The sequence below is a fragment of the Streptomyces sp. V4I23 genome, from assembly GCF_030817975.1.
GTDB lineage: Bacteria > Actinomycetota > Actinomycetes > Streptomycetales > Streptomycetaceae > Streptomyces.
Genome location: NZ_JAUSZW010000004.1, coordinates 7,353,408 through 7,410,201 on the forward strand (window position 1 = coordinate 7,353,408; position 56,794 = coordinate 7,410,201).

The 56,794-nt window shown below is 72.6% G+C and carries 46 protein-coding genes and 2 pseudogenes (1 of these 48 running past the window's edge); 23 read left to right on the top strand and 25 right to left on the bottom strand.

The window, feature by feature from the left end; translation table 11 throughout:
* Positions 1-1,322, top strand: partial view of an acyl-CoA synthetase gene (locus QFZ82_RS35820; RefSeq protein ID WP_307717091.1) — the 3' portion only. The gene continues 301 nt to the left of window position 1, outside the view; the window shows 1,322 of its 1,623 coding nt (coding positions 302-1,623); its start codon lies beyond the left edge, outside the window; the stop codon is at positions 1,320-1,322.
* 99 nt (positions 1,323-1,421) lie between these two features.
* Here the strand turns inward: QFZ82_RS35820 and QFZ82_RS35825 are convergent.
* Positions 1,422-3,790, bottom strand: a pseudogene (locus QFZ82_RS35825) (penicillin acylase family protein).
* A 146-nt stretch (positions 3,791-3,936) separates the two neighbouring features.
* Between QFZ82_RS35825 and QFZ82_RS35830 the strand changes: the two are divergent.
* The gene (locus tag QFZ82_RS35830) at positions 3,937-5,451 is read left to right on the top strand and encodes an acyl-CoA synthetase (RefSeq protein ID WP_307717092.1); all 1,515 of its coding nucleotides are present in this window, start codon (positions 3,937-3,939) and stop codon (positions 5,449-5,451) included.
* A gap of 9 nt (positions 5,452-5,460) precedes the next feature.
* Here the strand turns inward: QFZ82_RS35830 and paaK are convergent, their stop codons facing one another.
* A complete protein-coding gene (paaK, locus tag QFZ82_RS35835; RefSeq protein ID WP_307717093.1) occupies positions 5,461-6,750 on the bottom strand; it encodes a phenylacetate--CoA ligase PaaK in 1,290 nt (429 codons plus the stop codon).
* A gap of 187 nt (positions 6,751-6,937) precedes the next feature.
* On the opposite strand from paaK, the gene QFZ82_RS35840 reads away from it, so the two are divergent.
* Together QFZ82_RS35840 and QFZ82_RS35845 are read left to right on the top strand one after the other, a co-directional pair.
* Positions 6,938-8,458 carry an alpha/beta fold hydrolase gene (locus tag QFZ82_RS35840; protein ID WP_307717094.1) on the top strand — a complete coding sequence of 507 codons (1,521 nt, stop codon included), beginning with the start codon at positions 6,938-6,940 and terminating at the stop codon, positions 8,456-8,458.
* A 173-nt stretch (positions 8,459-8,631) separates the two neighbouring features.
* Positions 8,632-9,165 (top strand): VOC family protein, encoded by a 534-nt coding sequence (locus QFZ82_RS35845; protein ID WP_307717095.1) that lies wholly within the window; start codon positions 8,632-8,634, stop codon positions 9,163-9,165.
* A gap of 293 nt (positions 9,166-9,458) precedes the next feature.
* On the opposite strand, the gene QFZ82_RS35850 is transcribed toward QFZ82_RS35845, so the two are convergent.
* Positions 9,459-11,096: an acyl-CoA synthetase gene (locus tag QFZ82_RS35850; protein WP_307717096.1), complete on the bottom strand. Its 1,638-nt coding sequence runs from the start codon at positions 11,094-11,096 to the stop codon at positions 9,459-9,461.
* A 166-nt stretch (positions 11,097-11,262) separates the two neighbouring features.
* On the opposite strand from QFZ82_RS35850, the gene QFZ82_RS35855 reads away from it, so the two are divergent.
* From QFZ82_RS35855 to QFZ82_RS35880, 6 genes are all read left to right on the top strand, one after another.
* The gene (locus QFZ82_RS35855; protein ID WP_307717097.1) at positions 11,263-12,072 is read left to right on the top strand and encodes a crotonase/enoyl-CoA hydratase family protein; all 810 of its coding nucleotides are present in this window, start codon (positions 11,263-11,265) and stop codon (positions 12,070-12,072) included.
* A 296-nt stretch (positions 12,073-12,368) separates the two neighbouring features.
* The gene (locus tag QFZ82_RS35860; protein WP_307717098.1) at positions 12,369-13,334 is read left to right on the top strand and encodes a Zn-ribbon domain-containing OB-fold protein; all 966 of its coding nucleotides are present in this window, start codon (positions 12,369-12,371) and stop codon (positions 13,332-13,334) included.
* Positions 13,331-14,386, top strand: coding sequence for a thiolase domain-containing protein (locus QFZ82_RS35865; protein WP_307717099.1), 1,056 nt, complete (start codon positions 13,331-13,333; stop codon positions 14,384-14,386). Before QFZ82_RS35860 ends, QFZ82_RS35865 begins: the two co-directional genes overlap by 4 nt.
* A gap of 1 nt (position 14,387) precedes the next feature.
* Positions 14,388-15,554, top strand: coding sequence for a thiolase domain-containing protein (locus QFZ82_RS35870; RefSeq protein WP_307717100.1), 1,167 nt, complete (start codon positions 14,388-14,390; stop codon positions 15,552-15,554).
* 122 nt (positions 15,555-15,676) lie between these two features.
* Positions 15,677-15,892, top strand: a complete 216-nt coding sequence (locus QFZ82_RS35875) for a DUF397 domain-containing protein (RefSeq protein ID WP_307717947.1) — start codon at positions 15,677-15,679, stop codon at positions 15,890-15,892.
* A 49-nt stretch (positions 15,893-15,941) separates the two neighbouring features.
* Positions 15,942-16,583: an ABATE domain-containing protein gene (locus QFZ82_RS35880; protein WP_307717101.1), complete on the top strand. Its 642-nt coding sequence runs from the start codon at positions 15,942-15,944 to the stop codon at positions 16,581-16,583.
* A 298-nt stretch (positions 16,584-16,881) separates the two neighbouring features.
* Here QFZ82_RS35880 and QFZ82_RS35885 read toward each other — a convergent pair whose 3' ends face one another.
* Positions 16,882-17,235, bottom strand: a complete 354-nt coding sequence (locus tag QFZ82_RS35885) for a hypothetical protein (protein ID WP_307717102.1) — start codon at positions 17,233-17,235, stop codon at positions 16,882-16,884.
* Between the two features lie 234 nt (positions 17,236-17,469).
* On the opposite strand from QFZ82_RS35885, the gene QFZ82_RS35890 reads away from it, so the two are divergent.
* A complete protein-coding gene (locus tag QFZ82_RS35890) occupies positions 17,470-17,970 on the top strand; it encodes a hypothetical protein (protein ID WP_307717103.1) in 501 nt (166 codons plus the stop codon).
* A 71-nt stretch (positions 17,971-18,041) separates the two neighbouring features.
* On the opposite strand, the gene QFZ82_RS35895 is transcribed toward QFZ82_RS35890, so the two are convergent.
* The 3 genes from QFZ82_RS35895 to QFZ82_RS35905 all read right to left on the bottom strand — a co-directional run bounded on the left by QFZ82_RS35895 (position 18,042) and on the right by QFZ82_RS35905 (position 23,894).
* A complete protein-coding gene (locus tag QFZ82_RS35895; protein ID WP_307717104.1) occupies positions 18,042-20,240 on the bottom strand; it encodes a terpene synthase family protein in 2,199 nt (732 codons plus the stop codon).
* 183 nt (positions 20,241-20,423) lie between these two features.
* Positions 20,424-22,439: an N-acetylmuramoyl-L-alanine amidase gene (locus QFZ82_RS35900; protein ID WP_373429371.1), complete on the bottom strand. Its 2,016-nt coding sequence runs from the start codon at positions 22,437-22,439 to the stop codon at positions 20,424-20,426.
* 333 nt (positions 22,440-22,772) lie between these two features.
* Complete coding sequence (locus QFZ82_RS35905; protein WP_307717105.1) at positions 22,773-23,894, bottom strand: aminoglycoside phosphotransferase family protein; 1,122 nt, start codon at positions 23,892-23,894, stop codon at positions 22,773-22,775.
* 239 nt (positions 23,895-24,133) lie between these two features.
* Between QFZ82_RS35905 and QFZ82_RS35910 the strand changes: the two genes are divergently transcribed.
* The gene (locus tag QFZ82_RS35910) at positions 24,134-25,627 is read left to right on the top strand and encodes a hypothetical protein (protein ID WP_307717106.1); all 1,494 of its coding nucleotides are present in this window, start codon (positions 24,134-24,136) and stop codon (positions 25,625-25,627) included.
* Positions 25,628-25,790: 163 nt separating this feature from the next.
* Here QFZ82_RS35910 and QFZ82_RS35915 read toward each other — a convergent pair whose 3' ends face one another.
* Positions 25,791-27,233 (bottom strand): PP2C family protein-serine/threonine phosphatase, encoded by a 1,443-nt coding sequence (locus QFZ82_RS35915; protein ID WP_307717107.1) that lies wholly within the window; start codon positions 27,231-27,233, stop codon positions 25,791-25,793.
* Positions 27,234-27,571: 338 nt separating this feature from the next.
* On the opposite strand from QFZ82_RS35915, the gene QFZ82_RS35920 reads away from it, so the two are divergent.
* Genes QFZ82_RS35920 through QFZ82_RS35930 form a run of 3 tightly spaced genes read left to right on the top strand, consistent with a single transcriptional unit; the run spans position 27,572 to position 30,887 of the window.
* Positions 27,572-28,171 (top strand): GNAT family N-acetyltransferase, encoded by a 600-nt coding sequence (locus QFZ82_RS35920; RefSeq protein WP_307717108.1) that lies wholly within the window; start codon positions 27,572-27,574, stop codon positions 28,169-28,171.
* A gap of 3 nt (positions 28,172-28,174) precedes the next feature.
* Positions 28,175-30,349, top strand: coding sequence for an NAD-dependent DNA ligase LigA (gene ligA / locus QFZ82_RS35925; RefSeq protein WP_307717109.1), 2,175 nt, complete (start codon positions 28,175-28,177; stop codon positions 30,347-30,349).
* A gap of 37 nt (positions 30,350-30,386) precedes the next feature.
* On the top strand, positions 30,387-30,887 hold the full coding sequence (locus QFZ82_RS35930; protein WP_307717110.1) for a GNAT family N-acetyltransferase: 501 nt from the start codon (positions 30,387-30,389) through the stop codon (positions 30,885-30,887).
* 18 nt (positions 30,888-30,905) lie between these two features.
* Here the strand turns inward: QFZ82_RS35930 and QFZ82_RS35935 are convergent, their stop codons facing one another.
* A complete protein-coding gene (locus QFZ82_RS35935) occupies positions 30,906-31,631 on the bottom strand; it encodes a tyrosine-protein phosphatase (RefSeq protein WP_307717111.1) in 726 nt (241 codons plus the stop codon).
* A gap of 239 nt (positions 31,632-31,870) precedes the next feature.
* Here QFZ82_RS35935 and QFZ82_RS35940 point away from each other — a divergent pair, with 239 nt between their 5' ends.
* Positions 31,871-32,197 (top strand): hypothetical protein, encoded by a 327-nt coding sequence (locus QFZ82_RS35940; protein WP_307717112.1) that lies wholly within the window; start codon positions 31,871-31,873, stop codon positions 32,195-32,197.
* Between the two features lie 109 nt (positions 32,198-32,306).
* On the opposite strand, the gene QFZ82_RS35945 is transcribed toward QFZ82_RS35940, so the two are convergent.
* Together QFZ82_RS35945 and QFZ82_RS35950 are read right to left on the bottom strand one after the other, a co-directional pair.
* A complete protein-coding gene (locus QFZ82_RS35945; RefSeq protein ID WP_307717113.1) occupies positions 32,307-35,006 on the bottom strand; it encodes a SpoIIE family protein phosphatase/ATP-binding protein in 2,700 nt (899 codons plus the stop codon).
* Positions 35,007-35,215: 209 nt separating this feature from the next.
* The gene (locus QFZ82_RS35950; protein WP_307717114.1) at positions 35,216-35,770 is read right to left on the bottom strand and encodes a TetR/AcrR family transcriptional regulator; all 555 of its coding nucleotides are present in this window, start codon (positions 35,768-35,770) and stop codon (positions 35,216-35,218) included.
* A 120-nt stretch (positions 35,771-35,890) separates the two neighbouring features.
* Between QFZ82_RS35950 and QFZ82_RS35955 the strand changes: the two genes are divergently transcribed.
* Positions 35,891-36,349, top strand: a complete 459-nt coding sequence (locus tag QFZ82_RS35955) for a nuclear transport factor 2 family protein (RefSeq protein WP_307717115.1) — start codon at positions 35,891-35,893, stop codon at positions 36,347-36,349.
* A gap of 11 nt (positions 36,350-36,360) precedes the next feature.
* Here QFZ82_RS35955 and QFZ82_RS35960 read toward each other — a convergent pair whose 3' ends face one another.
* From QFZ82_RS35960 to QFZ82_RS35980, 5 genes are all read right to left on the bottom strand, one after another.
* Positions 36,361-36,843: a hypothetical protein gene (locus QFZ82_RS35960; protein WP_307717116.1), complete on the bottom strand. Its 483-nt coding sequence runs from the start codon at positions 36,841-36,843 to the stop codon at positions 36,361-36,363.
* Positions 36,840-39,314 (bottom strand): molybdopterin oxidoreductase family protein, encoded by a 2,475-nt coding sequence (locus QFZ82_RS35965; protein ID WP_307717117.1) that lies wholly within the window; start codon positions 39,312-39,314, stop codon positions 36,840-36,842. Before QFZ82_RS35965 ends, QFZ82_RS35960 begins: the two co-directional genes overlap by 4 nt.
* Before the next feature lie 104 nt (positions 39,315-39,418).
* Positions 39,419-40,090 carry a phosphoribosyltransferase gene (locus QFZ82_RS35970; RefSeq protein WP_307717118.1) on the bottom strand — a complete coding sequence of 224 codons (672 nt, stop codon included), beginning with the start codon at positions 40,088-40,090 and terminating at the stop codon, positions 39,419-39,421.
* 9 nt (positions 40,091-40,099) lie between these two features.
* On the bottom strand, positions 40,100-40,663 hold the full coding sequence (locus QFZ82_RS35975; protein WP_307717119.1) for a DUF5709 domain-containing protein: 564 nt from the start codon (positions 40,661-40,663) through the stop codon (positions 40,100-40,102).
* Between the two features lie 103 nt (positions 40,664-40,766).
* The gene (locus QFZ82_RS35980; protein WP_307717120.1) at positions 40,767-40,997 is read right to left on the bottom strand and encodes a DUF6480 family protein; all 231 of its coding nucleotides are present in this window, start codon (positions 40,995-40,997) and stop codon (positions 40,767-40,769) included.
* Between the two features lie 164 nt (positions 40,998-41,161).
* On the opposite strand from QFZ82_RS35980, the gene QFZ82_RS35985 reads away from it, so the two are divergent.
* Positions 41,162-41,875 (top strand): UdgX family uracil-DNA binding protein, encoded by a 714-nt coding sequence (locus QFZ82_RS35985; protein WP_307717121.1) that lies wholly within the window; start codon positions 41,162-41,164, stop codon positions 41,873-41,875.
* Positions 41,876-42,067: 192 nt separating this feature from the next.
* Positions 42,068-42,460: pseudogene (locus QFZ82_RS35990) on the top strand (hypothetical protein); the annotation flags it as partial.
* 59 nt (positions 42,461-42,519) lie between these two features.
* Here QFZ82_RS35990 and QFZ82_RS35995 read toward each other — a convergent pair.
* Positions 42,520-43,233, bottom strand: coding sequence for a bifunctional 2-polyprenyl-6-hydroxyphenol methylase/3-demethylubiquinol 3-O-methyltransferase UbiG (locus tag QFZ82_RS35995; protein WP_307717122.1), 714 nt, complete (start codon positions 43,231-43,233; stop codon positions 42,520-42,522).
* Between the two features lie 120 nt (positions 43,234-43,353).
* Entirely contained in the window at positions 43,354-44,682 is a 1,329-nt protein-coding gene (locus tag QFZ82_RS36000; RefSeq protein ID WP_307717123.1) for a helix-turn-helix transcriptional regulator, read from the bottom strand.
* A 267-nt stretch (positions 44,683-44,949) separates the two neighbouring features.
* Between QFZ82_RS36000 and QFZ82_RS36005 the strand changes: the two genes are divergently transcribed.
* Positions 44,950-46,959 (top strand): translation factor GTPase family protein, encoded by a 2,010-nt coding sequence (locus tag QFZ82_RS36005; protein WP_307717124.1) that lies wholly within the window; start codon positions 44,950-44,952, stop codon positions 46,957-46,959.
* 85 nt (positions 46,960-47,044) lie between these two features.
* On the opposite strand, the gene QFZ82_RS36010 is transcribed toward QFZ82_RS36005, so the two are convergent.
* The 3 genes from QFZ82_RS36010 to QFZ82_RS36020 are packed head-to-tail and all read right to left on the bottom strand — an operon-like array spanning position 47,045 to position 49,909.
* Positions 47,045-47,347: a hypothetical protein gene (locus QFZ82_RS36010; RefSeq protein WP_307717125.1), complete on the bottom strand. Its 303-nt coding sequence runs from the start codon at positions 47,345-47,347 to the stop codon at positions 47,045-47,047.
* A gap of 55 nt (positions 47,348-47,402) precedes the next feature.
* Positions 47,403-48,284: a diacylglycerol kinase family protein gene (locus QFZ82_RS36015; RefSeq protein WP_307717126.1), complete on the bottom strand. Its 882-nt coding sequence runs from the start codon at positions 48,282-48,284 to the stop codon at positions 47,403-47,405.
* Positions 48,285-48,313: 29 nt separating this feature from the next.
* Entirely contained in the window at positions 48,314-49,909 is a 1,596-nt protein-coding gene (locus tag QFZ82_RS36020) for an FAD-binding oxidoreductase (protein WP_307717127.1), read from the bottom strand.
* A 72-nt stretch (positions 49,910-49,981) separates the two neighbouring features.
* Here QFZ82_RS36020 and QFZ82_RS36025 point away from each other — a divergent pair, with 72 nt between their 5' ends.
* Both QFZ82_RS36025 and QFZ82_RS36030 read left to right on the top strand, forming a co-directional pair.
* Positions 49,982-50,581 (top strand): TetR/AcrR family transcriptional regulator, encoded by a 600-nt coding sequence (locus QFZ82_RS36025; protein WP_307717128.1) that lies wholly within the window; start codon positions 49,982-49,984, stop codon positions 50,579-50,581.
* Entirely contained in the window at positions 50,578-52,137 is a 1,560-nt protein-coding gene (locus QFZ82_RS36030; protein ID WP_307717129.1) for a glycerol-3-phosphate dehydrogenase/oxidase, read from the top strand. The genes QFZ82_RS36025 and QFZ82_RS36030 overlap by 4 nt, the downstream gene beginning before the upstream one ends.
* An 84-nt stretch (positions 52,138-52,221) precedes the next feature.
* Here QFZ82_RS36030 and QFZ82_RS36035 read toward each other — a convergent pair whose 3' ends face one another.
* On the bottom strand, positions 52,222-53,076 hold the full coding sequence (locus tag QFZ82_RS36035; protein WP_307717130.1) for a trypsin-like serine protease: 855 nt from the start codon (positions 53,074-53,076) through the stop codon (positions 52,222-52,224).
* Between the two features lie 214 nt (positions 53,077-53,290).
* Here QFZ82_RS36035 and QFZ82_RS36040 point away from each other — a divergent pair, with 214 nt between their 5' ends.
* On the top strand, positions 53,291-53,482 hold the full coding sequence (locus tag QFZ82_RS36040; protein ID WP_177148022.1) for a DUF6381 family protein: 192 nt from the start codon (positions 53,291-53,293) through the stop codon (positions 53,480-53,482).
* Positions 53,483-53,640: 158 nt separating this feature from the next.
* Here QFZ82_RS36040 and QFZ82_RS36045 read toward each other — a convergent pair whose 3' ends face one another.
* The 3 genes from QFZ82_RS36045 to QFZ82_RS36055 form a co-directional block, all read right to left on the bottom strand.
* The gene (locus QFZ82_RS36045) at positions 53,641-55,119 is read right to left on the bottom strand and encodes a glutamate-cysteine ligase family protein (protein WP_307717131.1); all 1,479 of its coding nucleotides are present in this window, start codon (positions 55,117-55,119) and stop codon (positions 53,641-53,643) included.
* Positions 55,120-55,257: 138 nt separating this feature from the next.
* A complete protein-coding gene (locus QFZ82_RS36050) occupies positions 55,258-56,085 on the bottom strand; it encodes an alpha/beta fold hydrolase (RefSeq protein WP_307717132.1) in 828 nt (275 codons plus the stop codon).
* Positions 56,086-56,151: 66 nt separating this feature from the next.
* Entirely contained in the window at positions 56,152-56,667 is a 516-nt protein-coding gene (locus tag QFZ82_RS36055) for a DUF664 domain-containing protein (protein WP_307717133.1), read from the bottom strand.
* Positions 56,668-56,794 lie beyond the last annotated feature (127 nt).

Below are 56,794 nucleotides of genomic sequence, written 5' to 3' on the forward strand. Positions count from 1 at the left end.
GGCTCTACCTCGTCCCCGTCAACCACCACCTGGTCGGCCCGGAGATCGCCTGGATCGTGTCCGACTCCGGTACCGAAGTCCTCATCGCGCACGAACGCTTCGCCGATGCGGCGACGGCCGCCGCCGACGAGGCGAAGCTGCCCGCGGGCCGCCGCTATGCCGTGGGCGAAGTGGCCGGATTCCGCCCCTACGCCGACCTGCTCGACGGGCAGCCGGAGACCCCGCCCGCGGACCGCACGCTCGGCTGGGTCATGAACTACACCTCCGGCACGACCGGCCGCCCCCGGGGGATCCGCCGGCCGCTGCCCGGAAGGACGCCCGAGGAGACGCACCTCGGCGGGTTCCTCGGCATCTTCGGGATCAAGCCGTACGACGGGAACGTCCATCTCGTCTGCTCGCCGCTCTACCACACGGCCGTGCTGCAGTTCGCGACGGCGTCCCTGCACATCGGACATCCGCTCGTCCTGATGGACAAGTGGGCGCCCGAGGAGATGCTGCGGCTCATCGACGCCCACCGCTGCACGCACACCCACATGGTGCCCACCCAGTTCCACCGGCTCCTCGCGTTGCCGGACGAGGTCAGGAAGCGCTACGACGTCTCCTCCATGCGCCACGCCGTCCACGGTGCCGCGCCCTGCCCGGACCACATCAAACGAGCCATGATCGACTGGTGGGGGAACTGTGTCGAGGAGTACTACGCGGCGAGCGAGGGCGGCGGAGCCTTCGCGACGGCCGAGGACTGGCTGAGGAAGCCCGGCACCGTGGGGAGGGCGTGGCCCATCAGTGAGCTGGCCGTGCTCGACGACGACGGGAAGCGCCTGCCGCCGGGGGAGGTCGGCACGGTCTACATGAAGATGACGACGGGGGGCTTCAGTTACCACAAGGACGAGGCGAAGACGGCGAGGAACCGCGTCGGCGACTTCTTCACCGTCGGCGACCTCGGGTATCTCGACGAGGACGGCTACCTCTTCCTGCGCGACCGCAAGATCGACATGATCATCTCGGGCGGGGTCAACATCTACCCGGCCGAGATCGAGTCGGTGCTGTTCACGCACCCGGCTGTGGCCGACGCCGCCGTGTTCGGCATCCCGCACGCGGACTGGGGCGAGGAGGTCAAGGCCGTCGTGGAGGCGGCGGACGGCCACATCCCGGACGCGTCCCTCGCCGCGGACATCCTCGCCCACTGCGCGAGCGGACTGGCCGCCTACAAGCGCCCCAGGTCCGTCGACTTCGTGACGACGATGCCCCGCGACCCGAACGGCAAGCTCTACAAGCGCCGGCTGCGTGACCCGTACTGGCGGGGCCACGACCGCCCGGTGTGACGAGCCCCGGGGCACCTGGCGTTCCTCGCCGCCCACGCGTTCCTCGCCGTCAGTCCCCAGGCCGCCGGGACGCCGCAACGCCCCGGCGGCCGGGACGGCTCACCCGCGTTCGCGCACCCGCACCACCTCCAGCTCGGGCGACCGCATGATGTCGCGCTCGCAGAAGCGTGAGGTCACCCACCGCTCGTCCGTGAACAGCTCCGTCTGGTCCCGGTAGTGCTCGGAGAGCGGATTCGACGACTGCGAGTACGTCAGCAGCGTCCGCGCCACCGGGCAGCGCCCGTCGTCCCAGCCCACCGCCTGGACGTGGCTGGACCCGTGCACCACCTCGGAGTAACCGCCGGCCGCCGCGTTCCAGCCGGCCTCGATCTTGTTCCACACGCCGAGCGCCTCCGTGCCGCCGTGGACCGGGAACCGCTTCCCGCCCCGTACGACGAACTGGTGCTGCCCGAGCGGCGCGTCCAGCGCCATGCCCGCCGCCCGCAGCTCGGCCACCGCGCCCGACAGCGCCTTCGCGAAACCGGGCGCATCGGTGTTCAGCGTGTTCGGCGTCGCGACCGGGTCGGCCGCGGAGAACGGGACCTTCCACAGCTCGGACGCCGGCACCGACGCGGTCAGCGCCCGCCAGAACCGGTCGAAGAGAAGCGCGCCCCGGCTGCCGGTGTCCGCCGCCCCGTCCCAGCGGTCGAGCACGTCGCACGCCTCCGCCAGGTCGGCCGTGAGCCGTCGGCAGGCGCGCACGGTGTCGTCGAGGGCGAGCGAGGCCGCGGGCACCCGGTTGGCGAACTGCTGCCGCTGGAGATCGGCCACCGTGAGCCCGCCCCGTCCGGCCATCGCGGCCACGTCCTCCACCGCGCCGCGCGTCCGCAGCGACCGAGGCGTCGCCACGTTCCCGAAGACCCGCTCGTAGCCGGTCAGCGGCCGGTCCGCGTTGGCGAGCCAGGCGCTGTCGTTGGAGTTCTCGGCGTACGCCGTGTCCCGCAGCAGCGGCATCCGCGAGGGACCGAAGACGCCCGGCTGCACCGCGTCCGCGTCCTTGCCCAGCGCGCACTCGCCCCGCGACCCGTCCAGCACGGCCAGACCCGACGCCGGATACGTCACCCGCCCGAGCGGGGTGGAACACCGCTGCGCCAGGTCGTCCGTGATGCGGGGGAGGACCTGGGACTGCGTGAACAGCGAATGTCCGGCCGAGTCGGCGGCGATCGTGTTCACCCACGGCAGGCCCTGCGTACGCCGCAGGCCCTCGGCCATGTCGTCGGTCGAGCGGGCCCTGCCGAACGCGAGCGCGGTGTCGGAGCCGCGCAGATTCCGTGCGTTCGGGTCGTGGAGCGCGTACGCGGTCGTCCGCGACCACGGCAGCGGCACCGACGCCCCCAGCGACGTGAGGACCGGCCCGTACCGCGTCCAGTACTGCGTGCGGGTGACCGGATCGCCGTTCCGGACGGGCACGGTGACCGTCCGTCTCGTCATCCGCTCCGGCTTCCCGTCCACCAGGTAGACGGTGGGGTCGGCCGGATCGAGGCTCAGCTGGTGCAGATTCAGCGGGACGCCCGTCGCGACGGTGTGGCTCCACGCCACCTTGTCGTTGAAGCCGATGTTGACGACCGACGTGCCGAGCAGCGACGCGCCCGAGACGTTCAGTTCGCCGGGGATCGTCTGCTGCGACTGCCAGAAGCGGCGGCCGCCCTGCCAGGGATAGTGCGGGTTGCCGAGCAGCAGGCCCCGCCCGTTCGCGGTCACCTCCCCGCTGAACGCGACCGCGTTGGAGCCCATGTCGGCGTTCTCGGCGGCGAAGAGCTCCCGGGCCGCCTCCGCCGTGTCCTCGGCGCCGGGCGCGGCCGACGCCCGGCCCGCCGTCCCGCCCGGCGGCTGCGCCGCCGTGATGCCCTCGATGCCGCGGCCCTGACCGCCGAGCACCGCGACGGCGAAGCCGCGCCGGGCGACGTCCAGCGTGGTCACCGGGCCACCCAGTCCGCGTCGCGGCACGCGGGATCGGTGACGCGGTTCTGCGCCAGCCAGGCGTTGTAGCCGGCCGCCCAGCCGCGCATCAGCTCCTTCACCTCACGGCTGGGCCCGGCCGGTGCCGGAGTGGCGAGCAGGTTCTCGACCGTGCCGGCGTCACGTACGCCGCGGAAGTACAGGTCGCTGGAGAGGTTCTTCGTCGCGGACGACAGCGAACCGTCCGGTGCCGCGTCGGGGCCGAAGTGGCGCGAACGTTCGCCGCGCACCGTGACGAAGCCGTCGGCGAGGACGCACACCTGGTCGGCGGCCTGCGCCCAGCCGGTGCCGAAGCCGAGGTCCGCGTAGTCCTTCGCCACGATGTGCGGGATGCCGTGCTCGGTGTAGCGGATGACAGCGGACAGACCGCCGCCCGAGAGGCGCCGGTCACGGTCGTCGGCCGCCGCAGGAGGCGGCAGCGCGGCCGCGGCGGTCAACAGGGCGACACCGGTCAGGGCGAGCCGTCCCATACGGGTGCGGAAGAGCAAGGTCCCTCCCAACAGAGCTGCGGATCAAGCTGGTTGGTCCATGCAGTCAGTACCGCGGGGTAACTGTCAACCGGCCGGTCGGTATCCGCACCCTTGACGTACCGTCACCGGCCGCACACGATCGCGTCATGACAGGGGCACACAACAACACGGTCGACTCCCTCGTACGGCGCAGCGCCCGCCGCACCCCCGGCCGCACGGCCGTCCGCTACGCCGCACGCACCTGGACCTACGCCGAACTCGACGCCGCCGTCTCCACCGCCGCGGCGGTCCTGGCCGGCCACGGGCTGCGCCCGGGCGACCGGGTCGCGACCTACGGGCACAACTCCGACGCCTACTTGATCGCCTTCCTCGCCTGCGCGCGGGCCGGGCTCGTCCATGTGCCGGTCAACCAGAACCTCACCGGGGACGACCTCGCCTACATCGTGCGCCAGTCGGGCAGCTCCCTCGTCCTGGCCGACCCGGACCTCGCGCCCCGCCTGCCCGCCGGGCCCCCCGTCCGGCCGCTGCGCGAGGCCGACGGCTCCCTCCTCGCCGAACTGGCCGAGCCGCGGCCCTACCGGCATGCCGGACGGGAGCCGCAGGCCGAGGACCTGGTCCAGCTGCTCTACACCTCGGGGACCACCGCCCTGCCCAAGGGCGCGATGATGACCCACCGGGCGCTCGTCCACGAGTACGTCAGCGCCATCACCGCGCTCGACCTCGAGCCCGGCGACCGGCCCCTGCACACGCTGCCGCTCTACCACTCCGCGCAGATGCACGTCTTCCTGCTGCCCTACCTCGCGATCGGCGCGGAGAACACCATCCTGGACGTGCCCGACGCCGCGCAGATCTTCGATCTCGTGGAAGCCGGGCGCGCCGACAGCCTGTTCGCCCCGCCGACCGTCTGGATCGGCCTGTCCAACCACCCCGACTTCGCCACCCGCGACCTCGGCGCACTGCGCAAGGCGTACTACGGGGCGTCGATCATGCCCGTGCCCGTTCTGGAACGGCTGCGTGACCGCCTGCCCGGACTCGCCTTCTACAACTGCTTCGGACAGTCGGAGATCGGGCCGCTCGCCACCGTCCTCGGCCCTGACGAGCACGAGGGCCGGATGGACTCCTGCGGCCGTCCGGTGCTGTTCGTCGAGGCGAAGGTCGTCGACGAGGACGGCAAGGAGGCCGCGGACGGCACACCGGGTGAGGTCGTGTACCGCTCTCCGCAGCTGTGCGAGGGGTACTGGGACAAGCCCGAGGAGACCGCGGAGGCCTTCCGCGACGGCTGGTTCCGCTCCGGGGATCTCGCCGTGCGCGACAGCGAGGGCTACTTCACCGTCGTCGACCGGGTGAAGGACGTCATCAACTCCGGGGGAGTGCTCGTCGCCTCGCGTCAGGTCGAGGACGTCCTCTACACCCACCCCGCGGTCGCCGAGGCCGCGGTCGTCGGGCTGCCCGACGACCGCTGGATCGAGGCGGTCACGGCCGTGGTCGTGGCCCGCGAGACGATCGCCGAGGCCGAACTGATCGCCCACGCGCGCGAGAAGCTCCCCCATTTCAAGGCGCCCAAGAGGGTCCTCTTCGTGGACGGCCTCCCGCGCAACGCCAGCGGCAAGATCCTCAAGCGCGAACTGCGCGACCGGTTCAGTGCGGCCCCGGAGGCGTAGCGCCGGGTGCTACCTCGCGTCCCTCAGGTCCACGATCCGCTTGATCTTGCCCACCGAACGCTCCAACGTCTCGGGGTCCACCACCTCGACCGCGACCGAGACGCCGATCCCGTCCTTCACGGCCGCCGCGATCGACCGCTCGGCGGCCGTGCGCTGTTCCGCGGTCGCCTCGGCGCGCGCCTCGGCCCGGACGGTGAGGGCGTCCAGGCGCCCCTCGCGGGTCAGCCGGAGCTGGAAGTGCGGAGCGACATGGGGCGTGCGCAGCACGATCTCCTCGATCTGCGTGGGGAAGAGGTTCACCCCGCGCAGGATCACCATGTCGTCACTGCGCCCGGTGACCTTCTCCATACGGCGGAAGACCCGCGCCGTGCCGGGCAGCAGCCGGGTCAGGTCACGCGTGCGGTAACGGACGACCGGCATGGCCTCCTTGGTCAGCGAGGTGAACACCAGCTCGCCCTGCTCGCCGTCGGGCAGCACCTCGCCCGTGAACGGGTCGACGACCTCGGGGTAGAAGTGGTCCTCCCAGATGTGCAGGCCGTCCTTGGTCTCCACGCACTCCTGCGCCACGCCGGGGCCCATCACCTCCGACAGTCCGTATATGTCGACCGCGTCGATGGCGAACCGCTCCTCGATCTCCCGGCGCATCTCCTCCGTCCACGGCTCCGCGCCGAAGACGCCGACCTTCAGCGAGGTCGCCCGCGGATCGACGCCCTGCCGGTCGAACTCGTCGAGGAGCGTGAGCATGTACGACGGAGTGACCATGATGATCTCGGGACGGAAGTCCTGGATGAGCTGCACCTGCCGGGCCGTCATACCGCCCGAGGCGGGGATGACCGTGCAGCCGAGCCGCTCGGCGCCGTAGTGCGCACCCAGGCCGCCGGTGAACAGCCCGTAGCCGTACGCCACATGGACCTTGTGGCCCGGGCGGGCGCCGGCCGCGCGGAGGGAACGGGCCACCACGTCGGCCCAGTTGTCCAGGTCGCGCTCGGTGTAGCCGACGACGGTGGGGCGGCCGGTCGTCCCGCTGGAGGCATGGATCCGGCGCACCTGCGACTGCTCGACGGCGAACATCCCGAACGGGTAGTTGTCCCGCAGGTCCGTCTTGGCGGTGAAGGGGAAGTCGGCGAGGTCGGCGAGCGTACGGCAGTCGTCGGGACGCAGCCCCGCCTTGTCGAAGGACTCCCGGTAGAACGGCACGTTCTCGTAGGCGTGGCGCAGGGTCGCCCTCAGCCGCTCCAGCTGCAGCGCCTCGAGCTCCTCCCGCCCGAGACGCTCCGCCGCGTCCAGCAGGTCCGTCATTCGCCGTCCTCCCCTCCCGAAACGGACGACCGATCATTCGGTCGTGCTGTTCGGGATCAGTAATTCAGCCCGCGCCGCGGTCCGTCAAGGCATGTGCACGGGCCTGGGCTCCGGGCCGCGCGGGCGCGCGCTGTGCTCTGCGCGTAAGTCCGTTGCGGTCGCCCGGGCACCTGGCGATGATCACGCCATGGGGATCTTCCGCACGTACGACGGGACAGAGCTGGCCTACGAGACCATGGGGGGCGGGGAGCCGCTGATCTGCCTGCCCGGCGGGCCGATGCGGGCCGCCGCCTACCTCGGCGACCTGGGCGGCCTCGGCGCCCACCGTCGGCTGGTGCTGCTGCACCCGCGTGGCACCGGTGACTCCGCCGTCCCGGCCGATCCGGCGGGCTACCGCCGGGACCGTCAGGCCGACGACGTGGAGGCGCTGCGCGAGCACCTGGGCCTCGACCGCGTCGATCTGCTCGGCCACTCGGCGGGCGCCGGCCCGGCCCTGTACTACGCCGCCCGCCACCCCGGGCGCGTACGGTCCCTGACCCTGGTCACACCCGACGCGAGTGCCGTCGGCATCACGGCAACCCCCGAGGACCGCCGGGAAGCGGCTCTGCTGCGGTCGGACGCACCCTGGTACGAGGCCGGGATCGCCGGACTCGACGCGCTGCGGAGCGGACAGGAGTCGCCCGAGATCTGGGACGCGGTCCGGCCCTTCACCTACGGGCGGTGGGACGAGGCAGCCCGGGCCCATGCCGCCGCCAGGGAGAGCCAGTTCAACTTCGGGGCCATCGAGCACTTCTACGCCGAAGGCGCCCCCGGCCCCGCTACGGTCAGGGCCGCGCTCGCCGGTGTGCGGGCCCCGGTGCTCGTCCTCGCGGGCGAACTCGACGGCGGCCCCCGCCCCGCCCGCGCCGCCGAACTCGCCGCGCTCTTCCCGGACGGCCGCTGCGTCGTCCAGGCGGGTGCCGCGCACTTCCCGTGGCTGGACGACCCGGGGGCCTTCACCCGTGCCGTCGCCGCCTTCCTCGACCCGGACGTGCACAGCGTGCAGGCGGGCGGCGTGCGACTGGCCTACCGCGTGTGGGGCCACGAGGACGCCCCGCCGGTCGTCCTGGCCCACGGCCGATGCGGCAACAGCGGCCACTGGACGCACGTCGCCGAGCGGCTTGCCGCCACCCGCCGCGTGTACGCCGTCGACCTGCGGGGCCACGGCCTGAGCGAGTGGCCCGGCAGCTACGGATTCGCCGCCTTCCGGGACGACCTCGCCGCCTTCGTCACGGCCCTCGGCCTCGGGCCGGTCGATCTCGTGGGCCACTCGATGGGCGGCGCCGCCGCCCTGCTGCTCGCCGAGGAGAGGCCGGAGCTCGTACGCCGCCTGGTGGTCGAGGAGACCCCTCCGCTGCTGCCGCTCGACCCGCCGAGGCCGCCGGCGGTCCGCCCCGAGGGGCCACTGGACTTCGACTGGCCGCTCGTGCCCGCCACGGACGCCGAGCTGAACGAGCCCGATCCCGCCTGGTGGGACCGCCTCCAGGCGCTCAAGGCCCCGACCCTGGTGATCGCCGGCGGACCGGCCGGCAGCGTCCCCCAGGACCGGCTCGCCGCGCTCGCCGCGCGGATCCCGGGCGCGCGCCTGGTCACCGTGGAGGCGGGGCATCTCGTCCACGAGAGCAGGCCGGCGGAGTTCCTGGCCGCGCTGGAGGACTTCGGCATCTGACGCAGGCGCACGGGCCGGCCTCGGTCACGCACCGCATCGGCGCATGACCGGTTGGTACGTACGGACCCATTGCGGCGGTGCCGGCCGGGCGCGGGGAGGTATTCCCGCGGATCCGGGGAACATGGCGAGGAGAAGTTGAATCCCGCAATCACCCCGAGGTGAAGGAGTCCGCGATGCCTCAGCCAGAGGGAGCCGCACTCGAGGCCGTCCGAGCCCGCCGCGAGGAGCTGCGGCGGCGCTACCTGCGGGCCCCGGGCGACCGGCCCACGACCACCGCACGCGGAGTCCACCACGTGGCGTTCATCTGCCGCGACGTGGAGGAGACCATCCGCTTCTACCAGGAGTTCCTGGGCTTCCCGCTCGTGGAGATCGTGGAGAACCGTGACTACCGCGGTTCGACCCACTTCTTCTTCGACATCGGCAACAACAACCTGCTGGGTTTCTTCGACTTCCCCGGCCACGAACACCCTCCCGCCACGGAGACGATCGGCGGCGTGCAGCACATGGCCCTGTCGGTGGACGCGCAGCACTACACGGCCGCCCGCAAGAAGCTCGACGAGGCCGGTGTCGAGTACGTCGGGCCCGACCGGGGGGTCGAGGAGAGCCTCTACCTGCACGACCCCAACGGGGTGCCGCTCGAGCTGTACCAGGAGCGGCTCGGCATCTTCAACGGGGAGCAGATCCTCGACACCGTCGCCGACGACTGACCGCCCAGAATGCGTTCGATCCTGACGGAAGGGCAGGAACGCGACCAGAAGAAGGCCCCCCGCGGATGCCTTGCGGTCTTGGCCCTGAGCGGCCAAGCTCACCGGAGCTCCATGGCTCAACGGTGCACTGGCACTACACGAACAAGTCTTCGCCCCCTCGCCCCACCCCGCAACTGGCGCCGTTTCCTGATGATCGGCAAGCTCACGCGGCACGCGGCAGGCTGAGTTGGCGAGGAACAGCAACCGCCGCCGGAGGAGCAGCAACCATCAGCAGGCCTGGGACGGGCGGCGGGTCAGTCGCGCGGCGCCGCCTCGTCGTCCGCGGCGGACGCCACCGCCCGTGCCCAGCGGTAGTCCGCCTTGCCGCTGGGCGATCGCCGGATCTCCTCCGTGATCACCAGCCGGCGGGGGATCTTGTAGCCCGCGAGACGGCCGCGGCAGTGCGACCGCAGGTCCTCCAGCGTCGGCGCGGCGGCTCCCGCGCGCGGCTGGACCACCGCCGCCACGCGGTTGCCCCACCTCCGGTCCGGAACCCCGGCGACCAGCGCGTCGTACACGTCCGGATGGGACTTGAGGGCCTGTTCGACCTCCTCGGGATACACCTTCTCGCCGCCCGTGTTGATGCACTGCGAGCCGCGCCCGAGGACCGTGACGATGCCCTCCTCGTCGACCGTCGCCATGTCGCCGAGCAGCACCCACCGCTCGCCGTCTCGGCGGAAGAAGGTCTCCGCCGTCTTCACGGGATCGTTGTAGTAGCCCAGGGGCACATGGCCGCGCTGGGCGACGCGGCCCGGCTCACCCGGCTTCACCGGCTCGAACGTCGCCGGGTCCACCACCGCCGTACGGGCGTTGACACGGAGCCGGAACCCCCGCTCGGGCCCCGAGTCGTCGGTCGCCGTGCCGTTGAAACCGGACTCGGACGAGCCGAAGTTGTTCAGCAGCAGCACGTTCGGGGCGAGTGCCGCGAACTGGGCACGCACCGTCTCCGACATGATCGCCCCCGAACTGGACACGCTGAACAGCGCCGACAGGTCGCATCCCTGCAGCGGGCCGCTCAGCGCGTCGATCAACGGCCTCAGCATCGCGTCCCCGACCAGGGACACACTGGTGACCTTCTCCCGCTCGATCGTGCGCAGCACCTCGTGCGGCACGAACTTGCGGTGCAGGACGACCCGCTGGCCGAAGTTGAACCCGATGAACGCCGTGAGCGTCGACGTGCCGTGCATCAGCGGGGGAGTGGGGAAGAAGGTGATGCCGTCGCCGCCGGCGGCGACCCGCTCGGCCAGTTCCCCGGGCGATGACACCGGCTCCCCGGTCGGCGCGCCGCCCCCGAGACCCGAGAAGAACAGGTCCTCCTGGCGCCACATCACCCCCTTGGGCATGCCGGTCGTCCCGCCCGTGTAGATGATGAACTGGTCGTCCCCCGAGCGCGGCCCGAAGCCCCGCTCGGGCGACGCGGCCGCCTCGGCGCCGGCGAAGGGCACCGCGTCCAGCCGGGGCGCACCCTCGGGCGGTCTGCCGACCCGCACCAGATGGCGGAGCCCCTCCGTGCGGGGCAGGGCCCCGGCGACCCGCTCGGTGAACTCGGCGTCGAAGACGAGCGCCGCCAGGTCCGCGTCGCGGTAGAGGTAGACCAGTTCCTCCTCCACATAGCGGTAGTTGACGTTGACCGGCACGATGCGTGCCTTGAGGCAGCCGAGCACGGTCTGCAGGTACTCGACGCCGTTGTACAGGTGCAGGCCCAGGTGTTCACCCGGCTCAAGGCCCGCGTCGAGCAGGTGGTGGGCGATGCGGTTGGCGGCCGCGTCGAGTCCGGCGTAGGTGAGGCGGCGCTCCGCGCCCGTGCCGGGGTGGTCGACGTACACCAGCGCCTCGCGGTCGGGAACCACGTCGACGACCGACTCGAACAGATCGGCAAGGTTGTACTCCACCGCTCCTCCTGTCGCCGGCGAACTCGGCCCGGCCGTCATTAGAGCGCCGTGCGGCACAAGGGGGAAGGCCCACCGCACAACAAATCTGACTGATTGTCAGAAAACTCTTGAACTGGCACCCGGCCTGCTGCAACCTGTTCCGGGTCACCGGACGGGAGGCCCGCGCATGGGACGAGACGGCGGTACCGAACACCTCACCGTGCGGCGCGAAGGCGCCACACTGGTGCTCACTCTCAACAGGCCCGAGGCGAGGAACGCCCTGTCGATGGGGATGCTCGTCGGCCTGTACGACGGCTGGCTGCGGGCGGACGAGGACGACACCGTGCGCTCCGTCGTCCTCACCGGCGCCGGCGGCTGCTTCTGCGCCGGCATGGACCTCAAGGCGCTGGCCGGACAGGGCATGGAAGGACAGCGGTACCGGGACCGGATGAAGGCCGACCCGGATCTGCACTGGAAGGCGATGCTGCGCCACCACCGCCCCCGCAAACCGGTGATCGCCGCGGTGGAGGGTCACTGCGTGGCCGGCGGCACCGAGATCCTTCAGGGCACCGACATCCGCGTCGCGGGCGAAGGGGCGACCTTCGGGCTCTTCGAGGTCCGCCGCGGACTGTTCCCGATCGGGGGCTCGACCGTACGGCTGCCGCGCCAGATCCCGCACACCCACGCCCTGGAGATGCTGCTCACCGGCAGCCCCTACAGCGCCGGCGAAGCCCTGCGGATCGGACTCGTCGGCCGGGTCGTACCGGACGGCACCGCACTGGAGACCGCGCTCGGCATCGCCGAACAGATCAACGCCTGCGGTCCGCTCGCCGTGGAGGCCGTCAAGGCGTCCGTCTACGAGACGGCCCACATGACCGAGGCGGAGGGCCTGGCCGCCGAACTGAAGAGAGGCTGGCCGGTCTTCGACACGGCCGACGCGAAGGAGGGCGCGCGGGCCTTCGCGGAGAAGCGCGCGCCGGTGTACCGCCGGGCGTGACGTCTCCCCACCCCGCCCCCACCCGTAACCGGGGGCTCCGCCCCCTACGCCCTGAGGGCGTGGGGCCCCAGCGCCTCAATCTCCTCCTACGGCCTGGCGGCCGTGGGAGGTGCCCCCGGCGGGGCTGGATTTCGCGGAGCGAAATCAGCCCGTCCGGCGATTGAGGACACCGCGCGAAGCGCGGTACCGGGGCCTGGGGCGAAGCCCCGGTTCGGGAAGGGCCGGGGTGAGGGAAACGGCCCCGCGCAGCGGCCCTGCCCGCCCCGCCACCCCCCCGCAACAAGGAGCCCACCCTCATGACCGCCACCCCCGTGCTCACCGCGCCCCTCGTCGTCGAGTTCCCCTTCACCCGTTCCCTCGGCCCCGTCCAGAGCGCCTTCCTCACCGGCCTGCGCGAGACGACCGTCCTCGGCGTGCGCACCGGCGACGGCAAGGTGCTCGTCCCGCCCGTCGAGTACGACCCCGTCACCGCCGACGAACTGCGCGACCTGGTCGAGGTCGGGGCCACCGGCACCGTCACGACCTGGGCCTGGAACCCGGACCCCCGGCGCGGCCAGCCCCTCGCCACCCCCTTCGCCTGGGTACTCGTCCGCCTCGACGGCGCCGACACCGCCCTGCTGCACGCCCTCGACGCCCCCGGTCCCGACGCCGTACGCACCGGCATGCGGGTGCGCATCCGCTGGGCCGCGCAGCGCACCGGCGCCATCACGGACATCGCCTGCTTCGAGCCGCACGCCGGGGAGCCGCACGCCCCCGCGGCCGCCCGCCCGCACAGCGGCGTCTTCCCCGACCCCGTCACCGGCATCGTCGCGCCCGCCCGGCTCGACTACACCTATGCGCCCGGGCGCGCGCAGAGCGCCCACCTCACCGCGCTCGCCGAGCGCAGGATCGTCGGCGAACGCTGCCCGCGCTGCCGCAAGGTGTACGTCCCGCCCCGCGGCGCCTGCCCGACCTGCGGAGTGGCGACCTCCGAACAGGTCGAGGTCGGGCCCCGCGGCACGGTGACCACCTTCTGCGTCGTCAACATCAAGGCCACGCACACGGCGAACCTCGACATCGACGTGCCCTACGTCTACGCGCACATCGCCCTCGACGGCGCGGACCTGGCGCTGCACGGGCGCATCGGAGGCATCCCGTACGACCAGGTGCGCATGGGCCTGCGCGTCGAACCGGTGTGGCGTGACGGCGCGCGGCACCCCGACCACTACCGGCCGGCCGGCGAACCCGACGCCGACTACGACACGTACAAGGAGCTGCTGTGACGCGGTACGCCAGGGACGTGGCCATCGTCGCTTTCGCGCAGACCGACCACCGGCGTCGCACGGACGACGTCTCCGAGGTCGAGATGCTGATGCCGGTCCTCCACGACGTCCTCACCCGCACGGGGCTGACGACGGGCGACATCGGCTTCACCTGCTCCGGTTCCAGCGACTACCTCGCCGGACGCGCCTTCTCCTTCACGATGGCCCTCGACGGAGTCGGCGCCTGGCCGCCGATCAGCGAGTCGCACGTCGAGACCGACGGCGCCTGGGCGCTGTACGAGGCGTGGGTGAAGCTCCTGACCGGCGAGGCCGACACCGCGCTCGTCTACGCGTACGGCAAGTCCTCGCCCGGCGACGTACGCGCGGTGCTGAGCCGTCAGCTCGACCCGTACTACCTGGCCCCGCTGTGGCCCGACTCCGTCGCCCTCGCCGCCCTCCAGGCGCAGGCGCTCGTGGACGCGGGCATCGCCGACGAGTCCGCCTTCGCCGCGGTCGCGACGCGCAGCCGTGCCGACGCGGCCGCCAACCCTCACGCTCAGCTCAAGGGCGAGCTTCCCGCCGGCGGGCACCTCGTGCGGCCGCTCAGGGCCGCCGACTGCCCGCCCGTCGGCGACGGCGCGGCCGCGGTGATCCTCGCCGCTGACGACACGGCCCGCCGGCTGTGCCCCCGGCCTGCGTGGATACGCGGCATCGACCACCGTGTCGAGGCCCACGCGCTCGGAGTGCGCGACCTCACCGACTCGCCGTCCACGCGCCTGGCCGCCCGGCACGCCGGTGCGTTCGAGCGGCCCCTCGACACCGCCGAACTGCATGCCCCGTTCAGTTCGCAGGAGATCGTCCTGCGGCGAAGTCTCGACCTCGACGACAGCGTGAGGGTCAACCCGTCCGGCGGAGCGCTCGCCGCCAATCCCGTGATGGCCGCGGGCCTGATCAGGCTCGGCGAGGCCGCCGCCCGCATCCACCGCGGTGCGTCGGACCGGGCCCTCGCCCACGCCACGTCCGGCCCGTGCCTGCAGCAGAACCTGGTCGCCGTCCTCGAAGGAGAGACCTGACATGCCCCATGAGCCCGTGGCCGTCGTCGGCATCGGCCAGACCAAGCACGTCGCCGCCCGCCGTGACGTGTCCATCGCCGGACTCGTCCGCGAAGCCGCCCTGCGGGCGCTCGACGACGCCCAGCTGACCTGGGCCGGCATCGACGCCGTCGTCATCGGCAAGGCCCCGGACTTCTTCGAAGGCGTGATGATGCCCGAGCTGTACCTCGCCGACGCCCTCGGCGCCGTCGGCAAACCCCTGCTCCGCGTCCACACCGCCGGATCGGTCGGCGGATCCACCGCGCTCGTCGCCGCCAACCTGGTCGCCGCCCGTGTCCACCGCACGGTCCTCACGGTCGCCTTCGAAAAGCAGTCCGAGTCGAACGCCATGTGGGGCCTCTCGCTCCCGATCCCCTTCCAGCAGCCCCTCCTCGCCGGGGCCGGCGGCTTCTTCGCCCCGCACGTACGCGCCTACATGCGGCGCAGCGGCGCACCGGACACCATCGGCTCGCTCGTCGCCTACAAGGACCGCCGCAACGCGCTGAAGAACCCGTACGCCCATCTGCACGAACACGGCATCACCCTGGAGAGGGTCCAGGCGTCGCCCATGCTCTGGGACCCCGTGCGCTACTCCGAGACCTGCCCCTCCTCCGACGGGGCCTGCGCCATGGTCCTGACCGACCGCGCGGGCGCGGCCCGTTCCCCCGCTCAGCCCGCCTGGATGCACGGCGGCGCCATGCGCAGCGAGCCGACGATGTTCGCGGGCAAGGACTTCGTCTCCCCCCGGGCCGGCAAGGACTGCGCCGCCGACGTCTACCGGCAGGCGGGCATCACCGACCCGCGCCGTGAGATCGACGCCGTCGAGATGTACGTCCCGTTCTCCTGGTACGAGCCGATGTGGCTGGAGAACCTGGGCTTCGCCGCCGAGGGCGAGGGCTGGAAGCTCACCGAGTCCGGTGCGACCGAGATCGACGGCGATCTGCCGGTGAACCCGTCGGGCGGAGTGCTGTCCACCAATCCCATCGGCGCCTCCGGAATGATCCGCTTCGCCGAGGCGGCGCTGCAGGTGCGCGGCCGGGCCGGGGAGCACCAGGTCGACGGCGCCCGCAAGGCGCTCGGCCACGCCTACGGCGGCGGGTCGCAGTTCTTCTCCATGTGGCTCGTGGGAGCGGAACCGCCCGCCGGCTGACGCGGCGCGCGGCGCGCGCCCCGCACCCTGTCCGTGACCGGGCGCCGTCGCTAGTCTGGCCCGGGAGCCGATGCGGGAGGAGCAGGGACGTGGCCGAGAGCACCACCACCACTACCACGCAGATGTTTTCGGGCTGGGACAAGCCGGAGCTCGATCTCAGCGGCGCCGACTGGCAGTCGGGAAGCCAGGGAGTGGGCGACGTCCAGATCGCCTTCGTCGAGGGCTTCATCGCGATGCGCAACGGCGGACGGCCCGAGAGCCCGTCATTGATCTTCAGCCCCGCCGAATGGCGCGCCTTCGTGCTGAACGCACGCGACGGCGAGTTCGACCTGACCTGAGCCATCCGGGCGGCGTGGGCCGTCCGGCAGCGGGGTTACGGTGGTCGGCATGGCCGCGCACGCTCACCCGCTCGTACTCGACCTCGCCCTCACGATCCGCCACGACGGATCCGGGGGCGTGGCCGACGATCTGGCGGAGACGGCGGGGCTGACCGAATGGGTCCGCCGGCACGCGGAGGCACTCGACGGTGCGGGGACGGCCGGGGCGCCGGCCCCGGAGCCGTGCCGTGCGGCGGCCTTCGTCGCCGACGAGGCGAGCCTGATCGCCGTACGCGATCTGCGGACCGCCGTTCGGTCGCTGTTCGCCCGTGCCGTGCGGCCGGGCCCGCCGAGTCCCCCCGACGCACGGCGGCTGCTCCCTGAAGGCGAGGCCCTGGCACGGCTCAACGGCGCCGCGGCGACCGTGCCCGTCGTGCCGCGGCTCGAGTGGGCCGACGGCACCGCTCCCGTCGTCGTGTCGCGCTCGACCGGGACGGTTCCGGCGCACGAGGCGCTGACCGCCGCCCTCGCCCGCGCCGCGATCGCCTTCCTCGCGAGCCCCGACCGCGAGCGGCTGCGAGCCTGCCACGCACCGCGCTGCGTGCGGTACTTCCTCAAGGAGCACCCGCGCCAGGAGTGGTGCAAGCCCTCGTGCGGCAACCGCGCGCGCGTCGCCCGCCACCACGAACGCCACCGGACGCTCACCTCCTGACCGCCCGGCCCGGAGCGACCGCAGGACGCCCGCGCCGCGGACCGTGCCGCAGCGATGCCCGCGGGCCGAGCCCTGCCGGCTCACGCGGCGCCCGGCGCGCCGGCCGCTGGACGAGCGGACCCGGCGCGGCGCCGTGCGGCGGTCGCGGCGATCCGGGCGGAGGACGCTCCGCGGGGTGGTCCAGCCGCCGTGGGGCCCGGGGGCCACGATGCCCCGTGCGACGCGCGGGGAGACGACGACGCCCCGACGTCGTGACCCGCCGTTCCCGGCCCCCGGCTCCCGGCCCCCGGCTCCCGCGTCACGCGGACGTGTGCGTCGTGTCGCGGGGCGGGCCCGCGGAGCCGTTGATCTTCTCGATGGCCTGGCGGGCGTGCTCACCCGGCGTGCGGGCCGCCAGCGACGAGACGGACGACGCCACCGGCGGCAGGGGCGGGGCGGGGTCCGTGGCCGGCTTGGCGCGCATCGCGGACCGGGTGCGCAGCCGGTGCCCCGCGGCCTCGTCCAGGCTCACCGGCCGCTGCATCCGGGCGGCGAGCCTGCCCGCCTCCTGACCGAGTGCCGCCACGTCCTCCCATGCCAGCCGGATCACGAGACGGAGCTCCGCCTCACCGTCGGGGAGGGCTTGCAGGTCGGGACTGATGCGGTCGTTCATGGGCTGATCCCTCACTGTCGGTACGGATCTCGTCGTCGCTGTGCCGGTCACGGACAACGGGTGCGCCCAGGGATACGGGCCCGAGGCCGTACGCGTTCAAGGCCCGCCGGCGGCGGAGGGACCGCGCCCGCGGCGACACGCGGCCCGCCCGCGGGCGAACGCGTCCCTGACCACGCGTGACAGGGCCCCCGCCCCGACTCGGCCGACCCCGCGCGGACACGTACCATGGCGGTTATGTCGTTTCTCCGCCGCCGCAGCGCCGCCACACCCGCGGGTCCGGACTTCGATGTCCTGGCCATGGACCCGGGCGACTGGCCCGGAAACCTCGGCGCCGGTCTGCTGCCCGCCCCCGACGGCAGCTGTCAGGGCGTCTTCCTGCGCTACGACCTGTTCGGCGGCCGCGGACCCGCGATGATCATCGGCAATCTTCCCGAGGGATCGCCCGCCCGCGAGGTCGAGGAGGGCGAGATCCCCTTCGAGGTCGCCCAGCTGCTCATCGCCCTGGAGAACGACGAGCCCGTCGAGGTCGTCGACGTCGAGGACACGCCCGTGATGCAGGGCGACAACCTCCTGATCGTCCGGCGCGTCAAGCTCTCCGAAAGCCGCATCTCCTGCGTGCAGTTCGACCGCAGCGACCACGTACTCGTCACGATCGCCAGCTGGGACCGCCCGATCACCGACGATCTGTACGCGCTGCTCAAGCCGCTCCCCGCCGAGCTCTTCCAGCAGGGCTGACACGCCCTCCATCGAACTGTCCCGGGCGGCGCGCCCCGGGCAGTTCCGTCTCCGCGGTGCCCGGCCCGCGGCTAGACGCGTACGTTCGCGCGCTGCGCCGGCAGACCCAGCCGGAAGGCCGACGTACCGAGCCCGGTGGGAGTGCCCAGCCGCCACGGCGCCGCACCCCCGCGCAAGTCCTCCTCACGGTAACGCCGCACGCTGCGATGCCAGTTGAGAATGCCGGCGATCCAGTCCTCCAGTTCGCGCACGTAGGCGCCCAGCGCCGCCCGGGCCTGCGCGTCCAGGGCCAAGTCCTCGTACAGCAGGGGCAGTTCGTGCTCCTTGACGTGCAGGAACTCACGCAGCCGCGAGCGCATCAGCTCGTCCGTCATCGCGGCGGCCGTCGGGTAGTCGCAGTCGAAGAACTTCTGCACGACCAGGACGGCGTTGTGGACCTCGCCCTCGTACTCGATCTCCTTCTGGTACGAGAACAGGTCGTTGAGCAGACAGGAGTAGTCCGCGGCGGAGTTCTCCAGGCTGCGCAGCGGGCCGCTCGCGTAGACCTCCGGCGGGAGCTCGCCCTCGTGGCGCAGGCGGGCGAGGCTCATCGTCAGGTCCGACCCGAACGTCAGGCGGCGCATCTCCATGTAGTCGACGGGGTCGGGCACACGGTGCTGCGCCTGGTTGTGCAACTCCCACAGCCAGCTGTCCAGCATGACGTCGACCGCTCTGCGCAGGGTCTGCCGGGCACCGGGCGACATCGGCCCCGCCGTGCGCGCCCACAGGTCGGCGAGACTGCGCTCCATCGGGGCGACCGCGAGGGCGGCGCCCGCCTCCGGTTCGTCGACCGGCATGCACGCCTTCAGCCGCTCGTTCGACAGCCTCGCCCCCACGAGGTCACGCGCCCTGCCGTAGACCAGCGGGTAGTAGTCGTCGCCGTACGTCCCCCACGTCAGCCATTCGGCGCTGAGCTCCAGCTCCTCCGGCGTGGCGTCCGGGTCGAGGCCGGCCGAGCACAGCGCGAAGTCGAAACCGGAGAGCTTCGCCTCGTCCCAGATGTCGTTCAGCAGCCCCATACGGCCCGCCCAGGCCAGCGACCTGGCGCGCGCCTCGTCCAGGTGAAGGCTGAGCGTGAGCGGGAACGGCAGGTCGAACTCCGGCAGCCACGACGGCCCCACCTGCTCGGGACGGTGCGTGAGCGTGCGCAGCCGAGCCCTCGCCGGGCGGCCGAACAGCGTCCTGATGTCGAGAGCCGACATGCCGAGCACCCCGTCGAGCGGCCCCGGCCGGGTGTCCACGCCCTCGTTCATGTAGCGGCTGGAGCGCATGTGCCACTCATGGCCGCCGGACTGCCAGTCCTGGAGCCCCTTGGCATAGGCGGCGATCGCCGCGCACTCCGCCGGGCTCAGCCCCTTCTCCACGCACAGGGCGGGCGCCTCGGTGAGCGCGGTGTTCTCGAACTGCTGGACGCGGGAGGTCAGCAGGTCGTTGACCGCCTCCGCCGCCTCCTGTGTCGTGCAGCCGAGGAAGGTCTCCAGGACCAGCACTCCGTTGCTGTTCTCGCCCTCCTCCTCCACCTCGCGCTGGTACGAGAACAGGTCGTTGCGCAGGTGCACCGCGTCCGAGAACGTGTCGCGCAGGCCCCGCAGCGGGCGCGAGTGCGCGACGGAGTCGGGGACCTCGGCGCCGGCCGCGTACTCCACGAGGCCGGCCGACCAGGGGGCGCCGCCCACCTTGCGGCGCATCTCGATGTACTCGAGAGGGTTCGCGATCCGGCCCTCGTTGATGTTGGAGAGCTCCCACATCGACTCGTTGAGCAGGTTCTCGGTGGCGCGTGCGAAACGGGCGCGCCAGTCGGGCGACATGGCGGGCACGGTGCGCGCCCACAGATCGGCGAGGCCCGCCTCGACCGGGTTCGTCGGCTCGGGCGTCCCACGGGACGGGGCCATCGGCATGAACGCCGGCAGCCGGTCGAGGTACGCCTTGCCGCCCGCCCTGTCCTGAGTGCGCTTGAAGACCTCCAGGAAGTGGTCGTCGAAGAAGAACACCCACACGTACCAGTCGGTGATCAGACTCAGCGCCTCCGCGGTGCAGTCCGGATGCGTATAGGCGCACAGCAGCGCGTAGTCGTGGGCCGCGAGGTCGCTCTCCTCCCAGATGCCGGACCCCTCCAGCATCCCCATGTGCCGTGCCCACTGCGTCGTGTGCTGCCGTGCCTCCTCCACGTGCGGGTTGAGCCGTGCCGGATGGGGCACGTAGAAGTCCGGCAGTTCGAAGGGCTGTGCCATAGGAGTCGGGAGCCTTTCGGTGAGCAGCCGCGCGCGGGGGCGCGGACCGGCGTGGTCGGCCCAGCTCTACCCCTCGCTCAATGGGGGCACGCGCCCGGGCGATTAGTCGTACAAGCCCTCAAAACGGAGCGGGGTGTCGCCGGACCCCACGGCCGGTGACACCCCGCAGTTCGCCGCCCGGTGCTACCGGGCCGTCACCTCCACGTCGGACGCCTTCACGAACGCCACCCGGTGCCCGAACTGGATCTCGTAGTACATCTCCTGGCCCCGCACCACCCGGTGCCCGGCCGTGTCGAACGTCGTCGAGTACAGGTACTCGCCCGGCAGCCGGTCACCGACCACGTACTCCTGGCCCGCGCGCAGCTTGTACGGCAGCGGCGAGACCGGCTGCACCGGCACCCCCGCCGGATAGGCCGACGCCTCCGGGTACGCCCGCCCGTACACCGGCACCTCGGCGAGCCCGTCCCTCGGTGTCAGCACCTGAGCCCGCGCGGGCACCGCCGTCGGCTCCGTCCGCGGATTGTGGAACCAAGCCTTCTGGCCCAGGTACCAGATCGCCGTCCAGTCGCCGTCGCGGCTCGCCACCGCGTACTGCTGTCCGGTCGAGGCCCGCGCACCGGTGTCGTTCACCCCGGTCGTCGAGTCCTGACCGCCCGGCCGCAGCCCGATGTCCTTGACCAGCGGTGCGCTCTCGCTCGGCGCGGTGTGCAGCCGGACCGCGCCCGAACCGTGCGGCGTGCACGCCTCTCCCCCAGCCTCCGGCCGGGGGGACCCCCCTCTCGCTTCGCTCGCCTTCGTGCAGCCCGTGTAGAGCGGCCGGTTGGCGTCGTAGTCGGGCCGGATGGTGACCACCGGGCTGTCCGGACCCGCCTCGGGCGTGAACGGCCGGCCCAGCAGCGTGAAGTAGTGCGCCCAGTCCCAGTACGGCCCGGGGTCGGTGTGCATCCCCCTGATCGTGGCCGTCGTCGTCCCCGGCACGTTGTCGTGGCCCAGGATGTGCTGACGGTCCAGCGGCACGTCGAACCGGTGGGCGAGGTAGCGCACCAGCCGCGCCGAGGTGCGGTACATCGCCTCCGTGTACCAGGCATCGGGGGACACCAGGAACCCCTCGTGCTCCAGACCCACCGACTTGGCGTTCACGAACCAGTTCCCGGCGTGCCAGGCCACGTCCTTGAGCGGCACGTGCTGGGCGATGTGCCCGTCCGAGGAGCGCAGCGAGTACTGCCACGACACGTACTGCGGGTTCTGCACCAGCCGCAGAGTGGTGTCCCATGTGGCCTCGGTGTCGTGGATGACGATGTACTCCACCGACTGCGACGCCGGCCGATCCGCCTTGTCGTGGTTGCCGTAGTCGCCCTGGCCGAACTCCTCGTACGGCGCCGGGATCCACTCGCAGGCCACCGAGCGCGGGCACTCCGTCCGGGCCGCGTCGGCGGTGCGCAGACCGATGTCCGCCACCTGCGCACGGTTTGGCGCCACGCCGGGATCGGCCGCGAGCACCATGCGCTGACCGCTGTCCGTCGTGCGGGCCTGGCCCGTGCGGATCACGTCGAACACGTCGTCGGCGTACGTCGTCGCCGTCGCCACGTCGTCCGCACCCGAGAACCGCGCCACCGCGGCGTACCACTGCGCCGGATCGTCGCTCGGCGGCCGGCCCAGCGACTTCTGCGCGTCGGCGAGCAGCGCCGCGCCGCCGCGCACGTTCGCCGCCGGGTTGTCGCGCAGTTCTCCTGGGTCGATGCCCGACACCTGCGCCGCCCGCTCCAGCGTGCGCAGCCGCGGCGGCAGCGCCGCCGTCTCCGGCGCCGCCGCGTCGTCCACCGCGCGCACCGCACGCGCGTCGTCACCCCGCGCGTCCTCCGCGCCGTGCGAATGGTGCGGCGCCTCGGCCAGCGCCGTCCGCGCGTCGGTCAGATGCATGGGGCCGTAGCCCCCGGTCACGCTGGCGGCCCCGCCGTGCGCGTCCCAGCGGGACTGCAGGTACGACACGCCGAGCAGCACGCTCTGCGGCACGTCGAACTCATCGGCGGCCGCCGCGAATTCACGCTGCAGCGCGGAGGGGGAAGGGCGCACGTCGGCGGTCGCCGACGGCCCGGAGGAGAGCAGGGGCAGGAGCAGCGCGGCAGCGGCCACCGCCGCGCCCGCTGTCCACGCCTGCCGGCGGGTGCTTCTGGAACGCGCGAGGGCGAATCCTTGCAAGGCAGCCTCCCAGGACGGATGGTGCGCGGCCGGACCGTTAAGGGGTATCGGCTTCCGGACGATCCGTCAATCATGCTCCAGCAAGGGGAATTTGCACGTCATCCCACGTGTCGGCGAGTTTCGCGACGGCAGTACGCGGGCCTGCGGCGTGTCAGTGGCATGGACCAATGTCCGGGCTCGCCCGGCCACCGGACCACCACGGGACACGCCTCCCCCGAGGAGCGCACGGCAGTCGAACGGAGCAGGGCAGTGGAGGCGATGGACCCACGACAGCGCGCTGCGCGCCCAGTGTTCGACACCGGGCGCGCAGCGCGCTTCCCCCTCGTCCGGCGGTCAGCGGGTGCCGACCGCCGCGCGCACGGCCCTGCGGGCCAGCGCGCAGTCGTCGTGCAGCCGGCGCAGCAGCAGCCGCTGCTCCTCCCCGGCCGCGAGCCCCGCCGCAGGCGCCTGGCCCCCGACGACGGGCGGCGCCTCCCGCATCGTGCGCTGCACGGCCGTCTCGTACGTACGGATCTCCCGCGTCAGCACGAGCATCAGATTCACCAGGAAAGCGTCCCGTGCCGCCGTCCCGGCCTGCTGGGCCAGCTGGCTGATCTGACGGCGTGCCACCGGGGCGTCCCCGAGGACCGCCCACAGCGTGGCCAGGTCGTACCCGGGCAGGTACCAGCCCGCGTGCTCCCAGTCCACGAGGACCGGACCGGTGGGGGAGAGCAGGATGTTCGACAGCAGCGCGTCACCGTGGCAGAACTGGCCCATGCCCTGCCGGCCGCCCGCCTGGGCGAGACCGTGGAGCAGCTTCTGCAGGTCGCCGAGGTCCCGGTCCGTGAACAGCCCCAGCTCGTGATAGCGGGAGATCCGCGAGCCGTAGTCGAGCGGCGCGTCGAACATCCCGGCGGACGGCCGCCACGAGTTGAGCCTGGCGACGGCTCCGAGCGCCGCCCGCACGTCCGCCCTCGGCGGCGCCTCGAGAGGATGCCGGGCGAGAGCCGCGGGGCGGCCGGGCATCCGCTCGATCACCAGCGTGCAGTTCTCCGGGTCCGCGGCGATGAGCCGGGGAACCCGGACCGGCGGCCGGTGCCGCACGAACGCACGGTAGGAAGCTATTTCGTGGCGGAGCGACTCCGCCCACGCGGGAGAGTGGTCCAGTAAGCACTTGGCGACCGCGGTGGTACGCCCTGTCGTTCCGACGATGAGCACGGAGCGTCCGCTGCGGCGCAGCACCTGCACCGGATTGAACTCCGGGCAGATCCGGTGCACCGACGCGACAGCCTTGCGCAGCTGTGCGCCCTGAGGGCCGGACAAGTCGATTCTCCCGCTGACGGGGTGGCCGACCGCACCGGCGGGCATGCGTGCCCGGCCGGCGTGGGCGGGGGCGAGATACGGTCCGGAGCCGGCCGGGACAGCCGGACGCTGCGGCCGGTGCGGGGCGGACACGGAGGACGATGCTGTGTACATGGGAGATACAGATCCCTTCGTGTGCCGACAAGTTGCGTGCGCTGCCCCGCTCCGGACGTACCGGAGGCAACACCCTGGGGAATGTGCCCTTGGCAGCCGGAGCGAGGTGGCGCGTTCCTACCTGACACCGGGCCGCGGGTGGCACACCATCTGGCGGACCCTGGCGAACCCTGGCGAATGGTCGCCGGCCCCATGACAGCGGGTTACTGTCAACTCAGCCGAGAACCTGGGGGCTTGATGTGAGCGGAGAACCCAACACCCGCCTGAGCGACCTGTTCGGCCTGGCCGGCTGGTCCAAGGGCGAACTCGCGAGACTCGTGAACCGGCAGGCGGCGGCCATGGGCCACCCTCAGCTGGCGACCGACACCTCGCGCGTACGGCGCTGGATCGACATGGGCGAGTCCCCGCGCGATCCCGTGCCGAAGGTGCTGGCGGCCCTGTTCACCGAGCGACTCGGTCGTGTCGTGACCATCGAGGACCTCGGGTTCGTACGGAGCGGGCGAGCGGGGAAGCGGCGGGACGTCCAGGGCACTGACGACCCTGACGGTCTGCCGTGGGCGCCCGACCGTACGGCTGCGGTCCTCACCGAATTCACGGGAATGGACCTCATGCTCAACCGACGCGGCCTGGTGGGCGCCGGCGCGGCACTCGCCGCTGGCTCAGCACTCAGCAGCGCCATGCACGACTGGCTCAAGACCGCACCCGGCACCTCCCAGAATCCCGCCCTCACCTACGATCCGCTGCACGCCGACCCCGTCGGGTACGACCGCTACGAAGCCGCCCCCATCGGGTCGCAGGAGATCGAGGCACTGGAGCGCTCTGTCGAAGTGTTCCGCGCCTGGGACGCCGCCCGCGGCGGCGGACTGCAGCGCAAGGCGGTCGTGGGCCAGCTGAACGAGGTGGGCGGCATGCTCGCCTACCGCCACCCCGACCACCTCCAGCGGCGCCTGTGGGGCGTCGCCGCCAACCTCGCCGTCCTCGCGGGCTGGATGTCCCACGACATCGGCCTGGAGCCCACCGCCCAGAAGTACTTCGTCATCGCCGCGCACGCGGCACGCGAGGGCGGCGACCGCCCCCGCGCCGGCGAAGCGCTGTCCCGTGCCGCCCGCCAGATGGTGCACCTGGGCCGGCCCGACGACGCCCTGGACCTGATGAAGCTCGCCAAGGCGGGCTCGGGGGAGCAGACCCTGCCCCGTACCCAGGCCATGCTCCACACCATCGAGGCGTGGGCGCAGGCGTCCATGGGGCGCGGGCAGGCCATGCGCCGCACCCTCGGTGAGGCCGAGGAGCTCTTCGTCTCGGACAAGTCCGATGTGCCGCCGCCGAGTTGGATGCAGATGTTCGACGAGGCGGACATGCACGGCATGCAGGCGCTCGCGTACCGCACGCTGGCCGAGCACGACCCGTCGGCCGCGAGCATCGCCCAGCGGCACGCCAAGCAGGCGCTCCAGCTCCGCGAGGGCGGGCGTCAGCGCTCCAAGATCTTCGACTACATCTCGCTGGCATCGGCGTGCTTCATCGCCGACGACCCGGAGCAGGCCGACCGTTACGCCAGGCTCGCGCTGGTGTCGATGGGGGAGACCTCCTCGCACCGGACGTGGGACCGGCTGCGCGAGATGTACCGGCTCACCGGGCAGTACGCGGGCTACGCGAAGATCGAGGACCTGCGCGAGGAGATCCAAGTGGCGCTTCCCGCCGCCCCGTCGACGAAGCGCAGAAGCACGCGAATCTGACACGGCGGGAGCGAGCAACCAGCGGGCCCGACGGCGGGAGTGCGGAAGCCTTCCTACGTGACGGTGCTCGTGGCCGACGGTTGTGCCGAAGCCTCCGTCGCTGACTGCGGGTCCGACGTCTCCGGAAAGGCGGTCGGCCCAGGGGGCATCCGCCTCGCCCGTCCTACGCGTTCACCTTCGCCACCAGCACACAGGCGTCGCCCTGGCGCTCGCCCTGACCGAATTCCTCCACCACGACCCTGACGCCTTCCTGTGCGTCACGCGTCCCGGTGAGCCGTGCTGCCAGTGCCGTCAGCCGGTCCGCCGCAACCTCGGCATCCTGGGGTCCCGAGCGCGTACGCGTCAGCCCGTCGGTGTGCAGGACCAGCACGTCGCCCGGCTGCAGGGTCAGTTCGCCCTGCTCGTACGACGCACCGCTGGTGGCTCCCAGCAGCACCCCGTCGAGCCTCGACAGCGCGCGCCCCGTCCCGTCGCGGAACAGCAGCGGGGTGGGGTGTCCGGCCTGTGCCCAGGTCACCACGCGGGTGGCGGGGTCGTAGCGGCAGCACACCGCGCTGCCCAGGGCGGACTGGGCGGAGGTGTCCAGCAGCCGGTTCAGATGGGCCATGAGCTGTCCCGGGCGGACGCCCGCCACGGCCATGCCTCGCAGCGCCCCCAGCAGCATGGCCATCGACGACGTCGCCGCCACTCCGTGACCGGTGAGGTCGCCGACGCCCAACAGCGACGCTCCGTCGGGCAGTTGCAGCGCGTCGTACCATTCACCGCCGATGAGGGCGCCGTCGGGCGAGGGAAGATAGTGCGCGGCGATGTCCAAGGACGTGGGGCTGCCGGGCGGGAACCGGAGCGGGCCGCGCCACGACGGCAGCACGGCCTCCTGCATCTCGACGGCGAGCCGGCGCTCGGTCCGCTCGATGTGCCGTCGCCGTTGCAGCGAATCCCGGGTCTCACGCACCGCCCGCTGGCTGCGCCGCAGTTCGCTGACGTCGCGGAGGACGGCCCACATGGAGGCCGTCGAGCCGTCGGCGTCGAGGACCGGCTCGCCCATCATGTGCACCGTGCGGACGCGCCCGTCGGGCCGCACCATGCGGAACTCGCCGTCGATGGGCCGGCCGTCGACCAGACAGTCCGTCACCATCGCGGTGAGAAGCGGCTGGTCCTCGGCGAACACGACCGAGGGCAGCTCGTCCAGGGACATGGGTCCGGCCGCGGGGTCGCGGCCGAGGATCTGGTACAGCTCGTCGGACCAGCTCACCTCGTCGGTCAGCAGGTTCCACTCCGCGCTGCCGACCCGGCTGAGCAGCGAGCCGCTGCCGGCCGCGCTGTCCGCCTCGTACTCGGCGAGTTCGTCGGCGAACGCGTCGGCCGTCGCGGGCGGCAGACCTTCCTTGAGCTGGTCCAGGTGCGCGCCCAGGTCGTCCAGGTGATGGACGGCGAGATCGTAGAGCGCGCGCTGCCATCGTCCCTGCGGGTCGTCGTCGGCGCCCACCGTGTCCTGGCGTACCGCGTCCACGTCACCGCGCAGTCTGCGGGTGCGGGTGATCAGGGCGTCGACGGCGCCGCGCTCGGGCGGCTGGGCGGGACGGTCCGCGAACACATGGGACGGCATGTCGAACTCCGATACAGGCGCGGCCACAAGCCAGGACTGATACAGGGACCGGATACGACTGTTGCACAGGCGGCGACAGGCCGTAAGCCATTTGGCAACACTCGATCCGGTGGTGCTTTTGGCATATGCCAACGGCTCTCCGGTCCTTCGTCCTCCAGTTCGGACGGCTTCTGTCGCAGCGTACCCGCATGGGCACGCGGTATCCGTGGCTGATGTGATGCGTGTGACGGAAGCCGCCTCGCGTGGTGATGGCATATGCCCGTGGCCGGACGCGCGTGCGCCGGAGGCGGTCGGGGTGCGACGCCGAGCGGCGACCGGGCGAAGAGGAAGGGGACACGATGAGCGTGGTTCTGCGGGCCGGCGCCACAGTGACCGCGGCCCCGCTCGTGCTGCGGCCCTGGCGCGAAGAGGACGTCACCGCCCTCGTGGAGGTGTGCTGGGGGGACGAACTCCTTCGGCGCTACACCAGAGTTCCGGTGAACAGCGTCGAGGACGGGCTCCGCTGGCTCGACGTGCGGCGGCGGGGCTGGGAGACCGGTACCTGTCTCGGATTCGCCGCGTTCGAGGAACTGTCCGGCGGGACCGAAGGGCGGCTCGTCGCGAATGTCGCGCTCAAGCGCCCGGAGGCCGGCGCGCCTGCCGCCGAAGTCGGGTACTGGACCGCGCCGGCCGCCCGAGGACGGGGCGTCGCGCCCACGGCGCTCGAGCCTCTGACGGACTGGGCCTTCCGCACATACGGGCCCGAGGGCCTGAGCCGACTGGAGCTGCTGCACCAGGTCGACAACACAGCGTCCTGCCGGGTGGCGGAGAAATGCCGATTCCTCTACGAGTCGACTCTTCCGGCCCGGCCGCCCTTCCTCGAGGACGGGCATCTGCACGTCCGCCGGGCCCCCGGCGCCGGGCCGGGGGCGTTGTCAGTGGTGGGCGGCAGTATGTGAGACATGACGACATCACCTGCCGTTTCCGCTGCTCCTGACGCCGGTCCCGCTCCCGCCGCGACCATCGCCGGTCCCGCTCCTGCCGCCGCCATCGCCGATGCCGCGGCGTACGCCGAAGCGGTCGAGACAGCGGCCAAGGCCGCCGCCGCGTACTACGGGACGGGGGAGTCCACCCTCGACGACGACGCGTACGACCGCCTGGTGCGCGGCATCGCGGCCTGGGAGGCCGGCCACCCCGACGAGATCGCGGCCGGCTCCCCGACCGGCAAGGTCGCGGGCGGAGCGGTCACCGGCGATGTGCCGCACACGGTTCCCATGCTGTCCCTGGACAACGTGTTCTCTGCCGAGCAGCTCGTGGCCTGGACGGCATCGGTCGAGCGGCGGATCGGCAGGCCCGTCGAGGAGTGGAGCGTCGAGCCCAAGCTCGACGGCCTCGCCGTCGCCGCACGGTACGAGGAGGGCAGGCTCATCCGGCTCGTCACCCGAGGTGACGGCACCGCCGGTGAGGACGTCTCGCACGCGATCGGCACCGTCGTCGGCCTCCCCGACCGGCTCACCGAAGCCGTGACGCTGGAGATCCGCGGCGAGGTCCTCATGACGAACGACCAGTTCGAGCAGGCCAACACGGCCCGTACGGAGCATGGCGGAGAGCCCTTCGCCAACCCGCGCAACGGCGCGGCGGGGACCCTGCGCGCCAAGGACCGCCCGTACACGGTGGAGATGACGTTCTTCGGCTACGGGGCCCTGGCACTGCCCGCCACAGGATTGGAGTCCGCGGGCCGCCTGGCGGAGTGGTCGCACAGCCGGATCATGGGCTACGTCGCGGACCTCGGCGTGCACACCGCCGCCGGCACCGTGGTCGCGCCGCGGACGTTGAGGACGACCGAGGAGATCCAGGCCCGTATCGAGGAGATCGCCGCGGCGCGTCCGGACCTGCCCTTCGGCATCGACGGCATCGTCGTCAAGGCGGACCGCGCGGCCGACCAGGCCGCCGCGGGCTCCGGATCACGGGCGCCCCGCTGGGCCATCGCGTACAAGCTGCCCGCCGTGGAGAAGGTGACCACCCTGCTCGGCGTCGAGTGGAACGTCGGTCGCACCGGCATCATCGCGCCCCGTGCCGTGCTGGAGCCGGTGGAGATCGACGGCTCCACGGTCACGTACGCGACCCTCCACAACCCCGCCGACATCACCCGGCGTGATCTGCGCATCGGCGACCGCGTCATGGTCTACAAGGCGGGCGACATCATCCCCCGCATCGAAGCGCCCGTCGCCCATCTGCGCACGGGGGACGAGAAGACCATCGGGTTCCCCGAGGTCTGCCCGCAGTGCGGGTCGGACATCGACACGTCCGAGCAGCGCTGGCGGTGCGTGCGCGGCAGGAACTGCCGGGTCGTCGCCTCCGTCTCCTACGCCGCCGGGCGCGACCAGCTCGACATCGAGGGACTCGGCGGCACCCGCGTCGTCCAGCTCGTCGACGCCGGTCTCGTCACCGACTTCGCGGGCCTCTTCTCGCTCACCCGCGACCAGCTGCTGGAGCTGGACCGCATGGGCGAGACCAGCACCGACAATCTGCTCACGGCCATCGAGACGGCGAAGTCCCGCCCCCTGTCACGGGTGTTCTGTGCCCTCGGCGTGCGGGGCACGGGCCGCTCCATGTCCCGGCGCATAGCCCGCCACTTCGCGACGATGGAGCACATACGGGCCGCAGACGCCGACGCCCTGCAGCAGGTCGAGGGCATCGGCGTGGAGAAGGCGCGCACCGTCGTCGCCGAACTCGCCGAGCTGGCCCCGCTGATCGACCGGCTCACCGCCGCCGGCGTCAACATGACCGAGCCCGGCGCGACCCCGCCCACCGCACGGGCGGAGGCGGACGCGGGGAGCGGCGAGGGCGACGGCGCGGACCTCGGCGCCGCCGCGGAGGCAGGGCCCCTGGAGGGGATGACGGTCGTCGTCACCGGCGCGATGACGGGCCCCCTGGAGAAGCTGTCGCGCAACCAGATGAACGAGCTCGTCGAGCGCGCCGGAGGCAAGTCGTCCTCCAGTGTCTCCCGGCGCACCTCGCTCCTGGTCGCCGGGGAGGGCGCGGGCTCCAAGCGGGACAAGGCCGAGCAGCTCGGCACCCGGATCGCCACGCCGGACGAGTTCGCCGCGATGGTCGCCGGGTTCCTCGACACGTGAGCCCGAGGGGCTGCCAGGGGCGTGTCATACTCATACTATGAATGAGCCCCTTACCGTCACGGCTCGCGCTCCGGGCGGCAGGCGGCGCCGCGAGGTGGTACGGCTCGTCCGGGCGACCGCGCGGGACGCCGGGCGGCTGACCCGTATGGTGCGCGGTTCCGGTGCCTACGAGGGCCATTACGCGGCCATGGTGGCCGGATACCGCGTCGGCCCCGACTACATCGAGTCGCACGAGGTTCATCTCGCGGTCGGCGACGAGGGCCGGCTGCTCGGCTTCTACGCCCTCGTCCTGTCGCCGCCCGAGCTGGACCTGATGTTCGTCGCCGACGACGCCCAGGGCCTCGGTATCGGGCGGCTGCTCATCGCCCACATGAAGGAACGGGCCCGCGAGGCCGGCGTCGGATCCGTCCGCGTGGTGTCCCATCCGCCCGCCGAGGGCTTCTACCTGAGTGTGGGCGCCCGCCGGACGGGCACGGTGCCGGCCGCGCCCCCGGCGGTGCTGTGGGACCGGCCGGAGCTGCTGTTCACGGTGGAGTGACCGCGTGCGCGGCCCGGATCACTCCAGGAGCCGCTCGCGCAGCCGCGTGATCACCTCCTCCTCGAGGCCGACGTGTCCGGTGATGTAGGAGTGCAGTGAGCCGTAGGTGCCGGTCAGATCCGCGAGGAACAGCCGGATGACGTCCTCGGGAGCCCGGCCGTAACCGGGCCAGCGCAGCTCACGCCCCGGGTGGGCGGCCCGCCAGTCCGCGATCAGCCGCCCGGTGGCCAGCTCGGTGAGCGCGAAGTCCGCCGCGATGTCGTCGTCGCCGACGCCCAGCAGCCCGAGCAGCACGGCGGCGAGCAGCCCCGTGCGGTCCTTGCCGGAGGCGCAGTGGAAGACGAGCGGGTCCTCGTCGTCGGCGATGATCTCCAGTGCCCGGCGCAGTTCGTCCGTGCCGTCGAGGGCGACTTCGGCGAACCGGTCGGCCAGGTAGCGCCAGGGGTCCACCTCGGGGGAGATGTCCGCCTGGTCGTAGGGCCGGTGCTCCACGCTCAGGTTGTGGTAGGCGCCGACATCGCCGTGCGGGACGCGGCCCTTGGCGTCGATCTCCCACGGGTAGCGCAGATCGATCACGGTGCGTATGCCCAGAGAGCGGAAGCGTTCGCGGTCCGCGCCCGCCAACTTGCCGAGCGAGTCGGAGCGGTAGAGCAGGCGCCACTTGACGGTTCGGCCGTCGGCGGCCCGATAGCCGCCCAAGTCCCGGAAGTTATGCAGCCGTTCGAAGGTCACGTGTCTGTCCACGCCGTCACCTTATGATCACCGGCCGCCGTTCCGGGGGCGGACTGTGCTGGATGGGAGCGCTCCCGTACCAGGGAGCGGGGTGGCTGTCGTTCCCGCTCCGTAAGGGTCGGCATCATGATCCGGGCGTAATGTGACAAAAAGCGGGCCGGTCTCGCCGGCGGGCAGCAGTCGGGCCCGGTGGAAGGGAGCGGCCATGCCGAGCACCGAGACACAGCCTGTGACGGATCACCGCGTTCGACGTGATCCACGATCTGGTGAAGCCCGCCCGCACGCTGGCGGTGATCGCGAAGTCGCTGCGCGAGGGCGGCACGTTCCTCATGGCGGACATCGCCGCCTCCAGCAGGCTGGAGAAGAACGTCGGCCATCCGTTCGGGCCCGCGCTCTTCGGCTTCAGCGTCTTCTACTGCATGACGACCTCGCTCAGCACCGGCGGAGCGGGCCTGGGCGCGGTCTGGGGACAGGAGACGGCCGAACGCATGCTGACCGATGCCGGATTCCGGTCCGTCGACGTGCGGTTCGTCGACGGCGATCCGCTGAACGTCTACTACATCGCCAGGACGAGCTGAACGGCAGGAGCCGGCGGGGCGGTTGTGGCCGCGAGGAACGCCTGCTGCGCGCGCTCCGCAGCCGGACGCTCCCGGCTTCTCCGAGGCCGTCGAGGTGGCGGCCGCCGGTTCAGTCGCGGTCGACGAGTGCGGGCACGCCCGGCGAGAGGGGCTGCTCCGTCCAGATCACCTTGCCGTCCGCGGTGTACCGCGTACCCCAGCGCTTCGCGAACTGGGCCACGAGAAACAGCCCCCGGCCCCCCTCGTCCGTGATCGCCGCCTGCCGCAGATGCGGCGAGGTGCTGCTGCGGTCCGCCACCTCGCAGATGAGGCTGCGGTCCCGGATCAACCGTACCTGGATGGGTCCGTCGGCGTAGCGGATCGCGTTGGTCACCAGCTCACTGAGGATCAGTTCCGTGGTGAAGACCTCCTCGCCGAGGTCCCATTCGGCCAGTTTCCGCGACACCGCTGCCCGGGCCTCCCGTACCGCGGCGGGGTCCGCCGGCACGTCCCACTGGGCCACCCGGTCCGACGTCAGGACGCGGGTACGCCCCACGAGCAGCGCGATGTCGTCGCGGGGGCGCTCCGGAACCAGCGCCGCGAGAACCGCCTCGCAGGTCTCCTCGGGTGTCCGGCCGCCGTCGCGGTCCAGAGTGCGGCGCAGCAGCTCCAGGCCCTCGTCGATCTCGCGCTCGCGGTCCTCGACCAGCCCGTCGGTGTACAGGACGAGCCGGCTGCCCTCGGGCAGCCGCAGTTCCAGGGTCTCGAACGGCATGCCGCCCAGTCCCAGCGGCGGACCGCCCGGCACGTCGGCGAACTCGGCCGTTCCGTCCGGGAGGACGATCGCGGGCTGGAGATGGCCGGCCCGCGCGATGCTGCAGTGCCCGGAGACGGGATCGTAGATCGCGTAGATGCAGGTTGCCCCGGTGACCGAGGCGTCCACACCGTCGTCCGTCTCGTCCTGGTCGATACGGGCCACCAGTTCGTCGAGGTGCCACAGCAGTTCGTCCGGCGGCAGGTCCAGGCTGGAGAAGTTGTGCACCGCGGTGCGCAGCCGCCCCATCGTCGCCGCCGCGTGCAGTCCGTGCCCGACCACGTCCCCCACCACGAGCGCCACGCGCGCTCCCGGCAGCGGGATGATGTCGAACCAGTCGCCGCCCACTCCGCCGAGGCCACCGAGCCCGGCCTGTGCCGGCCGGTAGCGGTAGGCCATGTCCAGCGCGGTCTGTTCCGGCAGGCCCCGGGGGAGCAGGCTGCGCTGCAGCGTCACCGCCATGGTGTGCTCGCGGGAGTAGCGGCGTGCGTTGTCGACGCTCACCGCGGCACGCGCCACCAGCTCCTCCGCGAGCGACAGGTCCTCCTCCTCGAACGGCTCCGGCGTCCCGGCCCGCCAGAACATCGCGACCCCCAGCACCACACCCCGCGCCCGAAGCGGCACCGCGATCATCGAGTGCATCCCGTAGTCGACCAGTTGCGGCGCCCGCACCGGGTCCTGGCGCTGCCAGCCGGTGAAGGCGGACAGATCCGTCTCCAGGACCGCGTCGCCCTTGCCGAGTCCCGAACCCAGCGGCGTCGTGGGCAGGAAGCGGATCGCATGACCGATCGGGTACAGAGCCGTGTCGTCGGGGCCGCTGAACGCCGTGCGCCGCATGTCCACGTCCACACCGGTGGCGGTCGGCTCCTCGCCGCGCAGCACGGCCTCCACCAGGTCGACGGTGGCGAAGTCGGCGAACCGGGCGGCGGCGAACTCGCACAACTCCTCGCAGGTGCGCACCACGTCGAGCGTCGTGCCGATCTCCGTGCCCGCGTCGTACAGCAGCTTCAGCCGGCCCCGGGCCACATCGACCCGTCCGGTCAGCGCCTGGAGTTCCGTGGTGTCCCTGAACGTCGCGACCGTGCCCGGCGGCCCGCCCGCCTGGTCCGTCGAGCGCTGGTTGACGGCGAGCAGCCGGTCGCCGACCGGGACGACCTCGTCGGTGGCGATGCGGCCGGACGCCAGGAGACGCGCGGTGCGCGGCTCGAGACCGAGGTCGCCGACCGGGGAGCCGTCCACGTCGGCCGGCAGGCCGAGCAGCCGGCGTGCCTCGTCGTTGGCCAGCAGCAGCCGGCCGTCCCCGCCCACGATGACGACCCCCTCGCGTACGGCGTGCAGGACGGCGTCGTGGTGTTCGTACATCCGGGTCATCTCGACGGGCCCCAGGCCGTGGGTCTGTCGGCGCAGTCTGCGGGTGACCAGGGCGGTGCCGCCGGTCGTGAGCATCAGGACCCCCGCCGCGGAGCCGAACAGAAGGGGGAACTGGTCCTCCACGACGCCGCTGACATGCGCGATGGTGATCCCCGCGGACACCATGCCGACGACCTTGCCGTCACTCGCCCTGATCGGGACGACGGCCTGGACGAGCGGGCCGATCGTCCCGGTGATCTTCTCGGTGACGACATCGCCGGCCAGGGCCGGAGCGTAGTTGCCGACGAATCTCTTGCCGATGCGGTCGGTGAAGGGGTGCGTGTAGCGGATGCCCTCGGTGTCGAGGACGACGATGAAGTCGACCTCCGAGCGTTTGCGTGCCTCCTCGGCCCGCGGCTGGAGCACGGCGGTCGGATCCGGGCCGGTGAGGGCCTCGGCGGTGCCGGGCGCGTTCGCGAAGGTTTCCGCCACGGCGACGGACCGGTTGCGGGCCTCCCGTTCGCTGTCGGCGCGGGACTGGAGCACGAGAGCCGCCATGGCCGCGGCGACGAGCAACACCACGATCGCCACCTGCAGGAGAAAGACCTGACCTGCGACAGTTCGCATCCGCAGAACCGAGCGCGGGCGGCCGTAGCGTCCGGCCATATGCTCTTTCTACACCTCCCGCACAAGGTGGGCGAACCGCGCGGAGCGGAGTGAAGCGCCCGCGTTCACGCGGCTGTCGCGGGTCGCTCAAGCATGCCAACCCGGCTGGTTGTGACCAAGGTCTTCGCACAACTCCGTGTGCAGGGGCCACCGCAGGACCTGTTGGCGACGTCGTTGTGGGCGGTCGTGTCATGGTACGGAGTGCTTCGTCACTCCCGCTCGGTGACGAGGCGTGCCGCGGCCTGCCGGGCGTGCAGGGCGGCGTCCGGGTCACCGGTGATCCCGGCGGTCGCCATCGCGCCCTCGGCGAGCAGCCGCAGATGCTCCGCGGTGTCGCCCGGCAGGCCGGCATCGCTCACCAGGCCCGTCAGGTAGTCCTTGAACGCCTGTTTGTGCTCCTTGGCCCGGGCGGCGACCGAGGGTGACGTCGCGCCGAGTTCCCCGTAGCCGTTGATCCAGGCACAGCCGCGGAAGCCGGGCTCGCGGAACCATGCGTACAGCCAGTCGAAGACCGCCAGGATCCGCTCCCGCGGGTCCGCCGAGCGCTCGACGTGGGCGGCGAGCGCTTCCCGCCAGCGGAGGTCGCGACGCTCCAGGTAGGCGTCGACGAGCTGTTCCTTGTTGGGGAAGAGCTGGTAGAGGCGCTTGAGGGAGACGCCGGAGGCCGTGCGGATCGCGTCCATGCCGACCGCCTGCACGCCCCGGGAGTAGAACAGTTCCTCGGCCGCGTCCAGCGCCTGCTTCCTGGCCGTCGCGCTGTCCATGACGACTACCCCTCCTTGACCCGAGAACCATCGTTCTCTATGGTAGCAGCGCCGAGGGAGAACGATCGTTCTCCGCATATGGGCGCCTGTTCGCACGGCGCCGTGCCCGATGGAGGATCCATGACCACCCGCCCCCCGCTGCCGCCCTTCACCGCCGAGACCGCGGCCATGAAGGTCCAGGCGGCCGAGGACGCCTGGAACACCCGCGACCCGCACCGCGTCGCGCTGGCCTACACACAGGACTCGGTCTGGCGCAACCGGGACGTCTTTGTCACCGGACGCGCGGCCATCACCGATCTGCTGACACGGAAGTGGGACCGCGAACGTGACTACGCGCTGCGCAAGGAGCTGTGGGCGTATGACGGCAACCGGATCGCCGTCCGCTTCCAGTACGAGAGCCGCGACGCCGACGGCCAGTGGTGGCGATCCTACGGAAACGAACTGTGGGAGTTCGACGCCGCCGGTCTGATGGCGCGCCGGGAGGCGAGCATCAACGACGTCGCCATCACCGAGGAGGAGCGGCGCATCTTCGGGCCGAGGCCGGCCGCCGAACACGGCGTGCCGTTCCCGCCGGCCTGACCGCGTCCGGCCTACGCCAGCAGAATCTGCGGACTCGCCTCCTTCAGCTTCGCCTGAGCCCAGCGCGCCTGGCGCAGCGTGTCAGGGCGGCATGTGGCGGCGAGCCGCAGCAGATCCTGGTCGTCGAGCGCCTGCGCCGCCTGTGCGAGCATCTCCCAGTCGGCGGCCACCCCCGTCGCCTCCGTGCACACCTTCCGCAGGTCGCGCAGCATCAGCAGCTCGGCCTGCCCGTGGCGGCCCGCCAGTTCGCTCGCCCGCTCCCGTATCTTCGCCACCGGCGAGATCTCACAGCGCCCGGCCGGATCGAGCCGGGCGCCGTACGCCGGGGCCGTCTCGGCCAGTGCCCGTATGTGCCGGTGCGACCAGCCCGCCAGGTCACGGGCCATGTAGGAGACCTCATAGTCCATGCGGTGACGCTCGGAGACCACCATCAGATGGTGCGCCAGGGCGTTCTCGCCGTGGTGCAGTTCGCGCAGCAGCAGTCCGATCCTCATGGCGTGGCCTCCTGGTCGTCGTCGCCGGCGGGAGGGCTTGCCTCCTCCGCCTCGGCCGCGGGCCCGCCGCGGGTGGGCGCGATGCCCTCGGTCACCGGGGCGGAGGCGGTGTTCGTCGGAACGGTCTGCGCACCGTCGCCCGCGCCGAGGCGCCGGATCCTGGCCGCGGCCGTCTTGAACAGCGGCTGTTTGGACACCGGGTCCCAGTCGGTCGGGGTGAGTTCGTTCGCCGCCCGTGGCGGCCGGCCGGCGCCGTGCCCGTCGCCGTCGTCCCAGTAGCCGTAGTGGAAGGGCAGGAACAGCACCCCGTCCCGGATCGCCGTGATCCGCGCCCTGGCCCGCACACTGCCGCGCGGGGTCGTCGCCTCCACGAGGTCGCCCTCGGCGATACCGGAGGCCTCCGCGTCGTGCCGGGACAGCTCGATCCACATCTTGGGCGCGGCCGCCTGGAGTTGGGGCGTGCGGGCGGTCTTGGTGCGGGTGTGGAAGTGGTACAGGGTCCGGCCCGTCGTCAGGACGAGCGGATAGCCGTCCGAGGTCTGCTCGTGCGGCGGCAGGTACTCGGCCGCCTTGACCATGGCCTTGCCGGACGGATTGAGCGCGCGGTACTCGGACTCCTCCAGCGGGGCGCCGGTGACGAGATCCCGGCCGTAGCTCTCGCAGGACGCGGGGTCGCTGAAGAACCGGCCGTCGGCGTAGAGCCGTTCGGTGCCGTCGGGACGCTCGTCGTCGCACGGCCACTGGATGCCGCCGTGCTCGCGCAGCCGGTCGTAGGTGATGCCCGTGTAGTCGCACGGCCGCCCCCGGCTGCACTCCTGCCACGCCGCGAACGCCGGCTCGGGACCGTCCCAGGGGATCAGGGGCCCGCCGTCCTTGTCCCGCAGATCCAGGCGGGCGGCGTAGTCGAGGAAGATGTCCAGGTCGGAGCGCGCGTCGCCGGGCGGATCGACCGCCTTCTCGGACAGATGCACCGTCCGGTCGGCGTTGGTGAACGTGCCCGTCTTCTCGCCCCACGCGGCGGCCGGCAGCACGACGTCCGCCAGCTGGGCCGTCTCGGTCAGGAAGATGTCCTGCACCACCAGGAACAGCCGCTTGCGGCCCAGCACCCTGCGGATGCGGTGCAGTTCGGGCAGGGACACCGCAGGATTGGTGCCCGACACCCACAGCATGCGGATCGAGCCGTCCTCCACGTAACGCATGATCTGCATGGCGTGCGTGGGCGGCCCGTAGTGGGGGATGCGCTCCGGTGCGACGTTCCATATCCGGGCCAGCTCGGCGACGTGCTCGTCGTTGTTCCAGTTGCGGAAACCGGGCAGGTCGCCGTCGGCGCCGCACTCACGGGTGTTCTGGGCCGTCGGCTGGCCGTTCATCTGCAGCACCCCGCAGCCGCGCCGCCCGAGCATGCCGCGGATCAGATGCAGGTTGTTGACCTGGATCGCGGCGGCGGTCGCCTGGTGGGACTGGTAGAACCCCTGCAGAACGGTGGACATCAGCCGCTCCGCACCGCCCAGCAGTTGTGCGGCACGCCGGATGTCGTCGGCCGGTACCCCGCAGATCTCGGCCGCCCGCTCGGGGGGATACTCCGCGACGCACCGCTGGAGTTCGTCGAAGCCGACCACGTGCGCGTCGATGTAGTCGCGGTCGATCCGGCCCGTCCGCACGATCTCATGGAGCAGGGCGTTCATCAGGGCGACATTGGTGCCGGGCTTCGGCGCCAGGTGGACGGTCGCCGCCCGCGCGACCGGGGTCGGCCGGGGATCGACGCAGACCAGCGCGGGCGGATGCGGCCCGGCCAGCCGGTCGAGGACCCGGCTCCACAGGACGGCCTGGCTCTCGGCCATGTTGTGTCCGAACAGCGCGATCACGTCCGCGTGGTCGATGTCCGTGTACGAGCCGGGCTGGCCGTCACAGCCGAACGACGACTTCAGCGCCTCGGCCGCCGTCGCCGTGCACAACCGGGTGTTGCCGTCCAGGTGGTTGGTGCCGATCCCGCCGCGGGCGATCAGGGAGAGCGCGTAGTACTCCTCCAGGAAGAGCTGCCCGCTGGTGTAGAACCCGATGGACGAGGCGCCCTGTTCGTCCATGAGCCGGCGGGTGCGCGCGACGACACGCGACATCGCCGTCTCCCAGTCGCTCTCCACCAGCTCGCCGCCCTCCCGCACCAGCGGGCGGGTCAGCCGGTCGCGTGAGGCGTTCGCCTGCCAGCCGAAGAGGTCCTTGGCATCGAGCCGCCCGTGGTTGACCCGGTCGTCCGGCCGGCCGCGCACGCCCACGATCTCGCCCTCGCGGACGGCGAGGTACAGGGCGTCGCCGTTGGAGTGCATCACCGAGGCGCTGGGCACCCAGCGCTCCACGTCGTCGGCGCCGACCCCCTCGGCGAGGTACGAGTCGACCCGCACCGGCCACGTACCGCCGCGGTCGTAGGGTGTGCGGGTGCCCCAGGGCTCGGCGATGCGGTCCGTTCGTTTCATGAGCGCCTCCTCTGGCGATTCATGAGCGCCTGCTCACGCCGCGGAAAACCCCTCCGCCTGCATCGGCCGCGGGCGGGCGGCCCCCGGCCTCGTCGCTCCCGCCGTCACCGTGCGGACGCGGGCGGACCCGCGGACGCCGCGGCCCGCAGGATGCCGATCACTTCCTCGTCGCGTACCTGGCCGAAGTCCTCGTACCACTGGCCGACCGAATGGAACACCTCCGGCGTGTACAGGCACACGAGGTCGTCGACCTCGGCCCTGAGCACGGCGGCGGGCTCCTTCGCGCAGACCGGCACCGCGAGCACGATCTCCGCGGGGTCCATGCCCCGCACGGCGCGCACCGCGGCCCGCGCTGTCACGCCCGTGGCCAGTCCGTCGTCGACGACGACGGCCGTGCGGTTGTGCAGGGCGGGTGCGGGCCGCTTGCCCCGGTAGAGATCCTCGCGCCGGTGCAGCTCCGTACGCTCCGCCGCGACCTGCGCGCCGAGGAGGTCGGCGGTCAGATCGAGCATGGCCATGGTCCGCGCGTCGTACAGCGGAGGGTCCTCGCCCGCCAGCGCACCGACCCCGAGCTCCGGATTGAACGGCGCACCGATCTTGCGGGCCACGACGACGTCGAGCGGTGCGCCGAGCGCCCGGGCGATCTCGTCCGCCACCGGCACCCCGCCGCGCGGCAGCGCCAGGACGAAGGGGGCGCGCAGCCGCTCCTCCCGCAGCCTCTCGACCAGCAGCACCGCCAGTTCCCGTCCGGCCGCCCTGCGATCACGGAAACGCATGAGTGTGCCTCACTCCCGCCCGGCTCCCGGCTCCTCACCGGCTCCCGGCTCCTCACTGGCACCCGGTTCCTCGTCGGCGCCCAGCCGGTCGTCGGACGTGATGTACATGGCCGCCTCCTCGGCGGAGGCCGCACCGCCGTCGATACCGACGTCACGGGCGACCACGTCGCTGGGCCTGCGCGGCGAGGGATCCTCGGCGGGAGCCAGCCGTCCGGCCCGTTCCTCACCGGCCAGTTCGTCCACCGGTTCACCGTCGCCGCCCACCTGGTCGCCGATGCCGTTGCCCTCGGGCGGAGCCACGTCCGGCGTCTCCTGGGCGAGCCGCTGGTCCAGCGTCTCTCCGGCCTGCTGCTCCTCGCCCGTGGTGCCGTACCGGCCGACGGCGAGGGGGCGCTCCGGCGGGGAGTAGCCCTCGGCCATCATGTCGTCCAGGTCGCGCTCGCCGATCACGTTCTGCATGTCGAGCTCATCGCTCGGACGGTTCTGCGCATCCGAGTGCGTGGGCTGGTACACGTCGTCGCCGCGGGCCTCGTCGTCCCGGGCCCGGTCGCCCTGTTCGGTGCCTTCGGACATGGCGCACTCCCTTCTCGGCCGGTCCCGGGCGCCGTCGTTCCCGTGCCCGGGGTTCTCGGACGTATACGCGGGGTCTTCGGAGGTCCCGCTGCAGGTCATGCCCTCACAGCAGCATGGCGAGCGCGAACGCGAGGAAGAACGCCGCGCACAGGACCGCCACGATGCCGATGATGAACAGCGGTCCCTTCGTCCAGCCGCGTGTGAGGTCTTCCCGCGGCCCGGCGCCGGAGCCGGCGCTCGTCTCCGCGGGCGGGGTCTCGCCCGGGGGCACGCCGCCTCCGGGCTCGAGACCTGGGGTGCTGCGTGGATCGGGGTCTGGGCTGTTGCTCTTCATACGGGGCGAGTGCCCGCAATCGCCCGGATCAACAGCCCGGATTCGGATCGCTCGCCGGGATCCGCGCCGCTCGCCGGTACCGGGTGCCCGCGCGAGTACGGCGGGCCCGCAGGGGTAACCGGGCGACAAGGACCACGAACCCCGCACGGCGGGAGGCGAGAGCGGTGACCACCAGTGAAGAGCAGCGGCTGGGGGAGGGTTACGACGCCGGGCCGTTCGTGCCGCGGCGCGGCGGTCTGCCGACGCTGCGGCGAGCCGCCGCCGGCTGCGAGGGCTGCCCCCTGTTCCGCAACGCGACCGGGACCGTGTTCGGCGCGGGGACCTCTTCGGCCAGGGTCGTGATCGTCGGAGAACAGCCGGGCGACCAGGAGGACCGGCTCGGGGAGCCGTTCGTCGGCCCGGCGGGCAGGCTGCTGCGCAAGGCCCTGGAGGAAGTGGGCATCGACGAGAGGACGGCGTACTTCACGAACGCGGTCAAGCACTTCAAGTTCGAGCCCGCACAGCGCGGCAAGCGCCGGATACACAAGGCTCCCAGCCTGCGGGAGATGACCGCGTGCCGCCCCTGGCTCGCCGCCGAACTGCGCGTGGTGGACCCCGAGCTCGTGATGGCCCTCGGCGCGACCGCGGGCAAGGCGCTGCTCGGCGGCACGTTCCGGGTGAGCGAGCAGCGCGGCCTGCTGCTGCCCATGCCGCCCTGGGACGGGCTGGGGCAGGTCGACGTGTCCGGTGAGCAGGGGATGCCGCCCGAGCGCGCCACCGCGGAGGGCTGCGTCATCGCCACCGTCCATCCTTCGGCGGTCCTGCGGGCGGACGACCGGGAAACGGCGTACAAGGGGCTCGTCGCCGATCTGCGCGTGGCCGCCGAGGTACTGGCCTGAGACACCGGCCCGGGGCCGGGGCCCCGGGCGGCGGGGCTTACGATCACGCGGTCAGCAGTGCGGCCCGTGCACCGGCCGCCTCCCGTACGGGACAGCCGCGCGCTGCCCCGGACCCGCGAAGGAACCCGTGTACGCCGGCGCCACGCAGAACACCACCGACGCGGCCCGCCGCGTCACGGACGTCCTCCAGCATGGGAGCGCAGGCGCGGCACCTGGGGCGACCTGCACGTCGTGGACCGCACCCAGCGCGCGCCCGTCTTCCTGGTCGTCCTCGGTTCGATCGGGACCGGCTCCGTGGTGATGGTCCCGGGCGGCGCGCCCAGGGGCGTGCTCGTCGCCATGATCGCCCTGTGGGCCATGACCGTCGTCCTGCTGACCGTGAACACCGTCTGGAAGATCAGCGTGGACTCGGCCGTCGCCTCCGCGGTCGTGGCGCTGACGGCCGCCGTCCACTCGCCGTGGTGGCTGGCCGCCTGCCCGATGGCCCTCGCCGTGTGCTGGTCGCGCGTCGCCCTCGGTCACCACACGACCGCGCAGACCACGGCCGGAGCGGCACTCGGCGCGGCCACCGGGGCGGCGTTCCTGACGACGGGACAGCGGCGCCGGGCCCGGACCGAGCGGTCCGGGACCGGCGACGCCGGTGGTCAGGCGGGCAGACGCCGGACCCTCAGCACGTTGTCGGTCCGCGTGGCGGGCCGGCCCTCGGGGTCGTTCTGCGCGCGCTCGAACTCCTCGCAGCGCTGCACCTCCCAGCCGCCCGCGGGCAGGTCCAGCGCGTCGAGGACCTCCTGCGGCGTCGGCAGCGGCACCCCCTCGTGCGCGGTGGGCTCCCACGGGGCGAGCCCCGCGTGTCCGACGATCAGCAGCACGCCTCCGGGAGCTACCGCCGAGGCCGCCCTGCGCAGGATCTCCTCGCGCGGCAGGTCGCCGGGGGAGTGCAGGTAGTGGGCCGAGACCAGGTCGAACTCCCCGTCCGGGAACGACACGGAGAGGTCCGCCTGCCGCCACTCGACGGCGTCGGCGACCCCCGCCTCCTCGGCGTGACGGGCCGCGCGTTCCAGCGCGACGGCGGAGATGTCGGTCGCCGTCACCCGCCAGCCGCGCTGCGCCAGCCAGATCGTGTCGGCGCCCTCGCCGCATCCCAGGTCGAGCGCGGTGCCGGGCCGCAGACCGGCGACTTCACGGACGAGCGCGGTGTTCGGATTGCCGCTCCAGATCCGCTCGCTCTCGCTGTAGCGGGCGTCCCAGAACTCCGCGCCCCCCGCATCGCTTTCGACCACCGGTGTGTGCTCCTCGTCGTCGCGCTGTGCCGTGCCGGAAGACCCAGCGGTCCCCGTCTCTTCTGCGAATGCCGTCATGCCTCGTACCTCCGTTTCACGGGCGATACTCCGCCCGTGCCGAGCCGGGGGCAAAGAAGCTTGCCGACTCCGCAAAAACCGGTGGCCGGCCCGCTCCCGGCGGGCCGAGCCGCCCCCGGCTCAGCCCGAGTCGTCGCCGGACGCCACCACCCAACGGCCCAGCCCGTAGTCGTAGTCGTGGACGGGGCGTCCCCGCACTCCGCTCGTACGGAACGGCCCGCCGCCGTCGTCGATCCGTACCGTGCCGCCGCGTTCACCGCTGCTCCACCGCAGTTCCAGGTACCAGTCGCAGTCGCACCCGGCCGTACGGCCGCTGACGAGCAGCGACTCCGGATCGGAGGAGGAGACGGTGTACGGGAACGACACGGCCGGAATCGTCTCCCCGGAGTCGTTGCCGGGCACCGGGCGCGCCACGGGGCGGGGCGCGTCGAGGTCGACGTCGAACAGACGCGGCGTCAGCGCTCCTCCGCATCCGGAACTCGTGCGGAACACGCCCTGCTCGGGCGGGGTCCGGCGTTCCACCACGCGCACGTGCAGCGACTCGAGCACGACGGCTTCGACTCCCCTGCCCCGTACCGTGATGCGTACCTGCGTCTCGCCCCCGTGAAGCCCGCCCAGGGACGCGGCCCATGACGCCGCGTCGGCCTGCACGGGCGGCGGCGGCACGGCGGCGGGGTCGCGGTCCAGCAGATACGCGTGGTCGCAGCCGTTGCGCCAGACATGGTCGTCGACGGTCCAGGCGAACGGCGTCCCGGTGGTGGGCGCACCCCCGATGCGCCCGGGAGCCGCCGCGCCGGGCCGACCGCTCGCGTCGCCGGAGCGAGGACGCGGACCGGCGGTCCCGGACTCCGTGGCCGACGGCGGACCGGGCGGGGAGGTACGGGGGTGGGCCGACGGCGGAGAGATGGCCGGTTCCCCGCGCGGCCCGCGGTGGGCCGTGGGGGCGTCACCGCCGGAGCCGGGGGCAAGGTCGCGGAAGCCGACCAGCACGGTGAGCACGGCGAGCAGGAAGAGCGCTGCGGCGGACGCGACGACGAGGACGGGGCGACGAGAGCGCCGTGGCACTCGCGCCGGCCCGGCGGGCCGTGGCACCCCCGGGGCCTCCTGCTCGCCGGGAGCGGCGCCGGCCGTGGACGCGGCGGGGACGGCGGCCGCCTCCGGCTCTGTTGCGCCGGCCTCCCGGCGTACCCCGCGGTCCGCGTCCGCCAGGACCCACAGCCGGTGCAGCTCCGCCAGTTCGTCACGTCCGCAACCGCACAGCCGCGCCAGCCGTTCCACCGGTGCGAAGTCCAACGGGACCGTCTGCCCCGAGCAGTAGCGGTGCAGCGTCGCCGTGCCGACACCCACGCGCCGTGCCAGCGCCCCGTACGTGCGCCCCGACCCGCCGCGCAGCTCGTGCAGCCGCCGTGCGAAAGCCTCGGTCGACGCTCCTCTCGGTGTGTCCGTCACTCTCGGTCCTCCAGTCGGTCCGCCCGGCAGGCGTTTCACCCCACTACGGGAGCCCCACGTCAGCCGGGGTGGAACGGTTCCCCGTGTGCGCCGGGCAGGTGACGCTCCGGGATTTATTCGGTTGTCCGCTCCGACACGCGTCTGCTGCACTGCACGGGCCCGAGCGAAGGGCCCGACGACCGACTCACCCAGGAGCACTGATCATGCGCGGAACTCTCATGTCCCTCCCGGAAGGAAACGCCCCCCATCTCAAGGACATGACACTTCGTGCACACGCTGAACCTGGGAATCCTGGCGCATGTTGACGCCGGCAAGACAAGCCTGACCGAACGGCTGCTCCACGCCACGCACGTCATCGACGAACTCGGCAGCGTCGACGACGGAAGCACACGGACCGACTCACTGGAACTGGAGCGGCTGCGCGGCATCACCATCAAGGCCGCCGTCGCCTCCTTCGACATCGACGACGTCACGGTCAACCTGATCGACACCCCCGGCCACCCCGACTTCATCGCCGAGGTCGAGCGGGCCCTCCGCGTCCTCGACGGCGCGGTGCTCGTGCTCTCCGCCGTCGAAGGCGTCCAGGCGCAGACCCGCGTCCTGATGCGCACACTCCAGCGGCTGCGCATCCCGACACTCCTCTTCGTCAACAAGATCGACCGCCGCGGCGCCCGCTACGGGAGTCTGCTGCGCGCGATCGGCGAGAAGCTGACGCCGGCCCACATCGCGATCAGCGCCACCGAGGCGCTCGGCACCCCCGGCGCGGTCAGCCGGCCGCGTACCGGCCCCGCCTTCCGCTCCGAGCTGACCGCCCTGCTCGCCGAGCACGACGACGCCCTCCTCGCCGCCTACGTCGACGGCGCCGCCGAGGAACTGCCCGAGGCCCGGCTCCGCGGCGAACTCGCCGCGCAGACCCGCCGCGGGCTCGTGCATCCCGTCCTCTTCGGATCGGCGATCACCGGCGCCGGGACCGACGCCCTGATCGGCGCGCTCACCGAGCTGCTGCCGACCGCGCCCGCGGACGCCGAAGGCCCCGTCTCCGGCACCGTGTTCAAGATCGAGCGCGGCCCCGCCGGGGAGAAGACGGCGTACGTCCGCATGTTCTCCGGCACCGTACGCGTCCGGGACAAGCTGCCCTTCGGCAGCGGCACGCAAGCCGGGAAGGTCACCGGGATCAGCGTGTTCGAGCAGGGTGCGGCCGTGAACCGCGAAGCCGTCTCGGCCGGACAGATCGGCAGGCTGCGCGGGCTCGGGGCGATCCGCGTCGGTGACAGCGTCGGCGCGAAGGCACCGGCGCGGGCCGCCGGCCGCCATTTCGCCCCTCCCACCCTGGAGACGATCGTCGTCGCCCGCCGGCCCGGCGACCGGGGCCCTCTGCACGCCGCCCTCACCCAGCTCGCCGAGCAGGATCCGCTGATCGGCCTGCGCCGGGACGAACTGCGCCAGGAGATCTCGTTGTCGCTCTACGGCGAGGTGCAGAAGGAGGTCGTCCAGGCCACCCTGGCCGACGACTTCGGCATCGACGTCGACTTCCGCGAGATGACGACGATCCATGTGGAACGCCTCGTGGAGACGGGCGCCGCAGCGGAGTTCCTCGACGTCGACCCGAATCCCTTCCTCGCCACGGTCGGTCTGCGGGCCGAACCGGCGCCCGCGGGCTCGGGCGTGGAGTTCAGGCTGGAGGTCGAACTGGGCTCGATGCCGTACGCGTTCATCAAGGCTGTCGAGGAGACGGCCAGGCAGACCCTGCGCCAGGGGCTTTACGGCTGGGAGATCCCGGACTGCGTCCTGACCCTGACGCACTCGGGCTACGCGCCGCGCCAGAGCCATGCCCACGCCGTCTTCGACAAGAGCATGTCCAGCACGGCCGGTGACTTCCGCAACCTCACCCCGCTGGTCCTGATGAGCGCGCTCCGGCAGGCGGGCACCGAGGTCCACGAGCCGACGCACGACTTCCGACTGGAGATCCCCGCGGACGTGTTCGGCGTCGTGCTGCCCGTGCTGACGCGGCTGCGCGCCGTTCCGCGGACGTCGGCCCTCAAGGGCTCCTCGTACGTGATCGAGGGCGAACTGCCCGCCGCGTCCGTGCACGGAGTGGAGCGCCAACTGCCGCGGCTGACCAGCGGCGAGGGCGTGCTGGAGAGCTCTTTCGCCCGCTACCGCCCGCTCCAGGGCCCGCCTCCCCGCCGGCCCCGCTCCGACCACGACCCGCTGGACCGCCGCACGTACCTCCTGCGCGTGGTGCGCCGCACCGGCGCCCGCGACGATCACCGGTGACGGCGTGCCCTGCCCTGCCCTGCCGCGTCCGCGCCGTCCTCCACGGTGCCCGACCGGACACCGCGTCACCCCACCACCGGCCGCGTCAGCCGCCGACCCCGGGCGACGCCTGCGGCACGGCGGGCACCGTCGCGGTCGTGGGACCGCGCACCGCCGCGATCACCGCGTCGTGCAGGTCGCGGCTCGCGGCCTCCGACGGGCACGGCGCCGGACTTCCCGACACCGTGAACCAGTCGGCCGCGCCGGTGTACTGCACGGTCACGGACGCCTCGCCGTCGACCCAGGTGGTGTGCACGGTGAGGTCGCCGGAGACGACACCGACCTCCTCGGTGAGCACGCCGCCGCGGCCCGAGTACACGCCAGGAGTAGTCCAGGATGCCCAGCTCATGCATCCAACGTCACACTGTTCCCGCTTGATCGCTACTGGCGCGGCAGGACTGGTTTCAGCACAGGATGTGGAGCGCTCCCGGCTGCACCCTCGCCGTCACCGGCAGCACCGCGTCGACCTCCCCGTCCGCGCCGTACGGGACCGGGCGGTCCGCCTCGATACGGATCTCCTTGCCCCGCAGGATCTCCACCTGGGGCCGCGCCACGTGCGCCCCGGTCCTCAGCTCGTTCATCATCGTGAAGAACAACCGCTTCGGGGCGTCCTGGACCACCACCACGTCCAGCACGCCGTCGTCCAGCCGAGCACCCGGCGCGATCTCTCTTCCGAAGCCGTAGAAGCCGGAGTTGGCCGCCACCACCGTGTAGCCGCGGCGCTCGTGCACGACTCCGTCGATCGTGATCCGGTACGAGGCGGGCCGCCAGGCCACGACCGCCCGCAGCCCGCCCGCGTAGTACGACGCCGCTCCGCGCAGCAGCCGGGAGGTGTTGGCGTGCCGGTTGGCGACGGCGTCGACCCCGGCGTACACGCTGCCCAGGACGGAGATCCCGGCGTGCACGGCCGATTCGACCTCGATGGTGTCCACGGCCCGGACCTCGCCCCGCAGCAGCACCTCCGCGAGCCGCGGGGCGTCGGTGGGCAGGCCCAGGGCGCGGGCGAAGTCGTTGCCGCGGCCGGCCGGGACCAGGCCGAACACGGTGTCCGTGCCGCTGAGCGCCCCGCCGACGCAGCCCGCCATCCCGTCACCGCCGACGGCGAGGACCACGTGCCCCTGCGCACCTGCCTGCCGGGCGAGCTCCCGGGCGTGGTCGAGGCTGCGGCTGTACAGGGTGTCGAGCCGCGCGCCCGCCTCCCGCAGGAGCCGGGCCAGGGGGAGCAGGGCGGCCGTACCGCTGGAACCGCCTGCGGTCGGGTTGACGACGGCGGTGAACTGTCGCATGGATGGCGCCTCCGGACGGCGGGAACGGGTCAGCGGACGGGGATGAGGACGCCGGGGCTGAGGACTCCGGCCGGGTCGATCTCGGCCTTGACGGCCTGGAGCATGCGGACGCCCACCGGCCCGATCTCCGAGGTGTACCAGTCGCGGTGGTCGGTGCCCACCCCGTGGTGGTGGCTGATGGTGCCGCCCGCCGCCAGGATCGCGTCGTTGGCCGCCCGCTTCGCCCGCTCCCAGTGGGCGACCGGCTCGTCACCCTGTGCGGAGACGACGGTGAAGTAGAGCGAGGCGCCGTTCTCGTACACGTGCGAGATGTGGCACATGACCAGCGGCGGGGTGCCCGCCTCGGTCAGCGTGCCGGTGAGGGCCTGGCGCACCGCCGCGTACAGCCCGGGCACGGCGGACCAGAACGCGGCCGTCTCCAGCGTCTCGGCGAACGCCCCCGCGTCCAGCAGCGCGTCGCGCAGGTACGGGGCGTTGTACCGGCCGTGCTCCCAGCGCTCGCCCGGCTCCTCGCCGGCGAACTCGCCGCCGCAGGCGAGCAGGACCTCCCGAGCCGCCGCCCGCCGCGCCGCGGTGTCCTCCTCGGTGCCCTCGTAGCCGGCGATCGCCATGCAGCCCGCCCCCTGCGGGGCCTCGGCGGTGCCGATGGCGTCCGGCTGGGCCAGGCCGATGAACGTCTCGGTCTCGTCCGAGAGGCGCAGCACGGTGGGCCGCGGCCCGTCCTGCGCGAGCCGGCGCAGCGCGGCCGCTCCCGCCTCGAACGTGGCGAAGCGCCAGCCCTCGTAGACACGCTTCTGAGGCAGGGGCCGGATGCGGACGGTCACCGCGGTGATCACGCCGAACGCGCCCTCGGAGCCGAGGACCAGCTGCCGCAGGTCCGGGCCGGCCGCCGAGCGGGGCGCGCGGCCGGTCTCCAGCGTGCCCTCCGGAGTGGCGAGGGTGAGGCCGAGGACCATCTCGTCGAAGCGGCCGTATCCGGCCGACGCCTGGCCGCTGGAGCGCGCCGCGGCGAAACCGCCGACGGTGGCCCACTCGAACGACTGCGGGAAGTGGCCGAGGGTCCAGCCCCGCTCGTTGAGCAGCGCCTCGCACTGCGGGCCGCGCAGGCCCGGCTGGACGGTGGCGGTGCGGGAGACCTCGTCGAGGGCGACGAGCCCGTCGAGCCGGCGCAGGTCGAGCGCGACGAACGGCCGCTTCGCCTCGGGTGCGAGTCCGCCGACGACGGAGGTGCCGCCGCCGAACGGCACGGCGGACAGACCGTGTTCGGCGCAGGCGCGCAGCACGGCCAGCACCTCGTCGTGGTCGCCCGGCAGCAGGACCGCGGCCGGTGTGTCGCCGGCCTCGCCGGCGCGGATGCGCAGGAGGTCGGGGGTGGACTTGCCCCGGGTGTGCCGGATGCGGCTCTCGGCGTCCTGGCGCACGTACACGTCGCCGCCGACGCAGGCGGCCAGTGCCTCGCGGGTGCCGTCCGGGAGCGGGGAGGCCGGCACCCCGATGGCGTCGAGCGACGCGGGGCCGGTCTCGCGGGGCGTGACGCCGAGCAGATCGCGCAGCAGTCCGATCACCGTGCCGGGCAGCGGGGCCGCCTTGGCCGGGTCGCCCCAGCCGCTCCACAACATGTCCACTTCGGTCTTCCTCACCGTCGGTTTCGCAGGGGTGCACTGCCGCGCGGCCGGCACTGCATTACACTGTGACAGATGACGCCCATTCGTCACAACCATGCGGACGCGGACGCCGTGCTGGACGCCGCACGCGACTGTGTCCTCGCCGTCGGCGTACGCCGCACGACCCTGACCGACGTGGCCCGGCGCGCCGGGGTGTCCCGGATGACGCTGTACCGCCGCTGGCCGGACGTGCGCACGCTCGTCGGCGACCTGATGACCCGTGAGTGGATCGCCCTCGCCGTCGGCGCCATGCCCGACCCCGCGGCGGGCACGCCCGTGCGGGCGCGCATCGTCGACGGGCTCGTGGCGGGGGTCGCCGCGTTCCGTGCGCACCCCCTGTTCCACAAGATCATCGACGTGGACCCGGAGCTGCTGCTGCCCTACGTCATCGACCGCCGCGGAGCCAGCCAGGACGCCCTGCTCGGCCTCATCACGACGGCGCTCGCCGAGGGCCACGAGGACGGATCCGTCCGCCGCGTGCACACCGACCTGCAGGCCCGCTCACTGCTGCTCGTCGTCCAGTCCTTCGTGCTCTCACTGCGCACGATGACCGAGGAGGGCGACCCCGAACTGAGCGACACCGCCTTCCTCGGCGAGCTGCGGACCGTACTGGAGAGGACCCTCGCCCCATGACCCGCCCGAGCAGCCCCGCCCTGCCCGCCTCGTCCCTCAACGCCGCACGGCGGCACAGGGAGCTCGCGGAACTCGCCGACGGCGCCGAGGTCGACGTCCTCGTCGTCGGCCTCGGCGCCACCGGAGCCGGAGCCGCCCTCGACGCCGCCTCGCGCGGCCTCACCGTGGCCGCCGTCGACGCGCACGACCTCGCCTTCGGCACGTCGCGCTGGAGTTCCAAGCTCATCCACGGCGGGCTGCGGTACCTCGCCACCGGTCAGCTCGACGTCGCGCACGAGAGCGCCGTCGAACGCGGCGTCCTCATGGAGCGCACCGCCCCCCACCTGGTCCGCGCCCAGCCCTTCGTCCTGCCGCTCACCCCGCTGGTCGGCCGCGGCCAGGCCGCGCTCGCCTGGGCCGGCTTCCGGGCCGGCGACCTGCTGCGGGCCTCCGCCCGCACCTCACGCGCCACCCTGCCCGCACCGCGCGTCCTGTCGACGGTGGAGACCCGGCACATGGCGCCCGCCCTGCGCGCCACCGGCCTGCGCGGCGGACTGCTGTCCTGGGACGGTCAACTCACCGACGACGCCTGCCTGGTGACCGCGATCGCCCGCACCGCCGCCGCCCACGGCGCCCGTGTCCTCACCCGCGTCCGCGCGCTCGCGCTCACCGGCAGCGGCGCGCTCGTCCGCGACGAGACCACCGGCGAGGACCTGCGCATCCGCGCGCGCACCGTGATCAACGCGGCCGGGGTCTGGGCGGGGGGACTCGTCGACGACATCCGGCTGCGCCCCTCCCGCGGCACCCACCTCGTGCTGCGCTCGGACGACCTGGGCGGCCTCGCCGCCGGCATGCACATCCCGATCCCCGGCGAGACCAACCGCTTCGTCCTCGTCCTGCCGCAGGGCGACGGCCGGGTGTACGTCGGCCTGACCGACGAACCGGTGGAGGGCAGCGTCCCCGACGTGCCCAAGGTGCCCGAGACGGACATCGGCTTCCTCCTCGACGTCCTCGGCTCCGCCCTCGACGTCACCGTCGGCCGCGACGACGTCGTGGGCGCGTTCGCCGGCCTGCGCCCCCTGCTCGACACGGACGGCGGGCCGGGCCGGACCGCCGACATCTCCCGCAAGCACGCGGTCCTCACCTCGCCCGACGGCGTCGTCACCGTCGTCGGCGGCAAACTCACCACGTACCGGCGCATGGCGCAGGACGCCGTCGACGCGGCCGTCCTCGCGCGCGGACTGGCATGCGGCCCCTGCCGCACCACCGCCGTCCCGCTCGTCGGAGCCGACCACCCCCGCGCCCTCGCGCAGCTGGACGCGCCCCGCCGCCTCGTCCGCCGGTACGGCTCCGAGGCGCCGGCCGTCCATGCCCTCGGCCTGGAGGACCCGTCCCTGGCGCGCCCCGTGATCCCCGGCCACCCCGTCACCGGCGCCGAACTCGTCTGGGCGGTCCGCCACGAAGGGGCCCTCGACGCATCCGATCTCCTCGACCGCCGGACCCGCATCGGCCTGGTGACCGACGACCGGCACGCCGCGCAGGACGCCGCCCGCGACGCGCTGGCCCGCAGCTGCTGACCTGTGCCTCCGGGAACACGTGTGGTGGGGCGCCGCAAGGGGCGCCCCACCACGGTCACGCCCCGTCCCCGGGGCCCTGTGCCGCTACGGGAGCCGCGTGAACGGGGCCAGGAAGGCCCGGGCTCCCGGGGTGTCCAGACGGTACGTCACGTTCGTCGCGTAGCACGGCGAGTCGCCCGTGATCGTCGTGGAGACGAGGGTCCACTTCCCTTCCAGCGTGGCGAAGTTCGGTCCGCCCGAATCGCCGTAGCACGCACCGCCGTTGCCCTGCGGCGCGGTCATCGCCAGGCGCACCCAGGCGTCGTTCAGCGCGTCGAAGGTGACCGGGGCCTTCATCCGGACGCCGCCGCCCGGGTGGGTGTGGCCGCCGGGACCGCGGCGGGACTCCTCGGTGCCGTAACCGGCGACGACGAACGGAGTGTCGTTCAGGCCCTGCGGGCCGGCCGCGTCGAGCGCACCGGCCGCTGGCAGCGTGGCCGGAGTGAACGACCAGCGCGCCTTGACCTGGGCGGCGGACAGCTGGACCACCGATATGTCGCGTGTGTCGGAGGCCGGCCCCGGGTACTCCGGGTGGTTGTGGGCAGTGCCCTGGACTCCGACGGCACGCGCCACGGCGGCGGGGTCGCCCGGGTGCTGGGCGGTGGCCCTGTCGAGGCCGGCCTGTACGTCCTGGTCGAGGGAGACGTAGAACTTCACGTTCTCCGGCCAGTCGGTGGTGCAGTGGGCGGCGGTCAGGAACGTGTCCTTGTCGATCATGGTGCCGGAGCAGACCCAGTCGACGCGGTCCGGGGTCGCCGGATCGTCGTCGGCGTCCCAGGTGGCGACCAGCGCACCGACCTCGGTGCGCTCGGGCGCGGGCGTCGCGTTGTACGAGTTGATCGCCGACGACGGCAGGGCCGCGGCGAGCACGACGGCGCAGGCCGCAGCGGTGACGGCCATCGGACGTAGGGGCAGGGCAGTCAAGTCGGACCCTTCGGTGTGGGTGAACGGGGATTCTCCTGTGGGGTGATCGACAGTGAAGCGTGCCCCAGGGCGCCGCGGCAAGAGGCCGGCGTCACCGGAGAACGGCCGCTCCGGACGGCTCCGAGATGCGCTCGGTCACGAGCACTGATTCGCTGAGGACACCCGCTCAATCGGAACACGAGGAGTGATCATGAGCGTTTCGGACGAGTCCCGCGGCCGGATCCGGCAGATGCGGGAGAAGGCGAAGGAACTGAACGCGGCCGCGGAGCGCAGCAGCGATCCCAAGGAGCGTGAGCGGCTGAAGGAGAAGGCCCAGCGGCTGCAGGCCCAGTCGGAGCAGGAGTCCGGCATGAGCACCGGGGACATATACCCCGACGTGTGACGGACAGCGCCGCACGCCGCGGCGAGCCCCGTCGTACGAGGGGCCGGGGCGCCGAGAGCGCCCCGGCTCCTCCGCGCGCCCGTCCGCCCAGCCGTACGGCGCCGTCACCGCCGAAGGCGGGACAGAACGAGCGCGCCCACCCGTGCACCGCCTGCCGGTCAGTCGACCGGCCAGGTGTGGACGGGGGCGTTGAGGTGCATGTAGTCGATGTACTGCCGCGTCATCAGCCGCAGCGCCTCGTGGTGGTCGACCCTGCTGGTCCGGTCGATGTGGTGGAACGTCTCCGCCTGCCACACGGCACCGTTGCGGCCGGTCACGCAGCGCTGCTCGATGATGCCGAGCAGCGGCTCCCGCCACGGCGCGTCCATGCCCGAAGCCTCCAGACCGCGGTGCGCGAGCGGCAGCAGTCTCCGCAACACCAGCTCGGCGACCGGCACTTCACCCATACCCGGCCAGTACAGCCGGGCGTCGATCCCGTGCCGGGCCGCCGTGTGCAGATTGTCCTCCGCGGCCTGGAACGACATCCGCGACCACACCGGCCGCTCCTCGTCCACGAGTGCGCGCGCCAGCCCGTAGTAGAAGGCGCCGTTGGCGAGGATGTCGGCCACCGTCGGCCCCGCGGGCAGCACCCGGTTCTCGATCCGCAGGTGCGGCTTGCCGTGGTCGACGGCGTAGATCGGGCGGTTCCACCGGTAGATCGTGCCGTTGTGCAGGGTCAGCTCGGACAGCTCCGGGATGTCGCCGCCCTCGAGCGTCTCCCGCGGGTCCTCTTCGTCGCACACCGGCAGCAGGGCGGGGAAGTAGCGCACGTTCTCCTCGAAGAGGTCGAAGACGCTGTTGATCCAGCGCTCGCCGAACCACACCCGGGGCCGTACGCCCTGCACCTTGATCTCCTCCGGGCGGGTGTCCGTCGCCTGCTCGAACAGCGGGATGCGGGTCTCGCGCCAGAGCTCCTTGCCGAACAGGAACGGGGAGTTCGCGGCCAGCCCCACCTGCACACCGGCGATGGCCTGCGCCGCGTTCCAGTATGCCGGGAACTCCTCCGGGGCGACCTGCAGGTGGAACTGGGTGCTCGTGCACGCCGCCTCGGGAGTGATCGTGTCCGCGTAGGTGCGCAGCCGGTCGATGCCGTCCACCTCGATGCGCAGATCCTCGCCGCGCGCGGCGAAGACCTGCTCGTTGAGCAGCCGGTAGCGGGGGTTCTCGGACAGGGCCGCCTCGCCGACGTCCTTGCGGCGCAGCGTCGGCAGGATGCCGATCATGGCCAGGTGCGCCCCGACCTCCGAGGCGCGCTCCTCGGCGTGGTTCAGGGCCCCCCGGATCTCCTGCTCCCACGAGTCCGGCCCGCCGGCCGTCAGCCTGCGGGGAGAGATGTTGATCTCCAGATTGAAGCGGCCCAGCTCGCTCGACCACGCCGGATCCGCGATGGCCTCCAGGACGTCGGTGCTGCGCATCGCGGGTTCCCCGGTCTCGTCGACCAGGTTCAGCTCGATCTCCAGACCCACCTGCGGGCGCTCGAACTCGAACTTCGCCGCGCGCAGCATCTGCGCGAACGTGTCCAGACACGCCTGCATCTTGTTCCGGTAGCGGCGGCGGTCCTCACGCGTGAAGACCAGCGCCGGGACGTCACGCCCCATCGGCCCTCCCGGGGTCGTCGGGCACAGACCACCGTCCCAGCGTGACACCTGTGGGCGGCGGCGACCAGTGAGGCGGCCGCCGCCCACGGTGGACATGACGAGGGTGGGACGGAGCGCGACCGGCCGGGGCCGGCCGCGTCAGTCCAGGAAGCCCAGCAGCGCCGCCGTGAGCTCGGCCGGGGCGTCCTCCTGCACCAGGTGCCCCGCTCCCGCGATCGGCTGCAGCCGCGCGCCGGGGATGCGGTCGGCCAGCTCCTTGCCCCTGGTCGCAGGGATCCAGGCGTCGTCCTCGCCCCAGCACACGAGGACCGGGACGTCGACGGAGCCGTAGCGGCGCTCGATCTCGTCGGTCCAGCGCTGATCGGCCTGGGCGATCTGGCGGTAGAAAGCGGCTTGGCCCGCCTCGCCGGTCCACGGCTCGACCAGCCGGTCGAGGGTGGCCGGATGCAGCCCAGGGGAACTGGCGGACGCCACGTACTCGCGGACCAGGGCCCGGTGCAGCGCGGCCGGCAGTCGCTCGAAGACGCCGGCGTGCTCGCCGACCAGGCGGAAGAACGGCGATCCCCAGGGCGCCAGGGCCACCGGGTCGACGAGGGCGAGGCGGCGGAAACGCCTGCCGTGCAGGAGAAGCGCGCGCAGCGCGACCGCGCCGCCGACATCGTGCGCCACGACCTGCGGTTCGTCGACTTCCCAGTGGTCGAGCAGCTCGGTGAGGACCCGCCCCTGGGCGGCGAGCGAGACGTCCTGCCCGCTGAACTTCGCCGACGCGCCGTAGCCCGGCATGTCCCACACGAGGACCTGACGGCCCGCCGCGGCGAGCGCACGCGCCACGGCGCGCCAGACGAAGGACGAGAAGGGCGTGCCGTGCAGCAGCACCACGGGCGGGGCCGCTGGGTCGCCGAGCCGGTCCCAGCGGACCTCGCCCGCGGAGCTGTCGAAGGTCCGGGCCACGTGCCAGTCGGACAAGGGTGCACCTCTTACGGTGTCAGGGGCCAACAGGTCATCGCACCTTACGCCGCGCCGCGCGGCCCGTCAGGTGCGGCGCCGGCCGAGGCTGCCGCGGACGAACGCCGCCTGTCCGGCGTGCTGGAGGTCGTCGGAGATCACACTGACGAGGCGCACGCCCAGCGTGACGGGCGGGTTCCACGAGGTGTCGACGACCCGGTCGAGCGCCGCGTCGGCGAGGGTGCGCACGAAACGCAGGGTCTCCTCGTGGACCGCGTCGTAATAGCCCAGCAGCAGGTCGGCGGAGTCGGGGCGTACGGCGGCGACGTCCTTTGCCGTGTGCCCGTAGCCCGTGGCGGCATCGGGGAACGGCAGGGCGAATCTGCTCGCCCAGTCCTGCGACGTCCACACCTGCTCCCGGTCCGCGGCGTCGGCCACGTGGTCGTCCTGGATGCGCGTCAGGTGCCACACGAGCCAGGCGACGGAGTTGCCCCCCTCGTCCAGGCGGGCGGCCAGGTCCTCGGCCACGAGTCCCTCCACGGCCTCGTGGACCACCTCACGCACGCGCCCGAACGCGTCTGCCAGCAGGTCGGCGGTTCTCATCGTCTGTCTCCTCCGGTCGACTGCCCCTCTGCCCATCGTGGGGCCCGGCCGGACGTCCGACACGTTCCCGCACCGGTGACGATCGAGGTTGACACCTGCCCCGTGACCAGGGCTGGTCCTGGCACGA

Coding starts and splice junctions, on each gene's coding strand:
- QFZ82_RS35890 (WP_307717103.1), top strand. CDS start 17,470: ATGTCGTTTCTCCGCCGCCGCAGCGCCGCCACACCCGCGGGTCCGGAC.
- QFZ82_RS35845 (WP_307717095.1), top strand. CDS start 8,632: ATGCCTCAGCCAGAGGGAGCCGCACTCGAGGCCGTCCGAGCCCGCCGC.
- QFZ82_RS35960 (WP_307717116.1), bottom strand. CDS start 36,843: ATGAGGATCGGACTGCTGCTGCGCGAACTGCACCACGGCGAGAACGCC.
- QFZ82_RS35875 (WP_307717947.1), top strand. CDS start 15,677: ATGTTTTCGGGCTGGGACAAGCCGGAGCTCGATCTCAGCGGCGCCGAC.
- QFZ82_RS36010 (WP_307717125.1), bottom strand. CDS start 47,347: ATGAGCTGGGCATCCTGGACTACTCCTGGCGTGTACTCGGGCCGCGGC.
- QFZ82_RS36040 (WP_177148022.1), top strand. CDS start 53,291: ATGAGCGTTTCGGACGAGTCCCGCGGCCGGATCCGGCAGATGCGGGAG.
- QFZ82_RS35930 (WP_307717110.1), top strand. CDS start 30,387: ATGAATGAGCCCCTTACCGTCACGGCTCGCGCTCCGGGCGGCAGGCGG.
- QFZ82_RS36025 (WP_307717128.1), top strand. CDS start 49,982: ATGACGCCCATTCGTCACAACCATGCGGACGCGGACGCCGTGCTGGAC.
- QFZ82_RS35830 (WP_307717092.1), top strand. CDS start 3,937: ATGACAGGGGCACACAACAACACGGTCGACTCCCTCGTACGGCGCAGC.
- QFZ82_RS35880 (WP_307717101.1), top strand. CDS start 15,942: ATGGCCGCGCACGCTCACCCGCTCGTACTCGACCTCGCCCTCACGATC.
- QFZ82_RS35885 (WP_307717102.1), bottom strand. CDS start 17,235: ATGAACGACCGCATCAGTCCCGACCTGCAAGCCCTCCCCGACGGTGAG.
- QFZ82_RS35995 (WP_307717122.1), bottom strand. CDS start 43,233: ATGACGGCATTCGCAGAAGAGACGGGGACCGCTGGGTCTTCCGGCACG.
- QFZ82_RS35945 (WP_307717113.1), bottom strand. CDS start 35,006: ATGGCCGGACGCTACGGCCGCCCGCGCTCGGTTCTGCGGATGCGAACT.
- QFZ82_RS35975 (WP_307717119.1), bottom strand. CDS start 40,663: ATGTCCGAAGGCACCGAACAGGGCGACCGGGCCCGGGACGACGAGGCC.
- QFZ82_RS35980 (WP_307717120.1), bottom strand. CDS start 40,997: ATGAAGAGCAACAGCCCAGACCCCGATCCACGCAGCACCCCAGGTCTC.
- QFZ82_RS35905 (WP_307717105.1), bottom strand. CDS start 23,894: ATGTACACAGCATCGTCCTCCGTGTCCGCCCCGCACCGGCCGCAGCGT.
- QFZ82_RS35955 (WP_307717115.1), top strand. CDS start 35,891: ATGACCACCCGCCCCCCGCTGCCGCCCTTCACCGCCGAGACCGCGGCC.
- paaK (WP_307717093.1), bottom strand. CDS start 6,750: ATGACGGACCTGCTGGACGCGGCGGAGCGTCTCGGGCGGGAGGAGCTC.
- QFZ82_RS36045 (WP_307717131.1), bottom strand. CDS start 55,119: ATGGGGCGTGACGTCCCGGCGCTGGTCTTCACGCGTGAGGACCGCCGC.
- QFZ82_RS35860 (WP_307717098.1), top strand. CDS start 12,369: ATGACCGCCACCCCCGTGCTCACCGCGCCCCTCGTCGTCGAGTTCCCC.
- QFZ82_RS36030 (WP_307717129.1), top strand. CDS start 50,578: ATGACCCGCCCGAGCAGCCCCGCCCTGCCCGCCTCGTCCCTCAACGCC.
- QFZ82_RS35870 (WP_307717100.1), top strand. CDS start 14,388: ATGCCCCATGAGCCCGTGGCCGTCGTCGGCATCGGCCAGACCAAGCAC.
- QFZ82_RS35915 (WP_307717107.1), bottom strand. CDS start 27,233: ATGCCGTCCCATGTGTTCGCGGACCGTCCCGCCCAGCCGCCCGAGCGC.
- QFZ82_RS35965 (WP_307717117.1), bottom strand. CDS start 39,314: ATGAAACGAACGGACCGCATCGCCGAGCCCTGGGGCACCCGCACACCC.
- QFZ82_RS35855 (WP_307717097.1), top strand. CDS start 11,263: ATGGGACGAGACGGCGGTACCGAACACCTCACCGTGCGGCGCGAAGGC.
- QFZ82_RS36035 (WP_307717130.1), bottom strand. CDS start 53,076: ATGGCCGTCACCGCTGCGGCCTGCGCCGTCGTGCTCGCCGCGGCCCTG.
- QFZ82_RS35920 (WP_307717108.1), top strand. CDS start 27,572: ATGAGCGTGGTTCTGCGGGCCGGCGCCACAGTGACCGCGGCCCCGCTC.
- QFZ82_RS35950 (WP_307717114.1), bottom strand. CDS start 35,770: ATGGACAGCGCGACGGCCAGGAAGCAGGCGCTGGACGCGGCCGAGGAA.
- QFZ82_RS36055 (WP_307717133.1), bottom strand. CDS start 56,667: ATGAGAACCGCCGACCTGCTGGCAGACGCGTTCGGGCGCGTGCGTGAG.
- QFZ82_RS36015 (WP_307717126.1), bottom strand. CDS start 48,284: ATGCGACAGTTCACCGCCGTCGTCAACCCGACCGCAGGCGGTTCCAGC.
- QFZ82_RS35895 (WP_307717104.1), bottom strand. CDS start 20,240: ATGGCACAGCCCTTCGAACTGCCGGACTTCTACGTGCCCCATCCGGCA.
- ligA (WP_307717109.1), top strand. CDS start 28,175: ATGACGACATCACCTGCCGTTTCCGCTGCTCCTGACGCCGGTCCCGCT.
- QFZ82_RS35840 (WP_307717094.1), top strand. CDS start 6,938: ATGGGGATCTTCCGCACGTACGACGGGACAGAGCTGGCCTACGAGACC.
- QFZ82_RS35970 (WP_307717118.1), bottom strand. CDS start 40,090: ATGCGTTTCCGTGATCGCAGGGCGGCCGGACGGGAACTGGCGGTGCTG.